Consider the following 55,328-nt stretch of genomic DNA (forward strand, 5'->3'; position numbering starts at 1 on the left):
ACAGGTTGGGATTCGGCCCTTGCCCGGCATAGCCGGTGGCGGCAATGACGACGGCGATGAACGCGAAGCTCGAGCCGAGATAGCTCGGCACGCGCCCGGCGACGATGACGAAAAAGATCAGCGTGCCGATGCCGGAGAACAGGACTGCAACATTGGGATCGAACCCCATCAGCAGCGGTGCGATGATCGTTGAACCCGACATGGCGACGCAATGCTGAAGACCGGAGACGACGGTCTGGCCCCATGACAGCCGTTCCTCCGGCATGATCACGCCCGAAGTCCTCAGCGTCCAACGCGGAAAATAGCCTTGCGCTCGCTGGTCGGAGTTGGTTGCCGTCGTCATGTTCCCCCCAGTTGCGGTGCAACGATCGATCTTCGTGCGATCCGACAAAAATGTGATTGTCGCTTCTGCGGCGACCATCACATGATGCAACTCATGCAAGATTCAAATCTTGATCCGAATCCTGCAAGATCAGTGCGTTCCGGGGCTCACACTATGACACAGATCGCGATCCAGCCAGCCATCCATCGCCGGCATCAGCCCTGGTACAAGATCCTCTATGTCCAGGTGTTGATCGCGATCGCGCTCGGGGTGCTGATCGGCTATTTCTATCCCGATCTCGGCAAGGCCTTAAAGCCGCTCGGCGACGGTTTCATCGCGCTGATCAAGATGATGATCGCGCCTGTCATCTTCTGCACCGTGGTGCACGGCATCTCCTCGATGGGTGACCTCAAGCGCGTCGGCCGGGTCGGGCTGAAGTCGCTGATCTATTTCGAGACGGTCTCGACCGTCGCGCTCGCCGTCGGCCTCCTGGTCGGCGAGATCCTCCAGCCGGGGCATGGCTTCAACATCGATCCCGCCACGATCGATCCGAAGTCGGTCGCGACCTATGTCACCAAGGCCAAGGAAGAGGGCATCGTCGCCCATCTGATGGCGATCATTCCCGACAGCTATGTGGGTGCGATCGCGCGCGGCGATCTCTTGCAGGTGCTGCTGATCTCGATCCTGTCGGGCTTCGCCATCGCGTTCCTCGGCAAGGCCGGTGAGCCGATTGCGGAAGCCATCGACAAGGCCGCAAAGATGTTCTTCGGCATCATCCGCATCATCGTCCGCGTGGCGCCGATCGGCGCCTTCGGCGCGATGGCGTTCACGGTCGGTGCCTACGGCCTCGGCTCGCTGCTCAACCTCGCGGCCTTGATCGGCACGTTCTATCTGACCAGCATGCTGTTCGTGCTGGTCGTGCTCGGCGCAATCGCACGGCTCGCCGGCTTCTCGATCCTGCGCTTCATCGCCTACATCAAGGACGAGCTTCTGATCGTGCTCGGCACCTCGTCGTCGGAGACGGTGCTGCCGCAAATGATCCAGAAGATGGAGCATCTCGGCGCCTCGCGCTCGGTGGTCGGCCTCGTCATCCCGACCGGCTACAGCTTCAACCTCGACGGCACCAACATCTACATGACGCTGGCGACGCTGTTTCTGGCGCAGGCGACCAACACCCATCTGACCATCTGGCAGGAGCTCGGCATCCTCGGCATCGCCATGATCACCTCGAAGGGCGCCTCGGGTGTGACCGGCGCCGGCTTCATCACGCTCGCCGCGACGTTGTCGATCGTGCCTGACATTCCGATCCAGTCGATCGCGATCCTGGTCGGCATCGACAAGTTCATGAGCGAATGCCGCGCGCTGACCAACCTGATCGGCAACGGCGTTGCCTGCGTCGTCATCAGCATCTCCGAGGGCGAGCTCGACCGCGAGGCGCTGCACGTGACCATGGCCCATCCGCTGGAGATGGGCGAGGCGCTGGAACCGGGCGGCAACGCGTGAGGCTCTCAGGTCGACGGCAGGTTCCAACGCGGTAGTTTCCCGGAGTGGTAAATCGGCGCGGCACGCGTCACAACGTCAGCGTTGGGATCACGGATTGATAGTCATTCATTCCACCCGACGCGCTGGGGGCAGGGCGTCGGGTTTTTGAAAATCAGAGCCAGGCAGAAACCGCAAGGCGGGATCAGACGATCCCGCCTTTGACGTGCGCAACCTCGCCGGCCAGCTCGATCCGCCGCATGATCCCGACCGCCTGCAAGAACGCCTCGTCGTGACTGACGACGAGCAGCGCACCGTCATAGGCCCGCAAGCCCGCTTCGACCGCTTCGATGGAATCGATGTCGAGATGATTGGTCGGCTCGTCCAGGATCAGCAGGGATGGCGGCGCAGGTCCGCCCAGCACACAGGCCAGGCCGGCACGAAACATCTGTCCGCCGCTCAGGCTTCCGACGATCTGCAAGGCAGCATCGGCGCGAAACATGAAGCGCGCCAGCGCGGCATGGCATTCATTCGCACCCTCCTTCGGATTGAGACGCGCAAAATTGTCCAGGATGGAGAGCGCGGGATCGAGCAGGCTGACCTTCTGGTCGAACAGCGCGAAGTCCGGCCTGACCCGCACGGTGCCCGAGAGCGGGCGCAACTCGCCGGCGATGAGTTTCAGCAGCGTGGTCTTGCCGGAGCCGTTCGGTCCGACAAGGGCCACCCGTTCCGGCCCGACGATCGCGAACGATAGATCGCACAGGACGGGCTGCGCCGGCTGATAGCCGGCACTGACCCTATCGAGCCAAAGCACCTCCCTGCCCGCCGGCAGGCCGGACGCGGGCAGTTTCACCGTCAGTGGCTGAAGAATCTCGACGCGGCGGCGCGCCGTGTCGACGGCCTCGCGCGCTTCCGCGCGCCGCCTTTCGGCGATCTGCGCAGTTTTTCCACCCGTGTCCTCGCTGCGATCCTTGCGCGCGCCGGCCAGGATCCGCGGCATGTCGCCCTTGGCGCGCTTCTTCCGGCCGCCGCTGTCCTTGCGTGCTTTCTTCTCCGTGGCCTCCTGCGCCTTGCCGTCGATCTCGGTCAGGCGCTTTTCGGCATGCGCGAGGTCGTGCCTGACGGCCGCGAGCTCGACGGCCTTCTGCGCGCGATAACTGCTCCAATTGCCGCCGTATCGCGTGGCGCCGAGCGACGTCAGCTCGACGATCGCATCCATGGTCTCGAGCAAGCCCCGGTCATGGCTGACGACGATCGCACCGCCGCGCCAAGCGGCGAGGAGATCGGTCACGGCCTTGCGGCCGTCCTGGTCGAGATTGTTGGTGGGCTCGTCCAGCAGCAGGAAGTCCGGCTGGGCGAAGATCAAGGCGGCGAGACGCACCCGCGTGATCTGGCCGCCGGAGAGACAAGACAGCTCCGTATCGGGAGCGGGATCGAACCCGAGACGTGCCAGCGCGGTCTCCAGCCGCGTTTCGAGCGTCCAGTCGATCGCGGCGATGTCGTCAGCCGAGGCATCGCCCCGCTCAGCGCGGCGCAGCAGCTCCAGTGCGGGCCGTGCACCGAACAGATCGGCCACCGTCACGCCTGCGGGCGATTGCACGTCCTGGCGCAGCAGGCCGATGGTCCCGTTGATCAGAACGCGACCGGACTGGGGAACATGGTCCCCTGACATCGACGCAAGCAGCGTGGTTTTCCCGACGCCGTTACGGCCGACGAGACCGGTCCGCTCGGCCGGAAATGTCAGATCGATGTTTGAAAGAAGAGAACGGCCGTCAGGCGTGGACAGCGACAGGTTCGACAGGATGATCGATGCAGGCATGGAATTCCCCGTGAGCAAGGCGGATGGGCTTTGCGGTCGGGGTGAAATCCATGGCTGCGAATATCCTGATTGAGGAACTTTCTAAGTAGTCCCATCGAGGGGCGAGATCAAGGCACGACGCGAAAGGACGAGGGCGCCCAATGCGCCGACGTCCCTTCGGCCTATCGCAATCAGCCCTTGAGCGCGGTGACCACCACCTCGATCAGCGCACTGCCGCCGAGGTCGGCGACGCCGACGGTGGCGCGGGTCGGCAGATTGTCGCCGAAGAACTCGGTCCAGGCCGCGTCCATCTCCTTCTTCTTGGAGAGATCCGTGACGAAGATCGAGGCGCTGACCACGCGCGACTTGTCGGTGCCGGCCTCCTTCAGATAGCCGGCGATCTTGCCGAGAATGTTGCGCGTCTGCTCGCCCATCGAGACCGAGGTGTCGTCGGCGATGGTGCCGCCGAGGAAGACGAAGCCGTTGGCCTCGACGGCGCGGTGCATGATGGGCGTGCGGATGCTGCGGGTGATGCTCATGATGTCCTCTTATTGTCAGAGCGTGGAGGGATGGAAGCGGTCGATGCCGAGCTCGCTGATCCGGGTCTGGCTGCCGCCGTTGACGATCAGCTCCGCCATGACCGCGCCGGCGCCGGGGCCGAGCTGGAAGCCGTGCAGAGAGAAGCCGAACTGGTGATAGAGGCCCTTATGGCGGCTGCTCGGCCCGAACACGGGAATATCGTCCTTCATCTTCGCCTCGATGCCGGCCCAGGCACGGACGATGGTGGCGCTGCGCATGACCGGGAACAGCTCGAACACGGTGCGCGCGCTGATGGCAAGGCTCTTCCAGTCCAGCACGGTCTCGTTGCGATCCTGGTACGGCGTTGCCAGATGGCCGCCGCCGATCAGGACGGTGCCGTTGGAGAACTGCTTGAAGGAGAGTTTTCGGCCGCGCAGGATCACGACGGGGTCGATGAAGTGCGGCACGCGCGAAGTGATCATCAGCATCGGCGCGACGGTCTCGACCGGAACGGGCTCGCCGAGCGTGGCTGCGATCTTGCCGGCCCAGGCGCCGGCGGCGTTGACGAGCACCGGCGCGGCGTAGGTGTCGGAGCCGACATCGACATGCCAGAGGCCATCGTTGTAGCGGATGTTGGAGGCAGCCACGCCCTCGCGCACGGTCGCGCCGAGCTGCCCGGCCTTGCGGCGGAATGCCGTCGTCGTCTGTGCCGGATTAGCCGCGCCGTCGCGGCGCGAGACCACGCCGCCGGGACAGGTCTCCGCGACCGCAGGCACGAGACGCCGCAGTTCAGTCGCATCGATCAACTCTTCATGGGTGAAGCCGAGCGCATTGAGCTCGGCCACGCGCGCACGGCAGACCGCGAGCTCCTCCTCGTTCTCGGCGACCAGCACCTGGCCGTAGCTCTCAAAACTGCAATCGTCGTCGAGCAGATCTGAAATCTTCTCCCAGATTCCCATCGAGCGGATCGACAGCGGGATCTCCGGAATATGCCGCGCGAGCTGGCGGACACCACCGGCGTTGACCCCTGAAGCGTGCCGGCCGGCATAGTCCTTCTCGATCAGCACCGGCTTCAGGCCGGCGAGGCACAGATGCAGCGCGGTCGAGCATCCGTGGATGCCGCCGCCGACGACGATCGCATCCACGTTTGTGGTCATCCGCGCACCACCGCCTTGACGTCGTCCTCGCTCTTCGGCACGGCGGCGAGCTCGGCCAGCGTGATCGGCTTGACCGGCGCACGCAGCCGGTAATAGCCAATCTCCTGCGGAGTCTTGCCGCGCGCCTGCGCCATCAGCTCGGTGACGGTGAGGCCGCAGAGCCGGCCCTGGCACGGGCCCATGCCGGTGCGGCGATAGGCCTTGAGCTGGTTCGGCCCGGTCGCGCCGATCGCGACGGAATCGAGAACGTCCTTGGCGGTGACCTCCTCGCAGCGGCAGACGATGGTGTCACCCGAGGGAATGCGGAACTGTCGCGCGGGGCGGAACAGCGTATCGAGGAAAACGCGGCCGCGCTCGGCCTTGGCGAGATCGGCGCGGAGCGTCGCCATCGCGGGCAGCTTCGCAGCAGTCGCGGGCGCCAGCGCCTCTACCGCCGCGCGCGCCGCGATGCGGCCGCGGACCACGGCCGCATTGGCGCCGCCAATGCCGGCGCCGTCACCGGCGATCGCAATGCCGGCGACCGACGAGTTGCCGCTGGCATCGAGCACAGGCGACCAGCACAATTGCAGATCGTCCCAGCGATGCTCGACGCCCGCGGACATCGCCAGATTGACGTTGGGCACGACGCCTTGATGCAACAGCAACAGATCGGCGGGGATGGTCTCGCGCTTGCCGCCGGCGACATAGCTTACGCTTGCGAGCTGGCCGTCACCGGACGCTGAGAGCTCGGTGACGCCGGAGACGACCTGCACCTTGGCCTTCACCTCGCGCATCATCGACAGGCCCTTGGCGAAATAGGGCGAGGTCAGGAACGCGAAGGCATGCGGGAGAGCTGCGAAATAATTGCCGCGCTCGGTGGTGTCGAGGATGCGGTCGATGCGGCCGCCGAGGCGCAAGATCTGCGCGGCGAGCAGCCAGAGCAGCGGCCCCTGCCCCGCGATCACCGTGCGCCCATCCGGCACCAGCGCCGACGACTTCAGCATCGTTTGTGCCGCGCCCGCGGTCATCACGCCCGGCAAGGTCCAGCCGGGAATCGGAAACGGCCGCTCCAGCGCGCCAGTGGCTAGGATCACGCGCTTCGCCTTGACGAACGCCGAAGCACCACCGATGGAGACCGCGATATCGAGATTGCGATCGAGGCTCCAGACCGTCGCACGGTGGATGACTTCCGCATTGCTCGCCCGCAGCGACTGCACGAGATCAGCACCAACCCAATAGTCCGCGCCGAGCTGATTGCGATCCGTCACCGGCGTCGACGAGATGGCGCGGAACACCTGGCCACCCGGGCCGATATTCTCGTCAAGCATCAGCGTCGACAGACCGGCTTCGGCCGATGTCGCGGCGGCGGCGAGGCCGGCAGGCCCGGCGCCGATCACCACGACGTCGTACTCTTCGCGCTTGGGAGCCACAGTCATTTCCCGATCTCCCGCTTGCCCTTCTGGATCTCGATCTGCATGCCCTCGGCGACGGGCACGAGGCAGCCCTGGCGGTTGCCGACGCCGTCGATGGTGACGAGGCAGTCGAAGCACACGCCCATCATGCAGTAGGGAAGACGCGGCGCGCCGCTCACTGCGGTGGATCGCCGCGCGTCGCAGCCGGAGGCCAGCAGTGCAGCAGCGACAGTGTCTCCCTGGCGCGCGGCGATGGCGACGCCGTCGACGAAAATCTGCACCGGCGGACGCTTGTCCTGTTCCGATCGTTTGAACATCCTGGCTCCTTCAATATCTCTAGTAGCCGCTGTTGTTCGCAGCAGCGGCGGCGCCAAAACGGCTGGCCGAGAACGCGCCGACCAGCTCGGGCTCGAGGGCGCCCTGCGCCACCATGCGCGCGATCTCGAAGGCGTGATTGGAGGCGAGCGTCACGCCGGAATGGCAACAGGCGACGAAGGCGCCGGGATGCGTCTCCGACTGGTCGTAGATCGGAAAGCCGTCCTGCGGCATGACGCGGATGCCGGCCCAGCTCCTGACCACGTTGAGCCGCGACAGATGCGGGAACATCCGCTGCGCGCGATCGGTCATCACGGCGCTGATCGAATGCTTCAGCGTGCGATCGTCGAGCTCGTCCTCCTTGCTGTCGCCGATCATCACCGTGCCCTCGTCGGTCTGGCGGATCGTCGTCAGCGGATGCGGCAGGAACGGCATGGTGCGCTCCGTCACCACGATCTGGCCGCGGGTCGGGCCCATCGGCGCATAGAGGCCAACCATCGGCGCCAGCGTCTGGTTGGCATTGCCGGCAGCGAGCACGATTTTGGCGGCGCGCAGCTCGCCCTTCGGCGTGGTCAGACTGAACTCGCCGCCGCTCTTGCTGATCGCTGAGACTGGTCGCTCCGGAAAATAATCGATGCCGAACGCCCTAAAGCCGGTGTGGAAGGCGCGGAAGGTGCGCAGCGAATTGACGTGGCCGTCGAGCGGACAATAGCTGCCGCCGGACACTTCGGGCCCGATCAGCGGCAGTGACTTCTTCACCTCGGAGGCGGAGAGCATCTCCATCTTGTAATCGGCAGCACCAGTCTGGTTGTGCATGCGCATGACCAGCTCGGTGCGCTGGCCGAATTCGTCCTCGCCAAGCGTGAGATGGAAGCCGCCGTTCTGCTGAAGCGAGACATCGAGCCCGGTCTGCTGCTTCAGCTCGGACGCGAGCCGCCCCCACGCCTGCGACGCCTGCACGGTCCAGACCGTATAGGCGGGCATGCCCAGCCCCTTGCTCTGCACCCACACCAGCGCAAAATTCGCGCGCGAGGCACGCTTGGTGATGTCGCCTTCGTCGAGCACGGCCACCTTCTTGCCGAGGCGGCCGAGGCCCCAGGCAATGGCGGAGCCGAGTAGTCCGCCGCCGACGACGGCGACGTCGTATTCAGTTCGCATGGGTTCTCCTATCGCCCCGTATCGCCCTTGCCGGCGAGCACGCGGTCGAGCCCGTAGAAGCGATCGAGCAGAATGAGGGCGGTCATGGTCACAGCGATCACGCAGGCCGAGACCGACGTCACCAGCGGATCGATGTTGTCCTGGATATAAAGGAACATGCGCACCGGCAACGTCTCGGTGCCCGGTGCCGCGAGGAAGACGGTCATGGTGAGATCGTCGAAGGACTGGATGAAGGCGAGCGCCCAGCCGCTGATGACGCCGGGCAGGATCAGCGGCAAGGTCACGCGGCGGAACAGCGTCCAGCCGCCGGCGCCCAGCGAGACCGCCGCCATCTCGACCGTGCGATCCATGCCGGTCGCCGCCGCCAGCGTCAGCCGCAGCGCGAACGGAAACACGATGATGACATGGGCGATGATCAGCGCCGCAAAGCTGCCGCCGAGACCTGCCGAGGTGAAGAAGCGCAGGAAGGCGATGCCGAGCACGACATGCGGGATCATCAACGGCGACAGGAACAGCGCCGCCAGCGCGTCGCGGCCGCGGAAACGATGGCGCGCGATCGCGAGCGCGGCCGGCACCGCGAACAGCAGCGCGACAAACGAGGACAGCGCGCCGAGCCCGAGACTGACCCAGAAGGCGTGGATGAACTCGGGATAATTGCCGATCGCCCTGAACCAGCGCAGCGAGAAGCCGTTGGTCGGCAGCGACAAGAAACCTTCGGGCGTGAAGGCAACCAGGCAGACCACCAGGATCGGCGCCACCATCACGATGACGAAGATGGCGTGGAAGATCAGCGCGAGCGGACCGTTCCGTCTCATCGGAACACCTCCGCATAGCGCCGCTCGATCAGCGCGTTGCTGCCGACGACGATCAGGACCAATGCCACCAATAGAAGCGTGGCGACCGCAGCACCTAACGGCCAATTCAGCGTGTTGAGGAATTCGTCATAGGCGAGCGTCGCCGCGACCTTCAGCCTGCGGCCGCCGATGATCGCAGGCGTCGCGAAGGCGCTGGCCGAGAGCGAGAACACGATGATCGCGCCCGACAGCACACCCGGCATGATCTGCGGCATGATGATGCGGCGGATGATGGTGGCCGGACCGGCACCGAGCGACATCGCGGCATTCTCGATTTGCGGATCGAGCCGTTGGAGCGCCGCCCACACCGACAGCACCATGAACGGCATCATCACATGGGCGAGCGCAACCACCATGCCGGTTTCGGTGAACATGAAGGGAATGGGCGAGCGAATTGCACCTGCCGACATCAGCAGCTTGTTGACAAGGCCGTTGTTGCCGCCGAACAGCAACGCCCAGCCGAGCGTGCGCGCCACCACGGAGATCAAGAGCGGCCCGAGAATGACCAGCAGGAAAAAACTCTTCCAGCGCCCGCTCATGCGATTGAGGATGTAAGCTTCGGGCGCGCCGAGCAAAGCGGTGAGCAGCGTGGTCAGGATCGCGATGCGAAACGTCCGCCAGAACATTTCGGCGTAATAGGGATCGGTCGCGATCTCGTGCCAGTTCTTGAGGATGAAGACCGGCTCGATGCCCTTGTACTGGCCCCAATCGTGGAACGACAGCATCACCGTCATCGCGAGCGGAATCAAGAGCACGCCGACGAACAGCATCAAGGCGGGCGCTGTCAGAGCCCAAGGCGCTCGCGCGTTTCGCTCGTCGGCAGCCACGCTCATGCACCGCCTCCACCGCGCACGCTCATGTCCTCGGGCCGCCAGACGAGGCGAACGGCCTCGCCTTCGACCGGCTGCGCCGTCCCGTCATTCTGGCGGATCACGATCGCAGGGCCGCATTCGCTGTCGCACTGGAACAGCCAGTGATTGCCCTGGAAGATGCGCGTGACGATCTTTGCGCTGAGCCCGGTATCGCCAAATCCGATCCGTTCGGGGCGAATGCTGACGGTCACGGGGCCATTAAGGCCTGCCGGCGCCGGCGCGTTCCAAGAGCCGGCAACGAGTCGCGCCGGCGTCACCGTCCGGTCGATGGTCGCGGCAAAATCGTTGGTCTTGCCCAAAAACTGCGAGACGAAGGCCGAGGCCGGCTTCTCGTAAGTTTCCTGCGGCGTACCGATCTGCTCGATCTTGCCCTGGCTCATCACCACGATGCGGTCGGACAGCGACATCGCCTCGTTCTGGTCGTGGGTGACCAGGATCGTGGTGGTGCCGATGGTGCGCTGGATCTGGCGCAGCTCGATCTGCATCCCCTCGCGCAGCTTGGCGTCGAGATTCGAGAGTGGCTCGTCGAGCAGCAGCACGCTCGGCTTGATCACCAGCGCGCGCGCCAGTGCCACGCGCTGCTGCTGCCCTCCGGACATGCGGCGGGGATGGCGGTCCTCGTAGCCGGCAAGGCCCACCATCGCGAGCGCGGCGCGAACGCGCTCGGCCCGTTCGTTGCGGGATACGTTACGCATCTCCAGGCCGAAGGCGACGTTCTCCGCCGCGGTCATGTGCGGGAACAGCGCGTAGCTCTGGAACACGATGCCGAGCCCGCGCTTGGCCGGATGAATCGCGGTCAGGTCCTTGCCCTCCAGACGGATCCCGCCGCGCGTGGGGTCGAGGAAACCCGCGATCATCTGGAGGGTCGTGGTCTTGCCGCAGCCGGACGGGCCGAGAAAGGAGATGAACTCTCCTTTCCCCACCGACAGACTGAAGTCATCGACCACAGTCTGTGCGCCGAACTGTTTGGCGACCCGATCGAGCTCGAGATAGGCCATGCGCTGTCTCCGCGAACGTTCAGATCAGCGCTCGACCTCGCGATTCCAGCGCTTGGTCCACTCTTCGCGCTTCTCATTGATGACGGTCCAGTCAGGATTATAGAGCTTTGCCGCGCGCTCGCCGATCGGCGCCATCTTGCCGAGCTCCGGCGGGATCACCAGCGACTTCAGCACCGGGCCGTAGCCGTAGTCCTTCAGCATCACGAGCTGGATCTTGGGATCGAGCAGCATCTTGACGAAGCTGGAGGCCAGCGGCGAGGCGTTCGGCTTGGTGATCGGGCACGCGGTCGTCAGCAGCGTCGCGGCGCCTTCCTTCGGATAGACGAAGTCGACAGGAAAGCCGGTGTTGGCGAAGCTCTGCACGCGGCCGGTGCCCCACACCGCGATCACGGCCTGGCCGGACTGGAACAGCTCGGTCATCTTGCCCGGCGACGGCTCATAGGCGAGCACGTTCGGATTGATCTGCTCCTTGAAGATCTTGAAGCCGGAATCGACGTTGGTCTCGCCGCCGCCGTTCATCTTCGACAGCATCACCAGCGCTTCGAGACCATAGGTGTTGTTGATCGGCGGGATCACGAGCTGCTTGGCGTATTTGGTATCCTTCAGATCGTTCCACGAGGTCGGGGGCGCCCAGCCTTTCTCCGCGAACACCTTGGTGTTGTACATCAGTCCGGTGGCGACGATGCCGATCGCGACCGCGCGATCGTCCTTGAAGCGCGCTGTGTCGTAGAGATCGGCCGGCAGGCCGTCGAGCTTGCCGCAGAATCCGAGCTGGATCGCCTGGTACATCGGGCCGTCGTCGACGATGGCGACGTCGATCTGCTGGTTGCCCTTCTGCGCCTGGAGCTTGGCCAGCGTGTCGGTGGAATTGCCGGCGACGTACTCGACCTTGACACCGTTCTCCTTCTCGAAGGCCGGGATCACCTCGTCGCGGATCGTTTTCTCGAACGAGCCGCCATAGCCGGCGACATAGAGCGTTTTCTGCTGGGCCGAGGCGACCGACGGGGCGGCAATGAGCGCTGCGATGCTGACCGCGGTCAGAAGGCGAAAAGTCTTCATGTGGACCGATCTCCAATACCGGAATGAGGTGACGTGCCGACAAATCTCCGGCCAAAGCGCCTTCCGCATTTCCTTCCGCGCAAATCCGCTTCCAATCAGGGCTCCGGCCCCTGTTCGGCGGATTTGGCGCGATCTGGAGGTTTGAACCCCTCCAATCTGCCGAAAAAGCGGGCTGGCTCCAGCTCTGATGAAAAAGATCGCAACCTATACTTCCATCGTCCAATGAATAATGGCACCGTCTGCATGTCAAAATGTTATGAATGGAAAAGGGATGGCGCGGATCAATTCGCGGCAGGTGGAGGCCTTCCGGGCGACGATGCTGACCGGCAGCGTCACCGAGGCGGCGAAGCTGATGGTGGTGACGCAGCCCGCGGTGAGCCGGCTGCTGCGCGACCTGCAGGCGCTGCTGAAAATGGAGCTGTTCGAGCGGCGTGGCACAGGCCTGGTGCCAACCGCCGCCGCGATGGCGCTTTATACCGAGGTCGAGCGCTCCTTTGTCGGCCTCGAACGCATTACGGCGGCGGCCGAAGAAATCCGCGGCCGCCGCACCGGCTCGCTGCGGATCGCAGCATTGCCGGCGCTGTCGAACGGCTACTTGCCGCGGCTCACGGGTCACTTCCTCAAGGAGCGGCCGAACCTCAACCTGGCCTTCTTCGGCGTTATTTCTCCGATCGTGGTCGATTGGGTGCTGAACAATCAGTGCGACGTCGGCTTTGCCGAGGTGCCGATCGCACATTCCGGCCTGCCGAGCCTAAAGCTGCCGGCACCCGCGCGCGTCGCGGTGTTGCCGGCCGGTCATCGCCTCGCGGAGAAAGACGTGCTGGAGCCACGCGACTTCGAGGGCGAGACCTTCATCTCGCTGTCGGCGGGAACGTCGAGCCGGCACCTCGTCGATCAGGTCTTTCACCGCCACGATGTCCGCCGGGTGCTGCGCGTCGAGACCACGCTGTCGGAGATCATGTGCGGCATGGTGTCGTCAGGGCTTGGCGTCGCGATCTGCGATCCCTTCACCGCGCAGGAATTTTCCACCCGCGGCGTCGTCGTGCGCCGCTTCCTCCCGCGCATCGACTTTGAATTCTCCGCCGTGTTTCCGGCGCAACGCAGCCCGTCGCCGGTGGCGCTCGACCTCGTCGAGACCGTGCGCAAGTCGCTCGCCGCGTTCGACGACGAAGCGGCTCTCAGCCGCTGAATGCGGCCTGCGCTTCCGGCAGATCCCAGATCTTCCCGATCGCGGCAGTGCCTGCTGCCATGATCGCCGCTTCGTCCGCGCCGAGATAGCGTCCTTCATCGACCAGCATGCGGCCGTCGACCATGACCTGATCGATATTGGCGCGGTTGGCGAGCGCGATCAGCGCGCGGCGCGGATCGAACAGCGGCTGAAGATGCGGATGGGTGAGATCGACGACCGTGAGATCGGCGGTGGCACCCGGCTCGATCCGGCCGAGATCCGGCCGCTTGATGACGTCGGCGGCGACCGCCGTGTTCGCCTCGATCAGCTCGGGCGAGTTCGCGACGTCGGGACGCTGCGAGGTAATCTTGGATATCAGCGACGCCGCATTGAGCTCGCCGAGCAGGTCCATGTTGTAGCCGTCGGTGCCGACCACGGTGCGCACGCCGTGCTCGGCAAACCGGCTGAAGGCCGCGGTGACGCCGGCACGCGCGAACACGCGCGGACAATTCAGCACGGTCATGCCACGCGCGGCCATCAGCTTGAGATCGTCGTCGGAACTGAACATGCAATGCGCGGCCATGAGGTCCGGCGCCAGCAGCCCGAGCCAGTCCAAATATTGCGCTGGCGTACGGCCGCCATAGCGCTTGCCGATGGTCTCGACCTCGGCACGGCTCTGCGCCATGTGCGTCGTGATGGGTACGCCGAGCTCGCGCGCCAGCGTGGCGCAGGCCTTCAACAGGTCCGGGCCGCAGGTGTCGGTCGCGTGCGGGCTCATGGCGAGGCTGATGCGGCCATCGCCGCGATTGTTCCAGCGCTGGTAGAGCGCGTTCCAGGTCGCCATGTCGGCAGTGCCGTCATCGCCGGAATAGCGGACCACACCATCGGCACCGGCCTTGGCGTCCGACGTCGAGAACAGATAGGGCGCGCCATAGAAGCGGATGCCCATCTCCTCCGCCGCATCGAACATTTCAGGAATCGAGTTGCGGAACGGCTCCATTACGGTGGTGGCGCCGCCCTTGAGGAGCTGAAGGATGCCGAGCCGCGCCACGGCCATGCGCTCTTCTGCTGATAGAATATCAGCGCCGCGCTTGGTCAGCGGCAGCAGCACCGTGTAGACGATGCTCTGGTTGTTCTTGCGACCGTTACCGTCCTCGGTGTGACTGCGCGCCACCGCTTCGGAGAAGCAGTGATTGTGCAGGTTGAGCAGGCCCGGCAAGACGAAGCGGCCGGGACGGTCATAAACCTCGTCCGCCTGCGGTCTGTCGCGCGTGACCGCGGCGATCTTTTTGCCTTCGACCAGAACCCAATGGTCGCGCAACACGTCCTGCGCGCCGTCCTTGCGTGACAGCACATAGCTGCCGAAGATTGCGGTGGTGCTCATGCGGGGCGTACGTTCCAGAACACGGCGGTGCCGTCGAGAATGCCGGTGATGGCTTTGCGATAGGCGGTCGGCTGCTTGTACAGGCCGATCGGAATATAGGGGATTTCCTCGAACGCGACCGCCTGGATCGTGCGGCAGATGCGCTGCTGCTCGGCGAGCTCGGACGCCGCCAGCCACTGGCTGCGCAAGACCCTCATCTTCTCGCTCGCATACCAGCCGGCGACCTTGCCTTCGCCGCGGATGTTGGTGTTGCCGGCCGGGTTGCGCCAGTCGATGCCCTGCCAATTGCCGACCGCGGCGCTCCAGCCGCCCTGCCCGATCGGCTCCTTCTTGAGCTGGCGCTGCAAGATGACGGCGAAATCGAGCCCGGCATATTCGACGTTCATGCCGGCCTTGCGCAGACTATCAACGGCGATCTCGCCGAGCGGCTTCTGCGCCAGCGAGTTGGTGGGCACGAGCACCACGATCTTCTCGCCATTATAGCCCGCGGCCTTCAGGTCGGCCTTGACCTTCGCGTAGTCCCGCGGCCCACGGAACACATCGAGGCCGACGTCGCTTGCCATCGGCGTACCAGGCGCGAAGTAGCCGATCGGCGAGACCTGGAAGGCGGGATCGACGCCCGCGACCGCCGTCATGAACGCGGATTGATCAATCGCACCCAGCAGCGCACGGCGGATGGCCGGATTGTCGAATGGCGGCTGGAGATGATTGAGGCGCAGCATGCAGGCATAGCCGCGGGGATCGAGAATACGGGTCTCGATGTCGCCGGCAGCCTTGATCACAGGAAGCAAATCATGCGGCGTGGTCTCCTGCCAGTCCTGCTCGCCGGTCTGGAGCGCGGCCACGCCGGTGCCGGCATCGGGCGTGGTGGTCCAGACCACGCGGTCGTAGTGAACGATCTTTGGACCCGCGGTCCAATCCGGCTTGCCGTCGGTGCGCGGCTGATAGCGCTCGAACTTCGCATAGGCATTGCGTGCGCCCTGCACCCGCTCGTCGGCGAGATAGCGGAACGGACCGCTGCCGATCACTTCGGTCAGTGCCTTGAACGGATCCTGGCTCGCCAGCCGTTCCGGCATCATGAAGCAGGCGTTGATCGCGGCCTTGCCGAGCGCCTGCGGCAGCAGCGGGAACGGACGCTTGAGACGGAAACGGATGGTGCGATCGTCAGCGGCCGACAATTCGTCGGTCGCCTCCAGCAGCTCGCCGCCAAAGCCGTCGCGTGCTGCCCAGCGGCGGATGCTGGCGACGCAGTCGCGCGCCAGCACGCGCTCGCCGTCATGCCAGAACAGGCCGTCGCGAAGCATGAGGTCCCACTGGAGCTGGTCGCCGGAGATGGCGTGGCCCGACAGCATCTGCGGCGAGACCTGGAGTGAGGAGCTCATGCCGTAGAGCGTGTCGTAGACCATGAAGCCGTGGTTTCGCGACACTTGAGCGGTCGAATAGATGGGATCGACAAAGGCGAGGTCGATCACGGGGATGAAGCGCAGCGTGCTCTGGGATTCGGCGCGTACGATACCCGGCAGCGAAAGCGCCGGCATTGCTGCGGCGGCCTTGAGGAGCGAGCGGCGGGAGATGGGCATTACAGGTAGCTCCTGAGTGTCGTGATACGCAGCCGCATTGGCGGTGCGCTCCCTCCCCCGCTTGCGAGAGAGGGTGTCGCCGCAGGCGAGAACCCCCAAGAGGAGAGAGCCCTCACCCGCGCCTTCGGCGCGACCTCTCCCGCACGCGGGAGAGGTCGCAGCGAGCTTGCCGCCAGACCAGTGTGTAAAAGACGGGCCTGCATCATTTCCGGTTCAGGTGTTCAACAAAACAGCGCCGACCGCGGCGGCCACGGCCTGCTGCGCCGGCTCGATCACGGGCACACCGATCGCCTCCGCGATCGCCGCGCGGTGCGACGCCATCCCGGCGCACCCCATCACCACGACGTCGGCGCGGCACTGGGTCACCAGCGCGCGGCCGGCTTCGATCAAGCGACCGCGGATGTCGGCACCCGCCGTCTCGGCTGCGCTCGCGCCGACCGACCAGCTTCCGGCATAGCGGCTGTCCACACCCATCACCCGCGCCATGCGCTGCTGGCGGCGGATGCTCGACGGCGACAGCGCGATCACGCCGAAACGTTCGCCCAGCATCAGCGCGCGAAAGATACCGCATTCGGCGATGCCGAGCACCGGCCTGCCGCCGGCAGCCTCGCGCACCGCATGCAGGCCGGGATCGCTGAAGCAGGCGAGCACGAAGGCATCCGCATCGTCATGCGACACGCGATTCACCAGCGGCATCACTACGCTATCGGCATCGCGCTGCGAGCTGATGCCCGGCGGCCCCTCGACAAGGCCGACCACCTCGATCTCAGGCCCACCGGCGATCCGCAGCGGCGCGACCGCGTCGTCGATCGCCGCCGTCACCGACGCCGAGGAGTTGGGGTTGATGACGAGGATACGGGTCATGGCGCTGCCTAGCGGTTGCCGGCCTCGTGGCGGAGGAAGTTTTCCGCAATCTTCTCGCCGGTCGTGATCCAGACGTCCGGGCACGATTTTGCGTAGGTCAGGAACTCGCGCAGCAGCCGCAATCGCATCGGACGGCCGCTGCATTGCGGATGCAGCACCGTCGTCACCATCGCGCCCCAGTCGCGGACCTCGTCCAGCTCGTCCTTCCAGATCGAGAGCACGTGCTCCTTGGGGAAGATCGAGCGCGGGCTGAAGCGCGCGGATAGGCCGTGCATCCAGTCGTCATAGCTCGCGGTCACCGGCAGTTCGATCGTTCCGGGCTTGCCATCGGCGAGACGATGGCGGTAGGGCCTGACGTCGTCGCGGAACGAGGAGCTGTAGACGATGCCATGGCGCACCAGCGCCACCCGCAGCTCCTCGGTGAACTCGCCATAGGGCGCGCGGTAGCCGGTCGGCTTGACCCCGAGCCGGCGCTTGAGTGCCTCGAAACCGCGCTCCAGCTCTTCCTCGATCCAGGGATCGCCGGGATCGGGCAGCAGATGATGATAGCCGTGATGGCCGATCTCGTGGCCGGCCTTGAGGATGGACTCCGCCATCGCCGGATGCGCATCGACCGACCAGCCCGTGACGAAGAAGGTCGCCTTGAGATCGAGCTGGTCGAGCAGCTCCAGCAGCTTCGGCGTGCCGACGCGCGCCTCATAGCCGCCATAGCTCATGGTGATGAGCCGCTGCGCGTGCACTGCGTCCTTGCTGGTCCACGCGCTCTCCGCGTCGACGTCGAACGACAGGAACATCGCCGAAGTGTACGGTTTCGGCCAGGGATAGTCCGGCGCGGGATCCGCGGTGTTGGCCGGAACGAGCGGGATGCTCTGGAGTGCCTTACTGTCCAGCATTGATGGTCGCCTTCTCGATTGCGTTGTCAGTCAGTTTCCACTTGGCGAGCAGGGTCTTGTAGGTGCCGTCGGCGATCAGCGCGTCGACGGCCTCCAGTATGGCTTGCTGCAGCGCCTTTTCCTTGGCCGGCAGCGCGATACCCGTGAACTGCGTCGCAAAGGGCTCGCCGACTGGTGCGTAGGTGCCCGGCTCCAGATCCATCAGGTAAGGCAGCGTCTCGTTGCCCTGCACGGCGGCATCGATACGGCCCTGCCGGAGCTGCGTGCGGGCATCTGCCGAGCCGTCGGTGCCGACGAACTGGATCGGATTGCTGCCGCAGTTCTTCTGGCTCCATTTGTCGATCTCTGCCGGAAACATGGTCCGGCGGCTGGCGCCGACCTTCTTGCCACACAGCGCAGCCATGTCCTTGAACTCTGACGCACGGGACTGCTGGACGAAGAATTTCGGGCCGCTGCGCAAATAGTCGACGAAGGACGCGATCTCATGCCGGCTCGCATAGTCGGTGAAGCCGGACAGGATGGCATCGACCCGGCCCGTCGAAATCGATGGCATGAACTCGGCAAAGCTGGTCTCGGTCCATTCGATCTTGACGCCAAGCTTGCGCCCGAGCGCCTCGCCCAGATCGATATCGAAGCCCGACAGCTTGCTGGTGGCGGGATCGCGGAACTCCATCGGCGGATAGTTCGGCACGACCGCCACCTTGATGCTGCCGCGCTTGGCGATCTCAGCGGGCAGTTCGATCGCCATCCCTGACGAACTCATGACACCGACAAGCACTGCCGTAACGAGAAGTCTCTTCATCGATATGCCCCCATTCAGATTACTGCCGAAAGAAATGCCTTGGTGCGCTCCTCGCGCGGCGCGCCCAGCACGTCCGAGGCGCGGCCCTGCTCGACGATCGCGCCCTGGTCCATGTAGACGACGCGGTCGGCGACCTCCCGGGCGAAGCCGAGCTCGTGCGTCACCACCATCATGGTCATGCCGCTCTTCGCCAGCTCCTTCATGACCGCGAGCACTTCGCCGACGAGCTCGGGATCGAGCGCGCTGGTCGGCTCATCAAACAGCATCAGCATCGGCTTCATGGCGAGCGCGCGGGCAATGGCCACGCGCTGCTGCTGGCCGCCGGAGAGTTGCGCGGGATACCAGTCTGCCTTCGCTGACAGTCCGACGCGGCGCAGGAGCTCGAGCGCCTCAGTGCGCACCTCGTCAGACTTGCGGCCCTGCACCTGGAGCGGGCCCTCGGTGATGTTCTCCAACGCAGTCTTGTGCGGAAACAGGTTGAAGCGCTGGAACACCATGCCGGTCTTCAGCCGCTGCCGGCCGATCTCCCGCTCGCTGAGGCGATGGAGCCGGCCGCTTTGCTCGCGCACCCCTAACAGCTCGCCGTCGAGCCAGATGCCGCCGGAGTCGATAGTCGCGAGCTGGTTGATACAGCGAAGCAGCGTGGTCTTGCCGGAGCCGGAGGCGCCGATCAGGCACATCACCTCGCCGGGCCAGACGTCGAGCGAGACGTTTTTGAGAGCCTGGAACTCTCCAAAATGCTTGCTGACCGAGCGGATCGCGACGAGGGGTTTTGTCATCGCGCGAGCCGCAATGTGCCGCGTGCAAATCGGCGTTCGAGCAGCATCTGGAGCGGGGTCAGGATCGAGACCACGAGCAGGTACCAGAGCCCAGCGACGATCAGAAGCTCGATGACGCGGGAGTTGGCGTAGTAGATGTTTTCGGCGTTGTGCAGCAATTCCGGATACTGAATGACGCTGGCAAGCGAGGTCGCCTTCACCATGCCGATGAACTCGTTGCCGAGCGGCGGGATCACGACGCGCATCGCCTGCGGCAGCACGATCCGCCGCAGCGCGCGCAGCCGCCCCATGCCGATCGCCTGCGCCGCCTCATATTGCCCGATATCGACCGACAGCATGCCGGCGCGCATCACTTCGGATGTATAGGCGCCCTGGTTGATGCCGAGCCCGAGCAGCGCGGCAAGGAACGGCGTCATGACATCGACGGCGCGCGCGCTCCACAGGCCGGGAATGCCGATGGTCGGGAACACCAGCGCGAGATTGAACCACAGGAGCAGTTGCAGGATCAGCGGCGTACCGCGAAACAGCCAAGTATAGCCGGCAGCCACCGTCTTCAGCACCGGATTGGGCGACAGCCGCATGACCGCGACGACGATGCCGAGGACAATGCCGAGCGCCATCGCCAGCACCGCCATCACCATGGTGTTGACGATGCCTTCGAGGATGACCTTTGCGGTCAGGAAGCGGCTGACATAGGACCATTCGATCTGGCCATTCGCAAACGCGCGGGCGATCGCCGCCAGCACGAGGACGATCAGCGCCGCGCTGAGCCAGCGAAACCAGTGCGGCTCGCGCGCGATCCGCATTCCCGATAGATCGGGAAAACCCTCCGCAAGTGCCGCCGCCGGCTTCATTGCGGCGCCGCGTTCAGCGTGGGCTGCGCGACCGCGTTGGCACCTAAGCCCCATTTATCGAGAACCGCCTTGTAGGCGCCGTCGGCGATCATCGCGGTGAGCTTTTCCGTCACGACCTCACGCAAGGCCGCATCCTCCTTGCGGAACATGATGCCTTGGAAACCCTTGGCGAAGGGCTCGCCGACGACGCGGTATTTGCCGGGCTCCTGCGTCTGCGCATAAGGCAGCGTCTCACTGCCCTGCACGGCGGCGTCGATGCGGCCCTGCTTGAGCTGGTTGCGGACGTCGATCGAGTTCTCGCCCGGGACGTACTGGATGGCGGGCTTGCCGGCCGGCTCGCAATTCTGCTTGCTCCACTTCTCGATCTCGACCGGGAAGCTGGTGCTGCGTGTGGTGCCGACCTTCTTGCCGCAAAGATCAATGGCGTCCTTGGCGGCGCTGTCCGCCATCACAAAGAACTGCGGGCCGGTGCCGAGATAGTCGACGAAATCGGCGGTTTCGCGCCGCGAGGCACGGTCGGAGATGCCGGAGATGATGAAATCGGCGCGTTTGGTCTGGAGCGACGGGATCAGCTCGGCGAACGGCGTCTCACTCCAGACGATTTTGACGCCGAGCCGCTTCGCCAGCTCATTCGCCAGATCGATGTCGAGCCCGACAAGCTCATTGGTCGCGGGATCGCGATATTCCATCGGCGCGTAGGTGGAGTTGACCGTGAGCTTCAGCGTGCCCGCCTGCTTGATCTCCGCCGGCAGCTCGGCCGCCTGCGCCGACGTCACGGCAGCCAGCGCTGCGAAACCGAGAAAGTGCGAGAGGCGTGTCATGTCAGCTCCTTTGCCAACCGTTTGCCGGTCCTGTTGCTAACGCCGTGCCATTTTGTCAGTCCGCATCGAGAACGGCCGGCTCGATGACGCCGGCGCGTTCGGTGATGACCCTGTATTGCTCCGGCCGCCGGTGGGCGGCGAAATTGAACATCTTGTCCTTGCCCTGGCGGCAGAGATCGAGATCGATGTCGGCGACAATCACTTCATCGGCCAGAGTTCCCGCCTGCGCGACGATGCGGCCGTTGGGATCGACGATGCAGGAGCCGCCGATCAGACCGGAGCCGTCCTCCTCGCCCGCCTTCGCCACCGAGATCGCCCAGGTCGCGTTCATGTAGGCGTTGGCCTGCGTCACCAGCGTGGAATGGAAGGTGCGAAGCGCGCCGTCTTCGGTGGTGCCGCCATTGGGATCGTAGGCCGCCGAATTGTAGCCGATGCAGACGAGCTCGACGCCTTGCAGGCCGAGCACGCGCCAGGATTCCGGCCAGCGGCGGTCGTTGCAGATCATCATGCCCATGATGGCGTGGGCCCAGGATGAGCCGGCGCGGAAGGCGGGAAAGCCGAGATCGCCATATTCGAAATAGCGCTTTTCGAGCTGCTGGTAGCGCGCGCCCTCGCGCGGCTCGACCGAGCCCGGCAGATGCACCTTGCGATAGCGGCCGAGAATCTCGCCGTCGCGATCGACCAGGATGGCGCAATTGTAGCGCCGGCCATCCGGCGTCAGTTCGGCATAGCCGACGTAGAAGCCGACGCGCAGTGCGCGCGCACGGTCGAACAGCTTTGCCACGGCGGGATTCGGCATGCCGCGCTCGAAATACTGATCGAGCGCGTCGCCTTCGAGCAGCCAGCGCGGGAAGAACGTGGTGAAGGCAAGCTCGGGAAACACGACGAGGCTGGCACCGCGGCTAGCCGCCTCCTCCAGCATGTCGAGCATCCGCTTCAGCGTATGCGCGCGCGTATCGGCTTTTTGCGTCGGCCCCATTTGAGCTGCGGCGGCGCGAAGGACACGAACCAAGATTGCCTCCAATCTGTGCGCAGTGCTGCCTCAATGGGCGAATGAACCCTTTGATGCGACGTGCAAATCCGCCGCCATTACGCGGAAGCGGGGCTGCAAAATCAATTCGTTGTGCTATGATGTTTTGGCCCTGAGTATAATTGGCAGTGATATGAACCTGCGTCAGCTCGAGATCCTGCGTGCCGTCATCCGCCATCGCACCACAGTGGCGGCGGCGGACGAACTGGCACTGTCGCAGCCCGCGGTCAGCAACGCGCTGAAGACGATGGAGGCGCAGGCGGGCTTTGCCCTGTTCGAGCGCGTCAACAACCGGCTGTTTCCGACCGCGGAAGCGATGGCGCTCTACAAGGAGAGCGAGGCCATCTTCGCGCTGCACGCCAAGCTCGAGAACCGCGTGCGCGATCTGCGCGAGAACCGCTCCGGTCATCTCGCCATCGTGGCGACACCGCCGCTCGCCTACAGCATCATTCCTTCGGCGCTGTCGGGCTTCTTGCGCCGCCGCCCGGAGACGCGCGTGTTCTTCGACGTGCGGCGCTATGAAGGCATCATCGAAGGCGTGCTGAGCCGCGTCGCCGAGCTCGGCTTCGCGCTCGGGCTGACGCATCATCCCGGCATCGCGCATGAGGTTGTGCATAGCGGCGAGATGGTCTGCGTGCTGCCGCCGCAGCATCCGCTCGCAGACAAGCCGGTGATCTCGGCCGCGGATCTGTCCGGCCTGCCCTTCATCGGGCTCGAGCGCGGCACGCGGCTCGGCGAAGCCGTCCGCGACAGCTTTGCCCGCGCCGGCGCGCCGTTCCGGCCGACCGTCGAGGTGCGCTATTGCAACACCGCCTGCGTGCTCGCAGCCGCCGGTGTCGGCGCCGCCGTGGTCGATCCCTACTCGCCGCGGCAGAACGTCGGCAGCGGCCTCGTCGTCCGGCCGTTCACGCCGACGACGCACGCGGTCGCCTATATGCTATGGTCGGAAGCCGAGCCGCTGTCGCGCCTGGCCAAGGCCTTCCTCAACGAGGTCCGGAAGGAGAGCGCGCTGCTGGAGCGTACAGCGCCGCACCAGCAACATGGGGCAGAAAGCAACTAGGCATCGCAACCTTTCGACCTTGTCCTTTTGAACTTGGGGGCACATGGCACGCATCACCATCATCGAGACCGGACAGGTCCCGCAAAAATATCGCGAGCAGCACGGCTCGTTTCCGGACATGTTCGAACGCATGGTCCGCACCGAGGACCCGACGGCCACGGTCGATGTGGTCAGCATCCCGAATGGCGACCCGCTCCCCGATCCGGGCAAGCTCGAGGCCGTGCTGATCACTGGCGCTGCCGCCGGCGTCTATGACGGGCTCGACTGGATCGCGCCGCTGGAAGATTTCGTGCGCACGGCTTACGCCAACAAGACGCCGATGGTCGGTGTCTGCTTCGGCCATCAACTGATCGCGCAGGCGCTCGGCGGCACCGTGCGCCAATCGGAGAAGGGCTGGGGCATTGGGCGGCACGTCTATCAGGTGCTGCCGGAGAATGGCGTCATTGGCGGCGAAGCGGTCGCCATCGCGGCTTCACATCAGGACCAGGTCATCGAACCGCCTGATGATGCGCTCACGATCCTCTCGTCCGAGTTCACGCCGCACGCCGGCCTGCTCTACGCCAACGGCGCCACGCTGACGGTGCAGCCGCATCCGGAGTTCGACGTGGCGTTCGCGCAAGTGTGCTGCGAGCTGCGCGACGGCAAGGCGCCGGACGATGTCGTCGCAACGGCGCGAGCGTCGCTGGCGGAGCCGATGGACAACGCGAAGCTCGGTGGGGCGATCACGCGGTTCTTGGCGCGCAGATCTATCCCCTCATCCTGAGGAGCCGCGAAGCGGCGTCTCGAAGGATCGAGGCCCCGCTGCAGCGGCAGGGCCTGCATGGTTCGAGACGCCGCTGCGCGGCTCCTCACCATGAGGGTCGAGAGCTCAAAACGGCTCCGTCCCCAGCCCCGGCACATCCGCCGGCCGCGGCCCGGGCGCTGCCCAGTGAAACCGGCGATCCTTCTCGGCGATCATGATGTCGTTGATCGACGCCTCGCGCCGTTTCATCAAGCCGTGCTCATCGAACTCCCACTGCTCGTTTCCGTAAGAGCGATTCCACTGGCCGCCCGCATCGTGCCATTCGTACTGGAAGCGCACCGCGATGCGGCTCTCGTCGAAGGCCCAGAGGTCCTTGATCAGGCGGTAGTCGTGCTCCTTCTCCCATTTGCGGGTGAGAAACGCGACGATGGCTTCGCGGCCCTGGAAGACTTCGGAGCGGTTACGCCAGCGGCTGTCCTCGGTATAGGCGAGCGAGACGCGCACCGGATCGCGCGAATTCCAGGCGTCCTCGGCCATACGCGCCTTCTGCGCGGCAGTCTCTCGGGTGAAGGGTGGAAGCGGCGGGCGCGACATGATGGCCTCATCGGTTGGCGGGAGCGCAATCTATCGCTGCGCATGGCGGAGTCGAGTGGCCATCCGCTATCGCTCGATCACGAAATCACATCGGCCTTCATCAACGTGCGGATCGATTTCGGGATCGGCTGGGCGCGGCCGCCGCTGATGAAGGCGACGCGCACCTCGGCTTTCACCAGCACGTCATCGCCGCGCCGCACCTCCTGCGCCAGCATGATCGAGGCGCCCTTCACCGCAAGCGGCCAGGTCACGACGTCGAGCACGTCGTCCATCCGCGCCGGCTTGAGGAAATCCAGATGCATCGAACGCACCACGAAGGCAAAGCCGGTGCCTTCCGTCTCGGCCTGCTCGAACAGCGCCTGCTGCTCGGCTCCCATCAGCCGCAGATGATTGGTGCGCCCGCGCTCCATGTAGCGCAGATAATTGGCGTGATAGACGATGCCGGAGAACTCTGATTTGACGATATCGCAACAGCAGGAGGCTAACCGCTTGATTTCATTGGGGCGTTGGAAGGCTACAGCGTGACGAGAGCTATATTTGCCTATGCTCTTCCATAGCGATCCGAAATATTTGATCACCGTGCCGGAGGATCTCAGTGCCCCTACCTGAACGCTATCGGCATCAGGTTGCGCTGTGATCGAGACCTTGCCATTCGTTGCGGTCTTGGCGGCGGTGTCGGCGGTGAATGAACCAACCGCCAACTTGGCGGATGCTCCCGCCCGGCCTCACCCGGCCCGGCCTTGCCTAGCGGCAGACGCCCGATCTCCAACCGCCTGCGCGGGGCCGTGGACCGCCTCATAAGCGGCCTTGCGCTTCGCGATCAGCTTCGCGCGCTGGGCCGGCGTCAGATCGCGGCGGATCAGGTTTTCGTCGATTTCGAGCGTCACCAGACCGACGGCTGATCGCTGGGAAGGCACACCGAATTTTAGGAACACTATCCGGCGGCGCGAGGTTTCTACCTCATCAGAGACTAGGAAGCGGAGTTCTCTTCCATGGTTACCCAGATCGTGATGGACCACACAGGCGACAGCAGACATTTTTTTGAGCAAGACGACCCCAAGCAGCTGGCCGAGGCTGAGCAGCGCTTCAAGAAGCTATCCGGCCAAGGATTTACCGCTGCTACTCGGACAGCGGCCGGCGATCTCAAGGTGATACGGTCATTTGATCCAACAGTGGAGGAAACGCTGTTCTATCCGCGCTTGGTCGGTGGCTAGAACCGTCGCAGCACGGAAGATGTTTTTATTCAGACGCAGCGGCGTCGCCAGTGGTGCACGTTTGCGTGCCCTCCGCGCGCTTTATCGGAGCTTCAACGAGCAAAATGGCCCGGAAGCGCGTGCGCGTCATCTTTTGCGAGAATGGCTGTCTCCAGATTAGCGCGCTCAATTTGATGCCGAAGGTCATTTCGAAGTCACTGGTTCTCACACTGGCCGACGGTATCGAATTCACCAAGGCACTATGAGCAATGTTTTGGAGCTCGATGAAGAAGGGCAGCCTAAGGTCGGGTGGTGTTTCGTTCCAAAACGTCCCTCGGCGGCTGGTGACGTTATGCTTGCCCAGAAGATCGCGCTCGAAACTGAGGAAATGTCGGTGCTCGCGATTGCCAACAGGATATCGCCGAAACAGCCTCGGTTACATCACGTGGTGCGCCGGGCCTACTAGGCTTGCTGATGGGCTTCTGGGCACCGCGGCTCCTACGCTCGAAGACGCTGGCTACATGATACATCAGCGCGCTCGCCAACTGTATCAAGCATCGAGCTGGTTGCACGAAGCAGCAACGCAATCTTATTGTTAAAGTTGTCTCGGGAGGTTGCGTCAACGCGCGTGGAAGTGCGGCTCAACCAGGTTTAGTCCGTGCACTGATCTCTTCGACCTTCATCAGGGTTCTTTCTAATTCCGATCGGAGATATTGCTCGTGCGCAAAGTCTGTTGGCTCCGTCAGAAATGCCACCTTCACAAGAAAGCGGTTCAAGAGCGACGCAATTACAAGATTGTCCGAGTGTTGCGAACGTAGGGCCGTGAGTTGGCGACGCATCTCAATGAGGTCGAGAGTTTCGCGGTCTGAATATAATGGCGTGACGGCTTCGCCACTGGGGACCCGGACTAAGGGCAATGTCCGGTCATGAGAAGCTAGCGCTCCGCAGTTTTGCTGCAATCAACGTCTGGAATTAAGCTTGATGTCGCGGTGGCGGGTTAATTCTGGAACAAGCGCTAGCGGCCTCGGCAGCACGGCCATCAAGTTCGGCGCCCTTGTCCATGCGGTCTAGATCGGCGCCGAGCGCCTTGGCGAGTGTCTAGCGAGGGAGGTTTATGGTGGCCTGATAAACGCTGCCTTGGCACGTCCGTTGCTCTGATCGAAGGCAAGGGCGGACTTTGGCGAAGGCCTGTTTCAGGATGAGGCAAACGATGCAGGAAGTGTCCCACGCCGGTATCACCGGAGAACTACGGCTTAGCGCGCTCATCGCCGACCTTTTGTGGCGCGTTGAGCTTATGAATTCCGATATCCTCGAAGAAGAGGCGAAGGCCGGTGTGTTCGACACGCGGCAGCCGACATACCCCTTGCTCGCAAAAAACCTGCGAGCGCGACGCGACAACCTCCTTTCGACGATCGCCGCTTTGGAGAGGCGCGCGAGTTCGACAAAAATTGCGGCGTAAAGCCCGGCGGCGATCCGCCTATTCCTGCTCAGGACCGCCGATGTCAAATATCCCGAGGCGATAATCTTCGCCGATTGATTGCTCCGTCGTGGGGATCGCGATCAGAGTGAATGTGGCCTCGGGGTAGCGTTCCCACACTTCGATGTCGTCTGACGTAACGGTCAGATAGCCGAAAAAGCACCTGTAGCGGCCCGGCTCGGTCACCCGGCCGATCTTATCCCACGTGATCTTGTTAACGCGCATCTCTGTCGATCAAAAGAGGAAGCCCGCTCACCAACGGGGAGCGGGCTCCTCATGCCATGCGTATCGCGCTTCGAAGCGCTATGACGAGACTAGTCGCGATCAGTTTCAGACGTGTTACCGTTGGCTCCGCACGTTCCCCGGCATCGTACGGGCCGGCGACGCAAAATCTTGAGGCCAGCCCCGCCGGTAAATGTCGGAAATCATTTCTCAACCGTTCGAGATTATCATCGGAGCATGGATCGCGAGGACACTGCTTGGTCCAGCCGGCCATCCGGCAAAGCTACCCGGCTAGCCGCGTGGATGACGCGCGGTAATCGTTTGCCTGGGCCCAGCCGATTGCCGGCGCCGGCGCGGGTAGAAACGCCTCCGCGCATCCCCGATAAGGCCCGGCGGCCGGCGCCGCATCGCCCTTGATAGGCCTTGTGATGACGAACAGCCGCATTTCTAGACCTTGGCTGCCCGAGGAGGAGGCTCGATTGCTCTCGCTCTTTGGCAGGGGCACCACAGCTGACGAAGTAGGCGAGCAGTTAGGTCGCACGCGCCAAAGCGACAGCTTCAGAGTGCTGCGCGAAATGTTCGGTCCGTCGCGCCAACATCGCGGTCGCTTTGAATGTCACAAGGTCTTTCCGTTGCGGCGCGCGCTACCTTGCAGCCGGGAAGCGTGCGGAAGCGGCAATCGCGGCGAACCCGGAGAAGTCGGACCGAGCTATTGCGGCTGAGATCGGGGTCTGTAGCAACACCGTCCGGCGCACACGGAAGACAACTGCGCCACATGGCGCAGTTGAAAAGCGCACCGGCCGCGACGGCATGCAACTGAAGGCGCCGGCGGCCACGATCCTGGTCTCATACGAAAGGAACGCGGGGCCGCAGCGATAGTTTTGCCTAGGCGCGGTTGGCTCAGAAAGCGACGCGGCCCCGCCCGTCGCCCCGTCACCTAAGCCCATAGAGGTCCTCGGTCTGAGATGCCGGAACCCATGCATCGAGCGAACGCTAATACCGTCTTGATCGCATTGCTGGTCGCCGCGTGCCTCTATCTCATTCTCACTCACTGAGCGGCCTGTCCCCAGCCGCCGCCGTTGATGCATTGATCGGTCAGCGGCGCGACCCTTGCGCCTTAGGCCGCCCCGCGAAGCGGTAACGTAAGTTGTAGGTCGAACCGCTTGGTCGCGTTCGCCTCGATGAAAGCGTGCAGTGCAGACGAAATCTCGGCATCCGTGTCAGTTGCACGTTGAGCGACTGCATCGGCCACGTCCGACGTCGCGTCCCGAGACCATCCTTCGATCGCGTTGAACGCCACGATCCGAACGGGATAGGTGTACTGCCCGGAGAGAAGGTGACGTAGGACCGTTTCAAGGTCAGTATCTTGTTCATCTGTCTCGCGCCATGCGCACCCGGCCCGCGCACCAAGATCTTCGAGCACAAGATAGACGTCACGGTCCAGCCGGTCGAGCGGCACAATCGACGGTGATTGACGCATACGCAACTCCACGGGAACCGGGACAAAAACTACGATCAGGGCTGAGTTGTTCCACGCTGCGTAAAGAACGGAACGCCTGTCGATCGTTGCAAGTTACGAAAGGATAGGAGATGCCGTGTCCCAATCGGAAGCCGACCGGTTCAAGAGCAAAGCCGAAGAATGCCCTCGTCTAGCAGCCCAAGCTGAGAGCGACGCAGACAAGGAAGGTTGGTTGCGTCTCGCCGCGGAGTGGGACAAGCTGGCAGAGAGCGCGGCCGGTCAGAGCGGTATCTACGATCGTTACGAGTGAGGCGAGTTGGCCGTCCCGCCCGGACTGGCCGGCGCTCCGCGGCGACCCCGCAAGGCATCACACGCAGCCGCTGTCCTCAGTCGCCTCCTAACTGCACATCGCTTGCCGATTTCGGATTATTCGTCAGCGAACTTCACGCCCACGCGGTTGCCAGATATCCAAACAAGTTGGCAATCCCTGTAGATCCGATCCCCCTCGATCATAAGGTCGAAAGTCGCCCTGATCAGCGCGGGGTCGCGGATTTCAATCGCGCATCCGTGCGAGGAGACATTGATCATTCGGCATCTGATGCTCGCGCCATCGCCCGTCACGTAGGCTATTTCGTCAACCGCCGTACGCTCGATTTTGCGACGCTCTTCCATGTCTCAAACATTCATTCTCGTCTAGGGGGCGGAGATGCTGTCGGCGGTGTGGAGAGTAGAGCGAGGAACGACTGACGATAGATTAATCCGAGACGACAGTTCGGTTGCGTGGTTAAGTAGGCGTGCAGCGTATGCTCCCATCGACCCGGTTGACGATCTTTCATCCAGTAGCACTGATTTGCTGAGTTTGGACAACTGAGGGGCCGAATACGACGCCCAAACGCTTGTTGTCGCGCCAGACCACAAAACAATTGAAATTGAGCCTGTGAGTTAGCAGGCTGAGCATCAATTCATGCGGCGCGCCTTCCGACGTTGGCAGTTCAATTAGAGCGCCCTCGCTGGACAGGTTGCGAACGATGCAGTCGACAGTGGTGCCGGCGAATGTCAGCCTGCCCGCCTTGAACACCCTCTGACGTCTTGCAATCCGTCGTTCCATGGCTCGCCTTGAATAGCATCTCCACATCAAGACGAGCTTAAGCTAGCCGTCTAGCAAATCCCGCCGGAAGTAACGGTTTCTTAACGGTCTGACGACGTTGACTATCGCCAGAGCCGACCGCGCGGCGGAGCCGAATGTGCCGGTACTCGGCACGGCGCGAAGTGCTTGCTGCGTCCGTGGCGCCGCGCTCGCGCGCTCGATATGCACTGAGGCGCAGACGTTCGACCACCGCGTGAAAGTTCCGCCGCTCTTTCGGCTGGACCGCCCTCGTTGCTTATGGAAGCGCTAAACACGGCCGTATACCGCCTGCCGGGCGCGCCCTAGTATCACGGCCTCATCAGGTCCTTGTCGGCACGTTTGCGGACGCGCTCGACGGCATCCTTATGCAGGCCTAGGGCTGAGCCTCTAGCTTGATTTCGGAGCGGAATGGCCGGCGGCGTCACGGCCGCCGGCCACCACTGGCGCTGCCTTTGGGCTGGGGGTTGATCAGGCGGCGCTTGACGGCAAGCCTGCCGACTACCGATTGACAATTCGCTAACCAATTCAGGCGCGCTCTTGACCATTCGCGGGCAACAAGGCGGCGACCTATGATGCGGCTCGTTGTCGGTTGAGCGCGAACAAGCGCGCGAGCGCCTCTTCCTCGGGAATATCAGCCGCCCAGCCGTACGCGGCGGCGATTGCCGCATCCAGATCAGCATGACTGCATCGGCCATTGATTGCGCTCCCGACTGGTACAGGACGGGAGCAATCAAACGCCTGTACGGGGTCTGCGGCAATAGCCGCCTTAGTTGCAGATAATCGTCCCGCAATAGCCGCCAGCGTTGATGTATTGGCCGGGTCGTCGCGCCTCGCGAGCTGCATCCCATACCGAATTCACTATTGTCATCAATGCCTCGCTCAGTGCCCAGCGGCGATCGGGATGATCCCACTGTGTCGCCCATTGTCGCACGCGGAGGAAAAGCTAAGAGACTACATAATAAGCTCTAAACACACCCCGAAGCGACGAATTCGCCGCATAGACGATATGGCTATCGCGGATGTTCTCTCGATTTATTTGGACGCGCAGTTGGACAAGCTTGGCGGCCGTTTCAATGTCGATAGCGAGCGCGAAGATACCATCCCCGATATCCGCAAGTTCAAGAAGCGGATCGAACGGTTGAACGAGTGGTGGGGGCAAAAATGTTGGGCGAGGTAGATAGGGAGGCATGTCGCTCGTACGCCAAGAAGCGCGGCAAGAGGGGAGGCGCGCGCCGAGACCTTGAAGACCGGCGATACCTAACGTGATACCGCGGCCGACCGACTCGGAGCTGCTCGAGGCGGCTTTGCTTCGCGCGTCGGCGAGCGTACATGATCGTGTTCCCGGGTACGGTGTCGTGTGAAAGCGCGAACTCTGGTTTGACGATATCGCAACAGGATACTACTGCTTGATTCCGTTGGGGCGTTGGAGGGCGACAGCGTGAACAAGCGTAGATTTTTCTACGCCCCTTCCATGGCGAGCCGCAGCGCCTTCGGGATACGTTGCGCCTTTCCGCCTGAGATAAAGGCGACGCGCACGCGGGCCGTGACTAAAAGATCGCCTCCACGCCTGCATTCCTGCAGCAGGATAATCGACGCGCCCCTCACGTCTTCTGGAACCGTGATAACCTCAAGCAGGTCATCCAAGATTGCCGGCTTTAGAAAGTCGATACTCATTGAACGGACAACGAAGGCAAAGCCCGGCACATCTCTCCGCGCTTCTTTCAGGAGCTCCTGCTGATTCATCCCGAGCAAACGCAAGTAATTTGTTCTGCCGCGTTCCATGAAGCGCAAAAAACGGGCGTGATAAACAATCTGGCCGGAGTCAGTGTCTTCGAAATAAACGCGGACGCGCATTTGATGCCGACCGTCGCGAATCTCGCCATCAAGAGAGCCTGTCACAGGAAGATTCCTCCTATCGCACTTCGGGAGCATGCACCTCGCTCGCGGCAGAAATCGAATGAGGTTCTGAGAGTCAACAAAAACAGCTTGAATCTCACGTTGCGTTAGGTTGTAGGCTTGAAAAATGTTGACAAAAGCCACACCCCCGCAGGCGCGTCGATTGCTCATTGGCAACTCACATTTGAGTGCCACGCCATGTGAGCATTGAGAGATACATGTCTTCGAACGCATGAAGCCCGGGCATCCTCGTGACGCTTTCAGTCAGCGTGCTTTTCGAGAGCCGCGCCACTTCGCTTGATGGCAGGCCGAAACAGATCGGAGTCAAGGCAGATCGAAGATCTCACAAAGCTAAGAGGGCTCGTAGTGGTGCGCCGTGGTGGTAAATCAGTCCGTGGAAGCGCTTGGGGCGGCCGGCCGCCCGTAACGCGGGGGCACCTATGTGGGTGAGGCGTGCGCCGCACTGGGTGGTCGCGTGGCACGTTGCGGCCCTCTTAGGTCCGCGCACGCGCGCAGCTGATCTTAGCAAGTGGCGACAGCGCCGCCTTCTTTGAAGCGAAGGAGTTGAACTTCTGTGATGTCTTACCGTTTTCTCCTCGCCTCGTGGGGCACGTTGGGAAACCTCAGTCCGCTGCTCACCGCGGCCCGGCGGTTGCGCGGGCATGGTCACCATGTTCGGATCATTGCGGACCCCGCCATGCGTGCAGAAGTCGACGCCGCCGATTTCGAGTTCGTGTCATGGCGAAGCGCCCCCATCGGGGAGGCTGCGGATCCAACAGATGTCTCGAACCTGCGAGATCGGATGCGCAGGGTCGTCTTTGAGCCTTGCTCTGCTTACGCGACAGATATTTGGGACGAAATTGGCCGCTTACCAGCGGATGCCGTCCTTAGCCTCGATTTTCTGTTCGGAGCGGCACTTGGGGCGGAAGCGTCCGGCGTACCTTTCGCGTTTCTTTCGCCTCACGTCAGCCTTCGGATCCTGCCGGGAATGCCGCCGGCTACGTCCGGATTGGGCCAGCCGAAAACGCCAGAGGAGCACGCCGAGGTGGCAGCAGCCTGTGCCGCTCTCGATGCCGCGATGAATGCGTCTCTTCCTATCCTCAATCGGGCCCGCGTTGATTGCGGACTTCCCGTTCTTCCTGACGTTATGGATCTGTTCGACCGGGCTGACCGAGTTCTGCTCGCGACCAGTCGGGCCTTTGACTTCGAAGCCACCTCTCTTCCGGACAACTTTCGCTATATTGGACCGTTGCTCGATGTGCCGAATTGGTCCAAGTCGTGGCAGGCTCCATGGCCCGGGCAGCCTGATCGTTCTCGCGCGCTGATCGCCTGTAGCACGGGTGCGCAGAACCAGCGCGATCTGTTCCAGCGCGTCATCGACGCCGTCGGAAAGGTTGACATCGACGCTGTGTTTACAACAGGTCCGAGTCTGGACGTGGCCGACTTTCGAGCTCCGCAGAACGTGCATTTGATGCGCGGTGCTCCCCATGACTCCATCATGAGGGACGTTTCCATGGTCATATCACAAGGCGGCCACGGCACCGTCACCCGTTCACTGATCAACGCTTTGCCGCAACTCATTCTGCCAATGGCGCGAGACCAGTTGGCCAACGCTGCGCGGGTCGAGGCGAAGGGGGTGGGACTTCGATTGGGGCCGACGGCTTCTGAACCGGATATTGCGGCAGCCATAAACCGGCTGATCACGGAACCGCAATTCAAAGTCGCGGCCCGGAAGCTTGGCGAGGCTATTAAAGCCGATATCGATACATCTGGCCTTGTCAACGAGATGGAGCTTCTCGCCGCTGTCGGACGTCAGCGACGTAGCCACTCATGAATTTGGGTCCCGTCTGCGTGGGCAACATCCTTTGCAATGCAGCGGCTATTGGATCCATGTTTGCTTATTTCACCGGCTCATCCCTGTTCTTCATCGATGCTCTGTGTCTCAAGCCGTATGAATATGGTGTGATCTTCGGACCAAGTTCGCTGTCGGTCATGGCCGGCGCTCGGGGCAGCAGGAAACTCAGCGGTTGGGGGCTATCGCCCGCGCAAGTGATTAAGGTGGAGCTCGCACTCTCGACTATCCTGGCCACATCTCTGCTCCTGATGGGAGGCAAATCGGCTGTTGTCGTGGTGTTGGTGATGGTCGGTGTCGCATTGTGGCTTGATCTCGCCGTATGCCACGAAGGAGGCACTGCGGCGGATACCGGAAATCGTGGGGTCCATCAGTGCCGCAAGAACTTTCGTGCAAATGATCGGGGCCGCTTCGTCCAGCGCAATCGACGGGCATTCCGTATTTTCGATGGCGGTAGTGATGTTTGCTTTCTGCTTGTTGTCGGTTGCCGCTTGCGTGGGCATCGTTCTTCCGGTCGAAGGCTGAGCCGAAGTCCACGGAAGGCAAGTCCAGTTCAGGAGGAAAGTGACCGTGATCTCGTATCACAAGTTGAGGCCCATTCTGTTGAGCCGCGACGGTGTGCGTTTGGCACATGTTGAGGCCGGACCTGTAGCCGCGCAAGTCCCTCCGCTGATCCTTGTCAATGGCTGGACAGGTGACCACGGCATCTTCACGCCCCAGATCGCCCACTTCTCTCAAAGCCGTCGCGTCGTGGCCGTCAATCTTCGCGGTCACGGCTCCAGCGATGCACCCCAGCAAGACTATACCATGGCAGGATTTGCGGACGACATCGCCTGGCAATGCGCTCAACTGGAACTGCACAAGCCGGTTGTGATTGGCCACAGCATGGGAGGCCGGATCGCGCTCGAACTGTGCGGCCGCTATCCGGATCTGGCCTCAGGCATGGTAATGATCGATACGATTATCATGCCGCCCCCGATCTTGCGCGAATCTCCCGGAGTTCGAGCGCTTCTGGAGGGTATCGGCGGGCCCGACTATCTGGTGGTCTTAAAGGCGAACGCATGGGAACTTGGCTGCGATTTCGAAGATCCTGCCCGACGAAAGATGATCTACGAAACCTATGTACTTCCGCCTTGCGAGAGAACGCCACAGCATGTGGCTCATTCAATGATGCGGAACGCTATCCTGAACTATGATCCGGTCCCGGCTGCAGAGGCCTGCTGGATTCCCATGGCTTATATTTCGGCCGATGTTCCCCTGGTGAACATGGCGCGCGATCTCGATCGGCTCCAGGAGATCTGTCCACAGCTGGTCATAGCGAAGACGATGCTCGCCGGACATTACAACACGATCGAGGTTGCAGATCAGGTCAATGCCATGCTCGATCGCTTCCTAACCGTCGGCCTCCACCGGTGCAGAGACTGACGCGGAAGCCTTGAGCAGATCCGGCCATGTGAAGCGGTCTTGCCTGGCAACGGAATGACGATCCGTTCCGGTAGATGCGGTGCCCGAGACGCAAAGTTGGCGTCATACAAGTTCAAGCCGCGCCATCGAAGTTGATGTGAAGTCAAAGCCCGGAGGTAGAGCCTGGATGTCGATGTCGCAACAGAAGTCCAACGGGTTGCTTTCATTGGGTGTGAATCGGAGCGCAAGATTGACCCCGTCGATACGAAGTTGATCAAGCACTTAGGATGGCCGATCGGCGCTCGGACCCCACGCCGATTTACAGGCCGGCGGCAAAAGCTGGATTGGCGCGCGCAGGAAATGGCGACCGAACAGGCCGCCGAGCGCATGCGTCGGCGGCGCCGGTTTCGTTATTGCCGAACATCGGCTGTGTCGGCATCGTCGGCCGGCGGCGATCCGGCAGCGCTATGGCAAGGTTAACAAGACAGGTGCTCTGTAGGTTAGCCCGGCCGCTTTTTTCAGGCGCTTAGTAGGCGGTGAATATTTTTCACGAAAATATTCTTGAGGGATTGTTTTTCATGAGATAAGATTGAAATTCAATTAGGCGGGGTTTTCGTGAAGGAAATTCGTGCCTGGAGAACGTTTTTCATAGGATTTTCGAGTGAGCATACAGTTTTCAGGCCCGGTGAACGTTTTTCACGACCGAAGGCTCCCCGAAACGGCCGCACCGGCGGGCTACGCTGCCCTCATCGATGCTTATAAGCTGACTGTTCCGGTTCCCCGTACCCTTTCAGCGATTGGCACCAAGCACCGCATCATCGAGCAAGGCGGCTGGCGCATCTTTACCCCGCGCCATGCTCCCGAGGACTCCCTTGAAGGGCACCTGACTTTTGCCCTCAAGAACGAGGGACTGGACCTTGCCGTTCTGAAGCGGCTCTTCCTAGCCGTTAAGGAAGGAGAAATCGCCGAACTCGTCCGCCAGAAGCCCACCGGCCTCTATACCCGCCGCATCTGGTTTTTGTACGAGTGGCTGCTTGGCCATGAGCTCAAGCTGCCTGCCGCAGACAAGGTTTCATATGTGGATGCCGTCGACACCGAACTTCAGTTCGGAGGAACCGGGGAGAATTCGGTTCGGCATCGCGTCCGCAACAACCTTCCCGGCACGCCGGAATTTTGTCCGCTTGTCTTTAAGACTCCTGCGCTGAACGAGTTTATCGCACAGGACTGGAAGGAGCGCGCACGCGCGGTCGTCAGCGAAGTTCCGAAGGACTTGCTCGCGCGCACGGCCGCGTTTCTGCTGCTGAAGGATTCAAAGTCCAGCTACGTGATCGAAGGCGAAAGGCCACCCCAGGATCGTATCCAGCGATGGGGCCGCGCCATCGGCGAGGCAGGCCGAGCGCCGCTCGACGAGCAGGAGTTCCTTCGCCTGCAGGGCATCGTGATCGGCGACGAGCGTTTCGTGAAGCTCGGCTTCCGCAAGGAGGGCGGCTTCGTCGGCGAGCATGACCGCGAAACGCAGCGGCCTATTCCGGACCATATCAGCGCGCGCCACGAGGATATTGCTTCCCTTATGGCGGGGCTAATCGCCTTCGACCATAGCGCAGAGAACGATCTCGACCCTGTTATCGCTGCAGCGGTGCTTGCGTTCGGGTTTGTCTACATCCACCCGTTCGAAGACGGGAATGGACGTATCCATCGTTATCTTATGCATCATGTTCTGGCGCGGCGCGGCTTTAATCCAGCCGGACTGCATTTCCCTGTGTCGTCGGCCATCCTCGACAGGATCACCGAGTACAAGAGCGTATTGGAGAGTTATTCCAGCAGGCTGCTTCCGTGCGTCCAGTGGGAAGCCACGCAGCAAGGCAACGTAAAGGTTCTGAACAATACCGCCGACTTCTATCGGTTCTTCGACGCAACGCCGCACGCAGAGTTTTTGTACGAATGCGTGCGCCAAACGATTGAGCAAGACCTGCCCAACGAAACCGACTTCCTGCGCAATTTCGACGCGTTCCGCGCGGGCATCGAGAACATGATCGATATGCCGGAGCGGACGCTCAACAACCTGTTCGGCTTTCTCAGGCAGAATCAGGGCAGGCTTTCGAAGAGAGCGCGAGAAAACGAGTTCGCTCGGCTGACCCCAGAAGAAGTCGAACAGATCGAGCAGTTGTACAAAGATTCTTTTCCGAAGACGGAGTAGCATGGCTATCCAGAACAAGGTCGGGGCGTTTCTCGCGGACCCTATGCTTAATCGCATCTTGACGGCTCCAGAAAAGAAGCTGCGTGTCCGACAAGCAATGGACGAGGGGAAGGTGCTCGTTGCGAACCTCGCAAAGGGCCGAATTGGTGACGATAGTTCCTCGCTACTGGGAGGTCTATTAGTTACGACGATTGGCCTTAGCGCACGAACTTTGCCTGCGTCCGAGCTTCAATTTTGATAGATCTGCACCTGCTTCGCCACTTCTTGCCCCTCTCGAAGGCTTTCCAGCGGCAACTCGTCGTGATCACAATATAGGTTCACTTCAAACCCTTCACGAAGGCGTTCACGTCGTCGGCTTCCTGCTCGATCCAGCGGATCATCTGTTGCGCGAATGTTTCGGGGTCTTCCATGAAGTCATGGAACCGTCTGAGTGATACCACCATCGGAGATTCGTTCACTTCGATGTACGTCCACGGCTTCCTCACCTCAGTTTTCGACGCACGAATTGCCTGGTTACCTCGCTTGTCGTCTGCCCCGACACTAATGAACACTGAACTGTCTTTGGGGATATCCACGAAGCTTGCTATCAACGATTCAATCAATGACGGCGCGACCTACAATTGGACGGGTCAAATAAAATACAATCAGTTCATGGACGAGCACAACAGACTCAAAAACGAGAACTTCGCAAACCTAAAAACACGCTTCGCTATCCGTAAGGTCTTGTTCGCAGATGGTACGACCAAGACTTACCCCTAAACTCCAACTTCAGTTCAGCGCCCCATCTTGGGCAAACATATATAAAGAATTACCATCTGTCCCTGAGCCGGCGATATCTAACGTGACACCGCGGTCGACCGACTCGGAGCTGCTCGAGGCGGCTTTGCTTCGCGCGTCGGCGAGCGTGCATGATCGTGTCCCCGGGTGCGGTGTCGTATGAAAGAGCGGGAAACACTGGTTTGACGATTTCGCAACAGAATCCTAGTGGATTGCTTTCATTGGGTCGATGGACGATCAAGGCGTGAACGAGGAGCAGATTTTATCTATGCGCTTCCATAGCAAGCCGCAGCGTCTTGGGAATGCGCTGCGCTCTTCCGCCTGCGACAAACGCCACACGCACACGCGCCATAACTAGGAGATCGCTTCCGCGCCTGCACTCCTGTAGCAAGTCAATTGACGCGCCCCTCACCTCTTGTGGGAGCGTGACGACGTCAAGGACGTCGTCCAAGACCGCCGGCTTTAGAAAATCGATTGTCATCGAACGGACGACGAAGGCAAAGCCGGGCGCATCGTTCCGAGCTTCTTCGAGCAGTGCTTGCTGATTGGTTCCGAGCAGGCGCAAGTAATTCGTTCTGCCGCGCTCCATGAACCGCAAAAAATTTGCGTGATAAACAATTTGGCCGGAATCTGTATCTTCAAAATAGACCCGGACCTGCATGTGATGGCGTCCGCCGCGAATTTGGCCGTCAAGAGTGGCTGTCACGGTGCGGTTCCTCTGCTGCGCTTCAGGAAGCATTGTCTTGCACAGAGGCGCTTTTCTGAGCAAGCGGCAAAAATCTCGAGCTTGGCTCCTGCAATCGGAAGCTCAGCGCCGCCACATGAATGCCGGCGTGCACTGCGCGCAGTATCGATGGCGTCGCTAGTCGGGCACGCTGAGGCCAACCTGCTCGTCGACTACTTTTGGCTGCGGCCGGGGCCGCTCGATCTCCACCTTCAGCGAATCGGCGAACGCCATTGTTTCAGCGACGAGCGCATCGAGTTCGCTCTTCCAGTCATGCATTGACGTCCCCCCGCACGGCTCGGCCACGCTAACCGCGGATTGCTTGCAAGACCCTAGTTCGTTCGAAGCGATATGGGGTTGCCGGAATGGCGGCCACCCTGTAAACGATCGCGGCACGCCGTCCGGCCGCCTTTCAGCGATTGCCCGCGGCGGGGGCCTGTAGCTCAATGGTTAGAGCCGGCCGCTCATAACGGTCTGGTTCCTGGTTCGAATCCAGGCGGGCCCACCAGCCTCCAGCCGACGACGACGACATCAAGATGACTACGTTAACTCGTCGGTTGAAACCGCAGCATGAAAGTCGCGTTCGATCGGAGGACGGTCATTGAGTATGGATGACAAGGAAGTTGCGGAAGATTATCGCCGGCAACGCCAGGCGGCGTCGGCAAGGATCGCGCTAGAGATCGGCTAGACGCGTCAGTGCTTGGTCGACCGACCGGTCGTCGGCCTCGCTCTGGGCACACTGCACATCGCAGTCCAACTGGTAGACCAGGTCCGCCAGATCGTGGTCCAGCGACGGGACCAGATCGAACGCTTCGCCTTCGATCACAATAAGCGGGACGCCTTTTTCTCCGTAGACCTTGAAAGCGTCCGTCGTCTGCTTTGGCAGCTACCGTTTGTAGTGCGAAAGCGGGACGCGGTAAGCGCCGTCGTATTTTCGGCTGGACAGACGTTTGGTCAAAAGACCTTGATAGTCCTCGTCCCGCTGGGATCGAATCTTCACTTGGCGAGATCGTTCGTAGATCGCCCGCCTGGCAGCGCGAAGCGCATCCAACTCCGCCGCCGCCGCGTTGCTGGCGAATGCGATTTCCCGGCTTGCGGTGCGCGCCAAAAATCCCCGCTTCTCGGACAGACGTCCCTTATAGCCCCTCTTGATCGTACAAGCCTGCCAGACGTCGACGATCGTTCGGGACGACAAGCCTCGAAGAATTTGAGACGGCACCTTCTTCAGGCTCAACGGATAGTGGTTCAGGATCGAATGCATGCCGGCGGCATGGATAGCGGTCGGCCATGTCCAGTGGACACGCAAAACGTTTCGGTTGAACATCGCGCAAGCGTCCTTGTGATCCGTGACGACTTGCACGATCCACTTCTGCGCTCTCGGCGGCATCACTTGCCTCACCAAGGTCGCGAGCCTTCCATCCGCCAGTGCCGGCATCGGGCGTCCCCTTCGTTAGGGCCGCTCTGCCTTGCTTTACCTTCCAGATCTTTAAGCCGGCCCGCCGACGGCTATCCCGACGGTATACCATTCGACTCTTCCTGAACGAAACCTTTGGAGTTCGATGCAGCCGACTTTCCAAAGGTAGCGGATTTTTTCCGATGACCGAGTCTGCGACCGCCTCGTCAAAACGCACCAGAGCGAACTGAGGCGCATTTTGCTGCCTCGGATCTAGTGGCGGTATCAGAACCAGATCGCGTGCTTGACGACCCGAAGCCGTTCGCCGCCGATACCCACGTCTCCCATGCGATTCCTCATCCACTTCAGGTATCGCTGGCTTCCGTACTTCTCGGACAATGCGCCGATCAGGGCTACGAAGAAGTCATCACGTTCAGTAATCCTCACGAAAGCGAGCGCATCGATCCCGCGGTCGAGGTACATGCTGACGACGGTATGTCGGATCCGGACGCACTTGTCCCAGTCCTCCCACCAGTAAGATCGGTCGAGCCGGCGATCGAGGATTCTCCAGGCATCGTCCGGCAACGTCCGCTTCTCAGCCGCGTCGTAGACGATGTCGAACGTCGCCTGGACCAGGTCGACGCTCTGCAACGTGCGCCGACCGAGGGCGCGGATCAGCAGAAACGACGCCAGATATGCATTCTCCAGAGGCGCGGATCGACGCCTGATGGCGACGAGCCACGGATCGTCTCCGTAGGCGTTCGGGACCGAGTCCGGCGATACCGCGCGAGCGATCGCTTCGAGCGTCTGCGCGTCGTCGAGCCACTCCTCGACGAGAACGCGCGCGACCGCATCCGAATCCGACGCGACCGCCGAAAGCCACTCCGATCGATTTCCGCCATCGGCGGCTAGATCGCCCGAGCGCGCAAGCAGTCTCCGCAAGACCCGATCGCTTCCAAAGACCGTCTGAGCCGCCCGTGCCAGCGATCCGCCAGACACGATCATGGCTTCGATCGTGTCGTCGGCCCGGTCGGAAGAACTTCCGACGAGCCGGAGCACGTCCGATCCAGAGGCGCCTTGGAGCGACCAGAACGCTGGCTCGGTCGCAAGGTCGGGTCTCGCTTCCAGCAATTCGAACAGATGAGTCGGCGTCGAAGACACGCCCTCGATCAGCGACGCCGGCGGCAAGGCCGCGATCGCGCGCTCGGCGATCGCACTCTTCGACGGGTCGGATCGGATGTCGAACAGCGTCTTCGGATCACGGCGCCAAATCGCGCTGCCGACGCGTTCGGCGGCGGCGGGGGCTTCGGTCGCGTCGATGAGGGCGAAGTTGCGCACGACGAACTCTTGGCCTTCGGCTCCGATCCGGTCGGCCGCAGCCGCAGCAGCCCTGACGATCGACGAACGCGCCGCGTGCCCCTGATCGGTCGCCATCGTCCGCTCCAACAGCGCAATCGCGCGTTCGACCGCGGTCGGGTCGGAGTCGAACTGCAGCGAAAGCGCGTGCAGCGCCGCCAGAGGCTCGAACGATTCGCGGCCACCAACGTCGCTGCCCGCCGCGCGCAGGAAGTTGCGCAGGCTCCCGTGGGCCCCTTGCGCAAGGTCGGACACCGCGTCTTCCAGCCAATCGTTCGCGACGAAGTCGCGACGGTCGGCGTCGACGGCTCCCTTGAACTGCGTCGGTCTCACCCGTCCGGAAGCCGGCAGGAACTGCAGATCGAACGTCGCGTTCGCGGAGGACCTGTCGGCGAACGACAGCGTGCAAAACCGGAACGCACGTCTGAGGCGCGGCCATTGCTGTGCCCAGATCGCCAGAACCAAGGCATCCCGCGTCGGGCCGTCGGAGGCCGCGGAAACGATCGGCCTGGCGGGTTCGCCATAGATGCCCGACAGGATCCGCTTCGCGAGATCACCGGGCACGCCGAAACCATCCGACCTATCGGACGACGAGTGATCGATCGGGCTTCGATAGGAATTCTCGTCGCCCCTCGGTCGTCGGAAGAGATCCAACAGGCCGCCTGCGCTCGATAGCGAGGGGATGTCGCTGAAATCGATGAGGATCGTGTGCGTCCATACGCAGCCGGGCCGCGGCAACTCAGGCGCGGGCCACGTGCGGGCCAGCGCGTAGTGTCCGCTCTCGACCAGCGGAAAGCCGGTGAGATAACCCTCCGCACCGATGGTCGCCGCCGGTCCCGACGCGTCGCTCATCATCAGCAACGTCTTCGCATCCCGGGACGGCAGGTCGATGGACGACGCCAGCAGGCGATGGCCTTCCGAATAACCGTGGAGCGTCTGCTGCAGCGGTACGCGGCCGCCTACTCCGTGAGCCATGCGATCGGCTCCGTAAGATCCTTCGATAGCTCGGGCTTCATCAGCCTGATACGATCCGACGCGTCCTCGAGAGCCCGGATCTCGGCGACCTTCTCGTTGCGCTCCTCGTCGTCCTTGATCTCCTCGGATTCGAACGACCCGCCCTGCGCGCTGAGGCCGTAGACACGCACGTCCCAGCGATCGGGACCGTTACGCAGATATTGATCGAGCAGCGGCAACTCGCTCGCCAGATACTGTTCGGGCGTGACGTTCTCGGGCTCGACCGTGTCCCATGCCGAAAGGATCAGGGCGAGACGGGTCGCCGGAGCGTTCAAGGCGCCGCAGCGAAACATCTGCAGCATCTCCACCAGTTTCACGGCCGTCGGAGCATCCTTGGGGTGCCATTCCTTGGGCTTCGCCGGCGTGCCGGCCGCTGCCGCACCACCCTTCAGTCCCGCGGCCTGCTGCGTCGTCTCGGCCACGCCGATCGGGCGTTTGATCTTGTCGGCATTGACGAACATCATGATGCCATCGCAATCGCGCAGAAGCTCTGCCAACCGCTGATCGCACTCCCTGGTCTCCCAGATCTCCTGGAACGACTCTCCGGAGAGATCGGGGAACGTCATCCGGACCTTGCGTGCCGCACCGTCCCTGAGGTTCATCGAGACGATCTTACCCGACGCGACTTCGGTGTGTATCTGCTCCTTGGCCTCGAGCCAGCGGCGCATGATCGCATTCAGATGCGAGTGGTCAAGCCCGGTCAGTGTCTCGAAACTCAAGCGTGCGTTAGGATCACGCCTGTCGAACACGACGTACCACAACGCAGCCAGGAACGTCGTCTTTCCGGACGCCGGCAGGCCGCAGATGACGACCGATCCTCGAGGGGTTTCGATCATTCGGGCGCCCCCTGCAATCGATTCATGAACCTCGTCGACGACGACACGTGAGAAGCAGCCTTCGGAACTACCAGCGCAACCGGCGCTTCCCAATAGGCCAACAGATCGGCGACGCCGTGCCCAAGCGGCAACGAAACGTCCGAAGGACATGCCGCGACCTCGAATGACCGGATCTCTCCGAAGAGGCTCGCGTGCAGCGCATGGAATTTCTCGACGATCTTCTCGAAATCGCGGCGCGAACGCCCCTTGTCGGCGGACCGCGCGATATCGTCGAACTTGGTGAGAACGATGGCGACACGCGGTCGTCCCATGACTCCGCCGCCGTCGACCAGCGCCTGCGCGATCGCGAGGATGTCGGCCCCGACCCTGCTCCGCGTCACGGGATCCACCAGTTGCCGGCCGTCGACCAGGAATGTGATCGTATCGGCCCGATGAATCTCGACGAATTCCCGCACCACGCCCGTATCGTCGGGGGCGGCGCCGTAATCTTCGCCGTTCCGGTCCGCGACGACGAGATCAAGCGTGGCTCCGCCGGGCCGACACAACGCCGCATGGTAGAACTTGACCGTGGTCAGCAGCGTGCGCTCCGTCTCCGGCCGAGCGTTGCGGGAAACGCTGCGCGAGGGATGGCTCGCCCGCTCGAACGCGTACATCGTGCGCGATCCGGCGAACTCGAACGGACCAATCGGGCCGCGAAGGAATAGCTCGAAGATGGAGGCGATCAGCGTCGTCTTGCCGGCTTCCTTGGGCGCGACGACCGCGATGACGCGAGAATCGCCCCTACGCAGCAGCTGCGACGCCTCCTCCTGGTCCAGAAGATCTCCGGACGGAAGAACGATTCCGTGTCGTTCAGCCGGCGTATCCCCAGCCGTCGCCGTGGCTGCGAGCGGCTTACCGTAGTACGGGCAGGCGTTCTTCTCTAATCCCTCGACGCAACGGCCGTCGGTCTTCACCTTGCACGCGGGATTCGCGCATTGGATTGCTGCGGTCTCTGCCAACGCCTAGCCCCCGAACTTCAGGCCGAGCCGCTCGCGATAGAAGAGATTGCCGAGCTCGACGCCCGGCAGGCTCGCGTCGGCTTCGATACCGGTCACGGCCGACCAATTTGCGACCCAGGACGTATCGTCGCCAGCCTCGAGTTTGCGGAGAACGGCGAAATGGAGTGGGCGGACGACAGGCGCCGGCGCGACCCCGTCGACGAGGCTACGAAGCAGCTCGATATCGACCGCGTTGATCGCTGCGGCAATACCGGACTTCCTGCGTTCCTTCAGACCGGCCCGCGAAAGGATCGGCTTCGCCGACTCCGGCCCCGGAATGAATCGGACCGAATTGGCGACCTCGGTCGCGAAGACGATCGGTTGCGCGTCCGGCGGCACGTCGGCGAAGGGAATATCGAGCGACTTGCTGCGCGCGCCGTAAAGCCACCAGAGCAACTGCAGTTCCTCATCCTGGATCACGACGTTCCAGTGAAGCGCGTTGATGGTATCGTTGGCCTTCGCCGCGATGTCGCGCGCAACCGCTTGCGCCTGGCCGGCGATGGCGTTCACTGCCGCGACCATGTGGTCCGGCGTCACGCCGTCCCTTTTGATCTTCTCGACAAGGTCCGCTTCCAGACTGAAGTCCCCGACCTTGTTCAACCGCCCAATGTCCGGCCGCTTCCGGCGAGCGTCCGAAATCCTCGCGATGGTCGCCTCGGATGCCCCCGCGAAGTCGTGGGGGAAGTCGGTCCGCCGCGCGCCGGCGAAGAGCGCGGTCAAGGTCGACAGCGCCGCCCAGGCCGCGATGTCTGTCGTGCTGTCGAGAACGGTCGCCAAAGCGGCTCCGCTCAGAACCTCGAGTTCGCGATCGTTTCCGGACATCTCGAACAGGTCGTCGGCGGCCTTGAAGTGACCGCGCAAGGATGCCAAGGCCTGGTCATTCGGTCGCGACTTGGTCTTCAGCAGTACGGCAAGCATGGTCTCGACGGCGGTGCGATCGGCGGCCTTCGCCAGCGACCAAACGCCCTTCCATCTCGCTTCCAGCTTCGTGCGATTCTCGGCGAGGTCGACCGCGCGATACCAGCGCGGGAACTCGTCCCTCATCGGTGGAACGGTCGCCTCGGCCATCAGCGCTTCTCCCTCTTCTGGATCTCCCGATCCAATTCATCGAGCTGGCGGCGCTCGCCAGCCCTCAACAAGGCCCTACCGAACCGTTCGGCGAGCGGCAGATTCGCCTCGGCGGGCTCGATCAGCTTCAGTTTACGCGAGATGTCGCGCCTGTCGCTCATATCGAGATTCCAGAAGCGAAGTACGATGCTCCGGGCGCGATCTTCGGACATGACGGCCTCCATGCCATCCGACGGCCGGTTCGCGACGGGGGGTGCCGCCGCCACCGCCGCAGCAGGCGGAACAGGATGGATATTCCGGAGCCGAACATCCCACAAATGGACGTCCTTTCCGTAATCGAGAATCGGCCGGAATCCTTCCGGGCTCATCTGCCACTCCAGCAAGTACGCCTCGACCGCCAGCTTCGGCTCTCCGGCGGTCTCCGCCTTCACGGCGAGCCTGATCAAGTTGTAGCCCGGACTCCAGCCCTTCTCCTGCCGATCCGGATTCACCGCGCCGGCCGAGAACGTCACGTAGTTCGGGTCGCGGTCGATCCGCTGGCGGTGCTTGTGGCCGAACAGGTGCACGGACGCCCGGTTCTTGACGTCGTCGGTGAAACGGTCTGCGTCGGTCAGCCAGTCCGGGGGATGATGGCACATCACGAGATTCACGACATTGTCGACCGGATCGAGCGCCGTCTGGCGCGGCTCGACGTAGAGGTCTCGCTCAACGTCGTTCCGCCCCTCGGGCATATGCGACCCCGACAGGATGGTCGAGTTCAGGCCGTGGATGCGTAGCGTCACCCCCTCCGCAAGCGGCAGGTCAGCCTTCCAGAAGACGCGCTCGGGCGCGAAGATTGCGGCCGAGAAGCGGCCCGCGAAATCGTTGTAGGCTCTGATCGGCCTCAGGAGCGCCGGTCCAGTTTCCGCGTGCTGCAGCTGCCGCAGCAGCTCTCGCTCCTTGTTGGCGGCAATCATGATCGCGCGCTGCGCGTTCTGCACTGAGACATCCTTCTTAATGATGTCCTGGTCCACATCGTGGTTGCCGGGGATGACGTAGATCCGCGAATGATCGCAGCCGCAAGCGTCCGCCAGTTCGAACAGCCACTTCAGAGCCGCCTGGTACTCCTCGGGCTTGCCAGCGAAGGCGATGTCGCCGCCGACCAGGATCGCTTCAACGGGGCCCAGCGTCTTTACCCGCTCCCGGGCATCCTGGATCAGCCTCGTCCGAAACGGTCGGTCTGGATCGCTTTCGGAATTGCAGACGGGGTGGCGGAAGTGAATGTCCGACAAATGAAGTAAAAGCATTCCGAAGACGCTCCCTGTCACCGATTACCGAGCAAGTTCTACAACTTATTCGGGAATCGACAACATTTTCGGCAAATGGACTTTCTGAAATTCGCTTGGCTCTACAGCATCATAGATGGGCGATAGCGCTGTTCCCGTCAACAACAGTCTCGGGAAAAACATCCGCCCATACTCGACTCTCATGTTCTTGATATGTTCTAATCAGGAAATGACCGATCGCCCTGCGAGCTGGCGCATGCCGAGCCAGGCCCAAATGGAGAAGATGGCCCATGCCGTCGCCAGGAGCGCGCCGCCGGCGCGTTCCCTGGCTCCGGACGGCGACCTGCCGCCCGAATACTGGCAGGCGCTCCTGGACGACGCGGGGGCCGACGGCGGCCATCCGCCTCCCAAGACGTCCGGACGTCTGCAGCGGCTAAGCCAAATTCCTCAGCACTTACTGAGGTTGTCATGCCGGCGCTGCAGCAGGACCGTCGAGATGCAGAAGATGGATGCAGTCCGGCTGTACGGTCCGGAGGCGGTCTGGCGGGACGTCGGCCAGCGTCTGCTGGACGACACGTGCACGAACCGGACTGGGCGCCATGAGGAAGACGGCTGCTGGCCGTCGTTCGATTGACGGCGACCGGATGGCGCCGAAGCACCATCCCACCCCGCTTTCTGAGGCGACCGCAAGGCGCTGCAGAAGGAACTCGGCCGGGCCCGGGCGACGACGACCATCCTGGCGGCGCAGTCGGCGGAGGCCCGGGCCAAGGGCGAAGCTCTGATCCGGACGGCGGACCGGCTCCTGTGCGAATCCTGGAATGAGCGCATGTGGGCCGACGGAGAGCCCATCGACCCATCTCCCACGATCGACCAGGCCGTCAACGGCGGTTATTCGAGTTTGATCCTGAGATTCCCATTGAGGAAATACTTGCCGCAACTGATCGACCGGTCATGCGTAACCGAGGCCGGGCGCTGTTTAGCCGGCTTGCGGACATGACCGAAGAACAACGGGCCGACGAAATCCGCAACTTGAATGCGGCCCTTCGCCGTCATGGCCGTCCCGCCGGTCTCATATCCCTGGACAATCTGGATACGGGAATCTCGCTGGCGTCTCTTGCCTATGGTTTTATTTACCCGCTGGTTGCTGGATTGCGCACCTTGGGCGGACAGTTGATCGAGCTGGGCCGAAAACATCCGGTGATCGACAAGCTCTTTGAAGCGATTCAGGCTGATTTATTCCCCGCTGGCGTCAGCAAACGCGAACTCGACTTCCTTTCTAGCATCAGCCGCGTCGCTTTTATCAAAACGGTGAAGGTCTCGTAGCCCCGTCGTCCGGACAGGAGGTCATCGTGCGATGGCGCAGGCGCGATGCCTCGCGGTCACGCCAGCAATAACTGGCGTCAGACAGTGCGAGAAGGCGCGGGAGAGAATGCAACTGAAGACAACGTCGGGAGAACGGATCGTAAAAAATCGTAGAACGTTCGTGCACAAAAACCGCACGCGACCAACTCGGAGAGGTGGCGATTGCTTGCATCAAGACGACGAGCAGGTTTTGGACTCCCGCGACCGCAGCAGTAACGATTGGATAAGGACAACAAACGCCAACGAAAAAGAACGAAAACGCAGCAAAATTAACGAACCGTCGATATCCCGTCGCGCCGGGCCCACCAGCGACGCCGCCGCCGGTAATAATTATAAGAAGAACAAGAGGTAAAAGTTGATGATAAGTGGTTTAGAAGTCACCTACCGTTATTTCGCGCTACGCAGTAAGCGCCTCGCTTAAGCGCGAGCCGCATATGGATCGACTGCCAATACAGGTTCTGGAGAGAGGGCCAGACCATTGGCGGCGTTGCCCACGGCTAAGGCGCCCTCCTACAGTTATCGGAAGGTCACGCAGATCACTGCCGAGCTAAGCGCGCTTAGCTCGACCGGGCAATTGCTTTTAGCGGGCATTCGAGCATGGTGCCGCAACATTGCAAACTGGACATCGAGCGCCAGAAGCGGTCGACCGCTGCGCGTCGTTCGAACTCGAGTTCTATCGGGCATCCGAGGCACTGGCACTCCCGTCGGAGGAGCGGTTTGCCGGTCCGGTGCTTGCGGCCGCAAAGGCAGGGACTCCGACCGTTCCGCAAGCGTCCGGTCGCCTTGTTGATCCTGGAAAGTCCCGCCGCGATCGGGCCGATACCGAACTCAACGGCGTCGCGATAGGCGGCACTGGCGCCGGTTTCGGCCGCCGCTTGCTCGGCGAGGAACTCGATATCGCCCGCATCGCCATGGGAGAGCTGGGCGCCGGAAGGCCAAAGTCCGGCCTCCGCAGCGGTCTCTTGGCAAAGCAGGAACGCGTGAAGCTTCGTCCACCAGGTCGCCGCGGTCGCCGAGTTGATCCCCTGGCCGGCCCGAAGACCTAGGCAGAACGAACCGTCAGCGTTGATGTGGCGCTCAGGACAAAACGTTGGCAGAGTTTTGCCTCTGACCCGTTCGTACACCGTCACCTCAGCAGCGAGATGCAGGACTTCCAGCTCGAACAACCGGGTGAAAGCCCCGCTGCTTCGCACGAGGACGGCGTCCACTTCGGCTGCGCGAGTGCCGATCCGGCGGAATTCGGCCCAAGGCGGAACAGTGTCGGCGATCGCGTCGAGGGCCACCGGCGCCAACCGATCGATCAGCGCTTCGAACGCGCAGCGTGCGACCGAGCGGCCGGCTCGCTGCGCATGATCTGGACGGCCGGAGACTGAGAAGCGCCGAGAAGATCCGAAGCGGTGTCGAACGACATTAATCGTCCCGTCGCGATGATCCGTCGGACCGCGGCGTCGGCAACCTGCTGGGCGATGACGCCCAGCCGGATTCCGCTGCCCTCGATGCTCTGTTGCGTCCGCTCGGCATTGATCGTGGCCCGGCTGGCTGCGCACCGGACGCTGTCGTCGCCGCGATATCCCAGCCGGGTCATCGGCGTCGGACCATATTCCACGCCGATAGCCAGGCCGATCGCCGCATCGGAATCCACCGCGTCGAGGCAAAGGTCGAACGACGATCGCATGCCGTTGGCGCAAATCACGGCCTGTCGCACGGAGCCGGGACCGTCGTCGGTCCGCTCGCCTTGCGCCACGCAGCCCTGGATGCAGTCACCCACGAATCTCACGCGCTTACCGCCGAAGTCGTCGTTCAGGACCGAGTTGAGCTCCTCGCGGATGACATGGACCGTCCTCACTGCCTTTGTGATTTCGACCGCGCCGCCCTCGATGGCCCGATCAACGAAGTCGGTGAAGCCGTCGATGTCGGCGAAGATCGACGCCATGCCCATGCGCACGGAGTTCGCCGGCGAGAGATCCGCGAATTTGACGCTGGCGAGCGGCAGCTCCGGTCGCTTGAAGCGAAAGATCGGCTCGACGGCGTCCTGAGCGACCTCATCGACCCTGCGCTCGAGGCTGTCGAACGCGAAGCTCCCCACCGCGTCGCGGATGTAGGTCTCGTCGAGCACCATCCGGCCGGCGGACTTGCGGACGGCGCCTGGCCGCGCCCGCTGCTGCGCGGTCTCGGTCAGGAAGATGCCCGCTTCGTCTTCGGCGGCGGCGAGCTTTGCCGCATGATTGGCAGGACGTCCGAGGAATAGTGTATCCTTCTCGTGCGAGCGGCCGGTCGTCATGGCCAGGCACCTGCCATGATCGATTCCAAAGCGGATGCGGGACGGAAAGCCATGCGCTTGGCCGAGCCGTTCGGCGGCTTCCGAGAGCTTGCCCGCGAGAGCGACAGCTCGGGTGATCTGCGCCGCAGCGTCTCCGGCCGGCGACGTGATAACGGCGTGGAGCCGGGCGCCGTGATAGTCGACCCGGTCGCCGTCATCGTTATCCACGACGGCGTCCCAGACACGATAGTGCATATTGAGGAATCGCAAGAGCCTGCGATGCGAGCCCTCCGTTTCGGAGCCGCCCTCAGCGACAAGACCGTCGAAGTCCAGCAACTGGCCGTAGAGGTGAACGCCCTCGACGAGGAAGGCCTGGCGGATCGGAAGACGACCGATCAGGCCGCTCTTGCGGACCGTGGTCTGGTCTCGCGCGGAATCGAGCGCGATGTTGCTGTCGACGGCCGGCACGGTCTTCAGATGCTCCCGGATCCTCGTCTTAGCCCGGTCCGCATTCCACGACATGAGATAGCCTCCTCAGCACGAATAGACGTCGAGCTCGACGCCATGCTTCACGTTCGCTTTCACAGGACCCCGGAACGTTTCAGGGGCGATGCCCGCTTCGACGGCAAGTTCCCGAAGAACCGGGCTAACGCGGACCTGACCCAGATCAGGTGACTTCGCCTGTTCGTATCTGGCCGCCGTGTTGACGGTCGCGCCGAGCACGGTCACGGCGATCCTCTGCTCGGCCCCAAAGTCGCCGAACGCGACATCTCCGGCGTGCAAGCCGATGCGGATTCCGATATCGAGGCCATTGTCCGTGACGTAGCGCCCGACCTCTTCGGCGATCGTCGTCGCGCATCGGATGACGGCGGCGGGCTCGACGCGCTCGCGTTCAGCGGTGTCGATGAACCAATAGGCCATCACGCCGTCGCCCATGAGCTTGTCGATCTGCCCGCCAGCCTTTCGGATCAGATCGATCTGGAGGGAACAGAGTCGATGAAGGTGAGATGCGACTTCACCGGAGTCCTTGCCGGTTGACCAGACGCTGAAGTTGGCGATGTCGCTGAAGAACACGATCGCCTTTCGGGGCTGGATCCGCGGAGTCTGTCCAGCCGCAGCGACCTTAACGAGGCCAAGCGCGTCATCGTCGGAGAACCGACGCAGAAGATGTTCCTGTTCGGCGACCGAGATGCGCAGCTCCGAACGTCCCTGAGTCGCCTGCGCCAACTTCATGTTGACGACGTCGGCAAGCGTCAGAACCCAGATGGTTTTCTCGGGATCGGTCAATCGCTCCTGAAAGGCGGCATCGATGAAGAACAGCCGGACCGGGCCGATGGCCTTGACGTCGGCAGTCCGGGCGCCGTTCTTTCCGGCAAGGACATGCAACAGACCCTGCTCGCCGAACATCTCGCCTTCGCCACGGAAGGTGACGCTCTGATCGTGGGCCCGGACTTCGACCTGACCACTGAGAACCAGCCAGCAGCCACTCACCCGATCCCCGCGGCGGCAGATCATGTGGTCGGGGTTATAGTCGTCCACCCGGCAGATTGGCTCGCGCAAGATCGCTGCCCGAATTAGGTCCGGCCTCGGACAATGCTGCTTGAGAAACCGCTCGAGCACTCGATCGACATTAGCGGCAAAGACCATGCTTGATTTACCATTCCCGGCGGGCAGACGAGCCCGTCGGCTGATTCGCTTCCGCACCATCTGAAATACTGCTACTCCGAACATAGGAACCTGTTGCCGCGAGTCAAGGACGGGATATGCTGCTATACCGAACAAGTAAGGGCGAATTGCGTGGCTGACACCATCCGCGATCGCATTAAGGCGCTGAGAAAAAAGGCGAAATTGACCTTGGACCAGCTCGCCGACCGAGCCGGCTTGAGCAAATCCTATTTATGGGAGCTCGAGAACCGGGAGTTGCCCCGCCCGTCCGGGGAGAAATTGGCCGGGTTAGCAAGGGCCCTTGACGTGACCGTCGACTACTTGCTGGGCAGCGAAAATCTCGAATCGGCGGAGGACAAGGCCTTCTTCCGCGAGTACCAGGCGATGTCGCCGGAAGCGCGCGCCCGGCTCCGCAAGCTGGCCAAGGCCCTGGACGAATAGGCCGCTCATGGACTTCGAGGGTTGGGGACCTCGGCGTTGGGCGAGCCATTTCAACCAGATGCTGAATCTGGCGAACCCGCCTGATCGATACCGTTTCGACATCAGTGCGCTCGCCATGGAGACGTCGTGCTCCCTTTTCCCGGAAGATCCCATCACCAAGGTCGGTAAAGAAGAGCTCGATGGATTCGCAGGCGCATTAGTGCCGTCCGCGTCGAGGACCAGGTGGGGGATCGTGTACGGCGCCGGCCAGTCAAGGGGCCGTCGCAGGTTCACCATCGCTCACGAATTCGGCCACTACCTCCTGCACCGGAAGAAGTACCCTGACGGGATCCACTCCAGCGAAGCCGGCATCGACGGACGGACCAGGCTGCAAATCGAAAGAGAAGCCAACGAGTTTGCCTCCTGGCTTCTGATGCCTCTCGACGATTTCAGGCGGCAGGTGCCTCCGACCGGCAAGCCGGACTTTGACGTGTTGGGGGATTGCGCCGAGCGGTATGATGTGTCGCTGGTCGCTGCCATCCTTCAGTGGCTCCGCTATACGGAACGAAGAGCTCTGCTCGTCGTCTCCGTAGACGGTTTCGTCAAGTGGTCGTGGTCGAGCGAGCGGGCGTTGACGACCGGGGCCTTCATCCGCACCAGCCGTGGCCCGGTGGAGCTACCGCCGGCATCGGCGGCCGGTCGGGAACTGTTCACGCCGGAGGCCCGGTCCGGTGTCGATCACCCGACCGGCGTCTGGTTTGACGAGCCGGCGCGCGAACTCTCATTCAAAAGCGAGCGCTACGACGCGGCGTATACACTTCTCCACTTGGGAGACGATCCCGGCTGGAACCGCGTTGCGCGTCGGCACTCACTCTGAACAGAAGCTCGACATGCACGGCGGTCGAAGCGGTGGATCCAGGACAATGTCATGTTCGAGCTCGGGCTGTTGATGGGAAAGCTGACCAGACATCGGTCGATCCTGGTCCATCCCAAGGTAAGGTAGATCCCGTCTTCAGGCATTCACCGTCATCCATTTCAGGAGACGATTCCAATCTTTGTCGATGGGCTAAAGCCGGCGTGCGATCAGCTCCGCCGGATCGTCAAGATGCGGAGCGCAAGGACGTTCACTTTTTGAATAGACTTCGCAGGCGGGAAAGCAATCCCGGTGTTTTCCGTTCGAGCAAGACCACGACACGCTCCGGAGGTAGACCGGCCCGGAACAACGTCGCCGACATCTTCAATGATCTGCGAAAAAACAACCGCACAATGATGAGGACGGCAAAGTTCGCGCCTACTTCTGGATCTTCGACGATCTGGTACATCGCCTGGATATCGTTTCGGCTGGGCACGGGCTCGAACGTCGGATGCGAATGCCACTCTCCGATATAGTTGAAGCGACGATAGTTGCCGCCCGTTCTAGCAAAGAAATCCGATAAGAAAGCTTTGCTCTGCTTCGGATCCCGGATGAAATGCATCGTCGTACCGCCCGACCTCTGCACCGAAAGTTCGACTATCCGGAAAGTCTCGCCGCCCACGTGCTCGGCGACGATCACGCCGCCGATCTCGTTGCGTCGCCCCCGCAGCTCGCGGCGCAGAAGGTCAGTTATCTTGCGCGGTAGGATCAGTTCCACCGATCTTGTCCTTCAGCAACTCAAGCAACGTGGCGATCTCCGTGACCTTTTCCTGGTCCGACAGCTCGACGACTTCAGGCTCCGGCGGCGGCGGACCGACATCGATCGGATAGGTGTCGAACGGCTGAGAAAACACCGAATCCGCGCCAAGGCCGATCGCATAGACCGAGTTGGGAAATAGAGACGGGCCACGATCCACCAACAGATCGATGGCGAACCGGGCAGCGTGGGCCGCGATCACGGAAACGTCCGCGTCGTCGGCGGTCATGGGTACGTCAATGCCGGTGCCAATCGCTTCGTATGGCCGATGCGATCTTCTCGGCAACGATCCCCTTTCGCCGAACCAGTTCTCGATGGCGCGCCGCATGAATGACGGTGGTGGCTCGATCCCCGGTCGATACCTGGCGATCAGGCCGCCGAACCCGCCGCCGAATACTTCCGCCCAGATTACGGGCTTCTTCGCGGACGCGGCCACTGCCGAGAGCAGATTCAGCACATTGGGATCCGCCGTCCCATCCAGCATGAGGTCGCATTCAGATATTCGTTTCAACATGGCATCGGCACTCTCGTTGGCCTCCTGCCCGCCAAGAGGCACGCGCCATTGCAAGACGTCAATCGACGGGTTCACGAACTGCAGACGTCGAGCGAGCGCTGGCACCTTGTGCACTCCGGCGTCCCGCCAATCGAGGTCGTTCCGGACCAGGTTATCGGGAAGCAGAATATCGTCATCGACGAGCACGAAACCGCCGACACCGGATCTCGCGAGCATGGTCGCCGCCTTGCTGCCGAGCGACCCGCACCCGATGATCGCGACCTTCTTTGCCGCGAGCACCGAATGAGCGGCGTCGAGACGCGTCGCTTCGGGCGGAGGCGATATGACGGCGACATCCACGACCGAGCGCTTTTTTCTGTCGAGGAAAAAGACCGACAGCTCGGAGCCGTGCACGATGAAACCATACCTTGCTTCGAGCGTGTTTCCGACGGCAGCAAACCCGCTGTCGAACTCGTCCAGGCTTTCCGTCGTAGGCGGCGTATCGGTCTCATCCCATCGGCATATCGGCACGCGGCGTTCGGTGTATTCGGGCCCCAACTGCGACGGGACGGTGGGATCCGTCCATTGCGTGCCGTCGGCCAGCGTCACCTTGTCGACCACATGGACGACGGATTCCTTGTGATAGAGGGACACAAGGTTGGCTTCGAG

60 protein-coding genes, 1 tRNA gene and 2 pseudogenes (2 of these 63 cut by a window edge) are annotated in these 55,328 nt (G+C 62.5%); 19 read left to right on the top strand and 44 right to left on the bottom strand.

The features are described 5' to 3' along the window. On the bottom strand, positions 1 to 343 hold the beginning of the coding sequence (locus tag I3J27_RS31940) for a solute carrier family 23 protein (protein ID WP_270162841.1). The gene continues 977 nt to the left of window position 1, outside the view; the window shows 343 of its 1,320 coding nt (coding positions 1-343); its start codon is at positions 341 to 343; its stop codon lies beyond the left edge, outside the window. A gap of 153 nt (positions 344 to 496) precedes the next feature. On the opposite strand from I3J27_RS31940, the gene I3J27_RS31945 reads away from it, so the two are divergent. Next, positions 497 to 1,825 carry a dicarboxylate/amino acid:cation symporter gene (locus tag I3J27_RS31945; protein WP_270162842.1) on the top strand — a complete coding sequence of 443 codons (1,329 nt, stop codon included), beginning with the start codon at positions 497 to 499 and terminating at the stop codon, positions 1,823 to 1,825. A gap of 181 nt (positions 1,826 to 2,006) precedes the next feature. On the opposite strand, the gene I3J27_RS31950 is transcribed toward I3J27_RS31945, so the two are convergent. The 10 genes from I3J27_RS31950 to I3J27_RS31995 form a co-directional block, all read right to left on the bottom strand. Further along, positions 2,007 to 3,620: an ABC-F family ATP-binding cassette domain-containing protein gene (locus I3J27_RS31950; RefSeq protein ID WP_270162843.1), complete on the bottom strand. Its 1,614-nt coding sequence runs from the start codon at positions 3,618 to 3,620 to the stop codon at positions 2,007 to 2,009. A 170-nt stretch (positions 3,621 to 3,790) separates the two neighbouring features. Beyond that, positions 3,791 to 4,138 carry a RidA family protein gene (locus I3J27_RS31955; protein WP_018317734.1) on the bottom strand — a complete coding sequence of 116 codons (348 nt, stop codon included), beginning with the start codon at positions 4,136 to 4,138 and terminating at the stop codon, positions 3,791 to 3,793. 15 nt (positions 4,139 to 4,153) lie between these two features. Further along, entirely contained in the window at positions 4,154 to 5,275 is a 1,122-nt protein-coding gene (locus tag I3J27_RS31960) for an NAD(P)/FAD-dependent oxidoreductase (protein WP_270162844.1), read from the bottom strand. Further along, positions 5,272 to 6,690 (bottom strand): FAD/NAD(P)-dependent oxidoreductase, encoded by a 1,419-nt coding sequence (locus I3J27_RS31965; RefSeq protein ID WP_270162845.1) that lies wholly within the window; start codon positions 6,688 to 6,690, stop codon positions 5,272 to 5,274. Before I3J27_RS31965 ends, I3J27_RS31960 begins: the two co-directional genes overlap by 4 nt. Next, positions 6,687 to 6,983: a (2Fe-2S)-binding protein gene (locus I3J27_RS31970; protein WP_270162846.1), complete on the bottom strand. Its 297-nt coding sequence runs from the start codon at positions 6,981 to 6,983 to the stop codon at positions 6,687 to 6,689. The genes I3J27_RS31965 and I3J27_RS31970 overlap by 4 nt, the downstream gene beginning before the upstream one ends. Positions 6,984 to 7,002: 19 nt before the next feature. Further along, positions 7,003 to 8,139, bottom strand: a complete 1,137-nt coding sequence (locus I3J27_RS31975; protein ID WP_270162847.1) for an NAD(P)/FAD-dependent oxidoreductase — start codon at positions 8,137 to 8,139, stop codon at positions 7,003 to 7,005. Between the two features lie 8 nt (positions 8,140 to 8,147). Continuing rightward, positions 8,148 to 8,954, bottom strand: a complete 807-nt coding sequence (locus tag I3J27_RS31980) for an ABC transporter permease (protein ID WP_270162848.1) — start codon at positions 8,952 to 8,954, stop codon at positions 8,148 to 8,150. After that, complete coding sequence (locus I3J27_RS31985) at positions 8,951 to 9,826, bottom strand: ABC transporter permease (RefSeq protein WP_270162849.1); 876 nt, start codon at positions 9,824 to 9,826, stop codon at positions 8,951 to 8,953. Before I3J27_RS31985 ends, I3J27_RS31980 begins: the two co-directional genes overlap by 4 nt. Next, a complete protein-coding gene (locus tag I3J27_RS31990) occupies positions 9,823 to 10,863 on the bottom strand; it encodes an ABC transporter ATP-binding protein (protein ID WP_270162850.1) in 1,041 nt (346 codons plus the stop codon). Before I3J27_RS31990 ends, I3J27_RS31985 begins: the two co-directional genes overlap by 4 nt. Positions 10,864 to 10,887: 24 nt before the next feature. After that, entirely contained in the window at positions 10,888 to 11,922 is a 1,035-nt protein-coding gene (locus tag I3J27_RS31995; RefSeq protein WP_270162852.1) for an ABC transporter substrate-binding protein, read from the bottom strand. Positions 11,923 to 12,193: 271 nt separating this feature from the next. Between I3J27_RS31995 and I3J27_RS32000 the strand changes: the two genes are divergently transcribed. Then, entirely contained in the window at positions 12,194 to 13,111 is a 918-nt protein-coding gene (locus I3J27_RS32000; RefSeq protein ID WP_270162853.1) for a LysR substrate-binding domain-containing protein, read from the top strand. On the opposite strand, the gene I3J27_RS32005 is transcribed toward I3J27_RS32000, so the two are convergent. The 9 genes from I3J27_RS32005 to I3J27_RS32045 all read right to left on the bottom strand — a co-directional run bounded on the left by I3J27_RS32005 (position 13,101) and on the right by I3J27_RS32045 (position 22,046). Continuing rightward, positions 13,101 to 14,474, bottom strand: a complete 1,374-nt coding sequence (locus I3J27_RS32005) for an amidohydrolase family protein (RefSeq protein ID WP_270162854.1) — start codon at positions 14,472 to 14,474, stop codon at positions 13,101 to 13,103. The two genes, I3J27_RS32000 and I3J27_RS32005, sit on opposite strands and share 11 nt — an antisense overlap. Beyond that, complete coding sequence (locus I3J27_RS32010) at positions 14,471 to 16,054, bottom strand: ABC transporter substrate-binding protein (RefSeq protein WP_270162856.1); 1,584 nt, start codon at positions 16,052 to 16,054, stop codon at positions 14,471 to 14,473. The genes I3J27_RS32005 and I3J27_RS32010 overlap by 4 nt, the downstream gene beginning before the upstream one ends. Before the next feature lie 213 nt (positions 16,055 to 16,267). Then, a complete protein-coding gene (locus I3J27_RS32015; protein WP_270162857.1) occupies positions 16,268 to 16,918 on the bottom strand; it encodes an aspartate/glutamate racemase family protein in 651 nt (216 codons plus the stop codon). A gap of 8 nt (positions 16,919 to 16,926) precedes the next feature. Then, complete coding sequence (locus I3J27_RS32020) at positions 16,927 to 17,811, bottom strand: polysaccharide deacetylase family protein (RefSeq protein ID WP_270162858.1); 885 nt, start codon at positions 17,809 to 17,811, stop codon at positions 16,927 to 16,929. Then, the gene (locus tag I3J27_RS32025; protein WP_270162859.1) at positions 17,798 to 18,613 is read right to left on the bottom strand and encodes an ABC transporter substrate-binding protein; all 816 of its coding nucleotides are present in this window, start codon (positions 18,611 to 18,613) and stop codon (positions 17,798 to 17,800) included. The genes I3J27_RS32020 and I3J27_RS32025 overlap by 14 nt, the downstream gene beginning before the upstream one ends. Positions 18,614 to 18,627: 14 nt before the next feature. Further along, positions 18,628 to 19,392, bottom strand: coding sequence for an amino acid ABC transporter ATP-binding protein (locus I3J27_RS32030; RefSeq protein ID WP_270162861.1), 765 nt, complete (start codon positions 19,390 to 19,392; stop codon positions 18,628 to 18,630). Continuing rightward, positions 19,389 to 20,246, bottom strand: a complete 858-nt coding sequence (locus I3J27_RS32035) for an amino acid ABC transporter permease (protein ID WP_270162863.1) — start codon at positions 20,244 to 20,246, stop codon at positions 19,389 to 19,391. The genes I3J27_RS32030 and I3J27_RS32035 overlap by 4 nt, the downstream gene beginning before the upstream one ends. Beyond that, a complete protein-coding gene (locus I3J27_RS32040) occupies positions 20,243 to 21,067 on the bottom strand; it encodes an ABC transporter substrate-binding protein (protein WP_270162864.1) in 825 nt (274 codons plus the stop codon). The genes I3J27_RS32035 and I3J27_RS32040 overlap by 4 nt, the downstream gene beginning before the upstream one ends. A gap of 55 nt (positions 21,068 to 21,122) precedes the next feature. Further along, complete coding sequence (locus I3J27_RS32045) at positions 21,123 to 22,046, bottom strand: N-carbamoyl-D-amino-acid hydrolase (RefSeq protein ID WP_270172926.1); 924 nt, start codon at positions 22,044 to 22,046, stop codon at positions 21,123 to 21,125. Between the two features lie 184 nt (positions 22,047 to 22,230). Here I3J27_RS32045 and I3J27_RS32050 point away from each other — a divergent pair, with 184 nt between their 5' ends. Then, positions 22,231 to 23,157, top strand: coding sequence for a LysR family transcriptional regulator (locus tag I3J27_RS32050; RefSeq protein ID WP_270162866.1), 927 nt, complete (start codon positions 22,231 to 22,233; stop codon positions 23,155 to 23,157). Between the two features lie 43 nt (positions 23,158 to 23,200). Then, the gene (locus tag I3J27_RS32055; protein ID WP_270162868.1) at positions 23,201 to 23,920 is read left to right on the top strand and encodes a type 1 glutamine amidotransferase; all 720 of its coding nucleotides are present in this window, start codon (positions 23,201 to 23,203) and stop codon (positions 23,918 to 23,920) included. Between the two features lie 105 nt (positions 23,921 to 24,025). Here the strand turns inward: I3J27_RS32055 and I3J27_RS32060 are convergent, their stop codons facing one another. The 3 genes from I3J27_RS32060 to I3J27_RS32070 form a co-directional block, all read right to left on the bottom strand. Then, entirely contained in the window at positions 24,026 to 24,493 is a 468-nt protein-coding gene (locus I3J27_RS32060; protein ID WP_270162869.1) for a nuclear transport factor 2 family protein, read from the bottom strand. Positions 24,494 to 24,570: 77 nt separating this feature from the next. Further along, positions 24,571 to 24,987: a YbgC/FadM family acyl-CoA thioesterase gene (locus I3J27_RS32065; RefSeq protein WP_270172927.1), complete on the bottom strand. Its 417-nt coding sequence runs from the start codon at positions 24,985 to 24,987 to the stop codon at positions 24,571 to 24,573. A gap of 231 nt (positions 24,988 to 25,218) precedes the next feature. Continuing rightward, complete coding sequence (locus tag I3J27_RS32070; protein ID WP_270162870.1) at positions 25,219 to 25,380, bottom strand: hypothetical protein; 162 nt, start codon at positions 25,378 to 25,380, stop codon at positions 25,219 to 25,221. Positions 25,381 to 25,485: 105 nt separating this feature from the next. Between I3J27_RS32070 and I3J27_RS32075 the strand changes: the two genes are divergently transcribed. The 3 genes and pseudogenes from I3J27_RS32075 to I3J27_RS32085 all read left to right on the top strand — a co-directional run bounded on the left by I3J27_RS32075 (position 25,486) and on the right by I3J27_RS32085 (position 27,145). Next, a complete protein-coding gene (locus tag I3J27_RS32075; RefSeq protein ID WP_270162872.1) occupies positions 25,486 to 25,707 on the top strand; it encodes a hypothetical protein in 222 nt (73 codons plus the stop codon). 19 nt (positions 25,708 to 25,726) lie between these two features. Further along, positions 25,727 to 26,152, top strand: a pseudogene (locus tag I3J27_RS32080) (hypothetical protein). Between the two features lie 744 nt (positions 26,153 to 26,896). After that, entirely contained in the window at positions 26,897 to 27,145 is a 249-nt protein-coding gene (locus tag I3J27_RS32085) for a hypothetical protein (RefSeq protein WP_270162873.1), read from the top strand. An 18-nt stretch (positions 27,146 to 27,163) separates the two neighbouring features. Here I3J27_RS32085 and I3J27_RS32090 read toward each other — a convergent pair whose 3' ends face one another. Both I3J27_RS32090 and I3J27_RS32095 read right to left on the bottom strand, forming a co-directional pair. After that, a complete protein-coding gene (locus I3J27_RS32090) occupies positions 27,164 to 27,388 on the bottom strand; it encodes a hypothetical protein (protein WP_270162874.1) in 225 nt (74 codons plus the stop codon). 1,114 nt (positions 27,389 to 28,502) lie between these two features. Next, positions 28,503 to 28,865, bottom strand: coding sequence for a hypothetical protein (locus I3J27_RS32095; RefSeq protein ID WP_270162876.1), 363 nt, complete (start codon positions 28,863 to 28,865; stop codon positions 28,503 to 28,505). Positions 28,866 to 28,980: 115 nt separating this feature from the next. Between I3J27_RS32095 and I3J27_RS32100 the strand changes: the two genes are divergently transcribed. Continuing rightward, entirely contained in the window at positions 28,981 to 29,154 is a 174-nt protein-coding gene (locus tag I3J27_RS32100; RefSeq protein ID WP_270162878.1) for a hypothetical protein, read from the top strand. Between the two features lie 116 nt (positions 29,155 to 29,270). Here the strand turns inward: I3J27_RS32100 and I3J27_RS32105 are convergent, their stop codons facing one another. Continuing rightward, on the bottom strand, positions 29,271 to 29,516 hold the full coding sequence (locus I3J27_RS32105; RefSeq protein ID WP_270162879.1) for a PilZ domain-containing protein: 246 nt from the start codon (positions 29,514 to 29,516) through the stop codon (positions 29,271 to 29,273). A 160-nt stretch (positions 29,517 to 29,676) separates the two neighbouring features. Then, the gene (locus tag I3J27_RS32110) at positions 29,677 to 29,952 is read right to left on the bottom strand and encodes a PilZ domain-containing protein (protein ID WP_270162880.1); all 276 of its coding nucleotides are present in this window, start codon (positions 29,950 to 29,952) and stop codon (positions 29,677 to 29,679) included. Between the two features lie 1,024 nt (positions 29,953 to 30,976). Between I3J27_RS32110 and I3J27_RS32115 the strand changes: the two genes are divergently transcribed. Then, positions 30,977 to 31,147 (top strand): hypothetical protein, encoded by a 171-nt coding sequence (locus I3J27_RS32115; protein WP_270162882.1) that lies wholly within the window; start codon positions 30,977 to 30,979, stop codon positions 31,145 to 31,147. 281 nt (positions 31,148 to 31,428) lie between these two features. Here the strand turns inward: I3J27_RS32115 and I3J27_RS32120 are convergent, their stop codons facing one another. After that, a complete protein-coding gene (locus I3J27_RS32120) occupies positions 31,429 to 31,869 on the bottom strand; it encodes a YbgC/FadM family acyl-CoA thioesterase (RefSeq protein WP_270172928.1) in 441 nt (146 codons plus the stop codon). 574 nt (positions 31,870 to 32,443) lie between these two features. Between I3J27_RS32120 and I3J27_RS32125 the strand changes: the two genes are divergently transcribed. Continuing rightward, a complete protein-coding gene (locus I3J27_RS32125; RefSeq protein WP_270162884.1) occupies positions 32,444 to 33,700 on the top strand; it encodes a glycosyltransferase in 1,257 nt (418 codons plus the stop codon). A 200-nt stretch (positions 33,701 to 33,900) separates the two neighbouring features. On the opposite strand, the gene I3J27_RS32130 is transcribed toward I3J27_RS32125, so the two are convergent. Further along, positions 33,901 to 34,221 (bottom strand): hypothetical protein, encoded by a 321-nt coding sequence (locus I3J27_RS32130; protein WP_270162885.1) that lies wholly within the window; start codon positions 34,219 to 34,221, stop codon positions 33,901 to 33,903. A gap of 61 nt (positions 34,222 to 34,282) precedes the next feature. On the opposite strand from I3J27_RS32130, the gene I3J27_RS32135 reads away from it, so the two are divergent. Beyond that, positions 34,283 to 35,143, top strand: coding sequence for an alpha/beta fold hydrolase (locus I3J27_RS32135; protein ID WP_270162887.1), 861 nt, complete (start codon positions 34,283 to 34,285; stop codon positions 35,141 to 35,143). Between the two features lie 640 nt (positions 35,144 to 35,783). After that, positions 35,784 to 37,319 carry a Fic family protein gene (locus I3J27_RS32140; protein WP_270162889.1) on the top strand — a complete coding sequence of 512 codons (1,536 nt, stop codon included), beginning with the start codon at positions 35,784 to 35,786 and terminating at the stop codon, positions 37,317 to 37,319. Between the two features lie 317 nt (positions 37,320 to 37,636). Here the strand turns inward: I3J27_RS32140 and I3J27_RS32145 are convergent, their stop codons facing one another. The 3 genes from I3J27_RS32145 to I3J27_RS32155 form a co-directional block, all read right to left on the bottom strand. Next, a complete protein-coding gene (locus I3J27_RS32145) occupies positions 37,637 to 37,894 on the bottom strand; it encodes a hypothetical protein (protein ID WP_270162891.1) in 258 nt (85 codons plus the stop codon). A gap of 464 nt (positions 37,895 to 38,358) precedes the next feature. After that, positions 38,359 to 38,802, bottom strand: coding sequence for a tol-pal system-associated acyl-CoA thioesterase (gene ybgC / locus I3J27_RS32150; protein WP_270162892.1), 444 nt, complete (start codon positions 38,800 to 38,802; stop codon positions 38,359 to 38,361). A 156-nt stretch (positions 38,803 to 38,958) separates the two neighbouring features. Then, entirely contained in the window at positions 38,959 to 39,099 is a 141-nt protein-coding gene (locus I3J27_RS32155; protein ID WP_270162893.1) for a hypothetical protein, read from the bottom strand. A gap of 153 nt (positions 39,100 to 39,252) precedes the next feature. Between I3J27_RS32155 and I3J27_RS32160 the strand changes: the two genes are divergently transcribed. Further along, positions 39,253 to 39,328 (top strand) — tRNA-Ile (locus I3J27_RS32160). Between the two features lie 165 nt (positions 39,329 to 39,493). Here I3J27_RS32160 and I3J27_RS32165 read toward each other — a convergent pair. From I3J27_RS32165 to I3J27_RS32195, 7 genes are all read right to left on the bottom strand, one after another. Beyond that, entirely contained in the window at positions 39,494 to 39,646 is a 153-nt protein-coding gene (locus I3J27_RS32165; protein ID WP_270162894.1) for a hypothetical protein, read from the bottom strand. 60 nt (positions 39,647 to 39,706) lie between these two features. Next, positions 39,707 to 40,255 carry a hypothetical protein gene (locus tag I3J27_RS32170; protein ID WP_270162895.1) on the bottom strand — a complete coding sequence of 183 codons (549 nt, stop codon included), beginning with the start codon at positions 40,253 to 40,255 and terminating at the stop codon, positions 39,707 to 39,709. A 243-nt stretch (positions 40,256 to 40,498) separates the two neighbouring features. Further along, the gene (locus I3J27_RS32175; RefSeq protein WP_270162896.1) at positions 40,499 to 42,544 is read right to left on the bottom strand and encodes a GAP1-N1 domain-containing protein; all 2,046 of its coding nucleotides are present in this window, start codon (positions 42,542 to 42,544) and stop codon (positions 40,499 to 40,501) included. Continuing rightward, positions 42,529 to 43,419 carry a TRAFAC clade GTPase domain-containing protein gene (locus tag I3J27_RS32180; RefSeq protein WP_270162897.1) on the bottom strand — a complete coding sequence of 297 codons (891 nt, stop codon included), beginning with the start codon at positions 43,417 to 43,419 and terminating at the stop codon, positions 42,529 to 42,531. Before I3J27_RS32180 ends, I3J27_RS32175 begins: the two co-directional genes overlap by 16 nt. Beyond that, entirely contained in the window at positions 43,416 to 44,372 is a 957-nt protein-coding gene (locus tag I3J27_RS32185; RefSeq protein WP_270162898.1) for a TRAFAC clade GTPase domain-containing protein, read from the bottom strand. Before I3J27_RS32185 ends, I3J27_RS32180 begins: the two co-directional genes overlap by 4 nt. A gap of 48 nt (positions 44,373 to 44,420) precedes the next feature. Next, positions 44,421 to 45,524 (bottom strand): GTPase-associated system all-helical protein GASH, encoded by a 1,104-nt coding sequence (locus I3J27_RS32190; RefSeq protein WP_270162899.1) that lies wholly within the window; start codon positions 45,522 to 45,524, stop codon positions 44,421 to 44,423. Next, positions 45,524 to 46,795, bottom strand: a complete 1,272-nt coding sequence (locus I3J27_RS32195) for a metallophosphoesterase (RefSeq protein WP_270162900.1) — start codon at positions 46,793 to 46,795, stop codon at positions 45,524 to 45,526. Before I3J27_RS32195 ends, I3J27_RS32190 begins: the two co-directional genes overlap by 1 nt. 250 nt (positions 46,796 to 47,045) lie before the next feature. On the opposite strand from I3J27_RS32195, the gene I3J27_RS32200 reads away from it, so the two are divergent. From I3J27_RS32200 to I3J27_RS32210, 3 genes and pseudogenes are all read left to right on the top strand, one after another. Further along, the gene (locus I3J27_RS32200; protein WP_270162901.1) at positions 47,046 to 47,423 is read left to right on the top strand and encodes a hypothetical protein; all 378 of its coding nucleotides are present in this window, start codon (positions 47,046 to 47,048) and stop codon (positions 47,421 to 47,423) included. Positions 47,424 to 47,433: 10 nt separating this feature from the next. Then, positions 47,434 to 47,681: pseudogene (locus I3J27_RS32205) on the top strand (hypothetical protein); the annotation flags it as partial. Positions 47,682 to 47,782: 101 nt separating this feature from the next. Next, entirely contained in the window at positions 47,783 to 48,112 is a 330-nt protein-coding gene (locus I3J27_RS32210) for a hypothetical protein (RefSeq protein ID WP_270162902.1), read from the top strand. 596 nt (positions 48,113 to 48,708) lie between these two features. Here I3J27_RS32210 and I3J27_RS32215 read toward each other — a convergent pair. The 3 genes from I3J27_RS32215 to I3J27_RS32225 are packed head-to-tail and all read right to left on the bottom strand — an operon-like array spanning position 48,709 to position 52,058. Continuing rightward, positions 48,709 to 49,434: an E2 domain-containing protein gene (locus tag I3J27_RS32215; RefSeq protein WP_270162903.1), complete on the bottom strand. Its 726-nt coding sequence runs from the start codon at positions 49,432 to 49,434 to the stop codon at positions 48,709 to 48,711. A gap of 17 nt (positions 49,435 to 49,451) precedes the next feature. Further along, complete coding sequence (locus tag I3J27_RS32220; RefSeq protein ID WP_270162904.1) at positions 49,452 to 50,933, bottom strand: adenylate/guanylate cyclase domain-containing protein; 1,482 nt, start codon at positions 50,931 to 50,933, stop codon at positions 49,452 to 49,454. Positions 50,934 to 50,945: 12 nt separating this feature from the next. Next, positions 50,946 to 52,058, bottom strand: a complete 1,113-nt coding sequence (locus I3J27_RS32225; protein WP_270162905.1) for a cyclic nucleotide-binding domain-containing protein — start codon at positions 52,056 to 52,058, stop codon at positions 50,946 to 50,948. Between the two features lie 150 nt (positions 52,059 to 52,208). On the opposite strand from I3J27_RS32225, the gene I3J27_RS32230 reads away from it, so the two are divergent. From I3J27_RS32230 to I3J27_RS39255, 3 genes are read left to right on the top strand one after another with little or no spacing between them, the layout of a single operon-like run. After that, positions 52,209 to 52,517, top strand: coding sequence for a helix-turn-helix domain-containing protein (locus I3J27_RS32230; protein ID WP_259235314.1), 309 nt, complete (start codon positions 52,209 to 52,211; stop codon positions 52,515 to 52,517). A 7-nt stretch (positions 52,518 to 52,524) separates the two neighbouring features. Continuing rightward, on the top strand, positions 52,525 to 53,373 hold the full coding sequence (locus tag I3J27_RS32235) for an ImmA/IrrE family metallo-endopeptidase (RefSeq protein WP_270162906.1): 849 nt from the start codon (positions 52,525 to 52,527) through the stop codon (positions 53,371 to 53,373). 51 nt (positions 53,374 to 53,424) lie between these two features. Further along, complete coding sequence (locus tag I3J27_RS39255) at positions 53,425 to 53,499, top strand: hypothetical protein (RefSeq protein WP_370691992.1); 75 nt, start codon at positions 53,425 to 53,427, stop codon at positions 53,497 to 53,499. A gap of 121 nt (positions 53,500 to 53,620) precedes the next feature. On the opposite strand, the gene I3J27_RS32240 is transcribed toward I3J27_RS39255, so the two are convergent. Together I3J27_RS32240 and I3J27_RS32245 are read right to left on the bottom strand one after the other, a co-directional pair. Further along, entirely contained in the window at positions 53,621 to 54,127 is a 507-nt protein-coding gene (locus tag I3J27_RS32240; protein ID WP_270162907.1) for a Mov34/MPN/PAD-1 family protein, read from the bottom strand. Further along, a protein-coding gene (locus I3J27_RS32245; protein ID WP_270162908.1) for a ThiF family adenylyltransferase crosses the window boundary here: on the bottom strand, positions 54,096 to 55,328 show its 3' portion. The gene runs 501 nt beyond the window's last position; 1,233 of the gene's 1,734 nt are visible here — the last part of the coding sequence; the start codon falls outside the window, past its right edge — the gene reads right to left on this strand; the stop codon is at positions 54,096 to 54,098. Before I3J27_RS32245 ends, I3J27_RS32240 begins: the two co-directional genes overlap by 32 nt.

Source organism: Bradyrhizobium xenonodulans (genome assembly GCF_027594865.1).
Classification (GTDB): Bacteria; Pseudomonadota; Alphaproteobacteria; order Rhizobiales; family Xanthobacteraceae; genus Bradyrhizobium; species Bradyrhizobium xenonodulans.

Coding starts and splice junctions, on each gene's coding strand:
- I3J27_RS31945 (WP_270162842.1), top strand. CDS start 497: ATGACACAGATCGCGATCCAGCCAGCCATCCATCGCCGGCATCAGCCC.
- I3J27_RS31950 (WP_270162843.1), bottom strand. CDS start 3,620: ATGCCTGCATCGATCATCCTGTCGAACCTGTCGCTGTCCACGCCTGAC.
- I3J27_RS31955 (WP_018317734.1), bottom strand. CDS start 4,138: ATGAGCATCACCCGCAGCATCCGCACGCCCATCATGCACCGCGCCGTC.
- I3J27_RS31960 (WP_270162844.1), bottom strand. CDS start 5,275: ATGACCACAAACGTGGATGCGATCGTCGTCGGCGGCGGCATCCACGGA.
- I3J27_RS31965 (WP_270162845.1), bottom strand. CDS start 6,690: ATGACTGTGGCTCCCAAGCGCGAAGAGTACGACGTCGTGGTGATCGGC.
- I3J27_RS31970 (WP_270162846.1), bottom strand. CDS start 6,983: ATGTTCAAACGATCGGAACAGGACAAGCGTCCGCCGGTGCAGATTTTC.
- I3J27_RS31975 (WP_270162847.1), bottom strand. CDS start 8,139: ATGCGAACTGAATACGACGTCGCCGTCGTCGGCGGCGGACTACTCGGC.
- I3J27_RS31980 (WP_270162848.1), bottom strand. CDS start 8,954: ATGAGACGGAACGGTCCGCTCGCGCTGATCTTCCACGCCATCTTCGTC.
- I3J27_RS31985 (WP_270162849.1), bottom strand. CDS start 9,826: ATGAGCGTGGCTGCCGACGAGCGAAACGCGCGAGCGCCTTGGGCTCTG.
- I3J27_RS31990 (WP_270162850.1), bottom strand. CDS start 10,863: ATGGCCTATCTCGAGCTCGATCGGGTCGCCAAACAGTTCGGCGCACAG.
- I3J27_RS31995 (WP_270162852.1), bottom strand. CDS start 11,922: ATGAAGACTTTTCGCCTTCTGACCGCGGTCAGCATCGCAGCGCTCATT.
- I3J27_RS32000 (WP_270162853.1), top strand. CDS start 12,194: ATGGCGCGGATCAATTCGCGGCAGGTGGAGGCCTTCCGGGCGACGATG.
- I3J27_RS32005 (WP_270162854.1), bottom strand. CDS start 14,474: ATGAGCACCACCGCAATCTTCGGCAGCTATGTGCTGTCACGCAAGGAC.
- I3J27_RS32010 (WP_270162856.1), bottom strand. CDS start 16,054: ATGCCCATCTCCCGCCGCTCGCTCCTCAAGGCCGCCGCAGCAATGCCG.
- I3J27_RS32015 (WP_270162857.1), bottom strand. CDS start 16,918: ATGACCCGTATCCTCGTCATCAACCCCAACTCCTCGGCGTCGGTGACG.
- I3J27_RS32020 (WP_270162858.1), bottom strand. CDS start 17,811: ATGCTGGACAGTAAGGCACTCCAGAGCATCCCGCTCGTTCCGGCCAAC.
- I3J27_RS32025 (WP_270162859.1), bottom strand. CDS start 18,613: ATGAAGAGACTTCTCGTTACGGCAGTGCTTGTCGGTGTCATGAGTTCG.
- I3J27_RS32030 (WP_270162861.1), bottom strand. CDS start 19,392: ATGACAAAACCCCTCGTCGCGATCCGCTCGGTCAGCAAGCATTTTGGA.
- I3J27_RS32035 (WP_270162863.1), bottom strand. CDS start 20,246: ATGAAGCCGGCGGCGGCACTTGCGGAGGGTTTTCCCGATCTATCGGGA.
- I3J27_RS32040 (WP_270162864.1), bottom strand. CDS start 21,067: ATGACACGCCTCTCGCACTTTCTCGGTTTCGCAGCGCTGGCTGCCGTG.
- I3J27_RS32045 (WP_270172926.1), bottom strand. CDS start 22,046: ATGGGGCCGACGCAAAAAGCCGATACGCGCGCGCATACGCTGAAGCGG.
- I3J27_RS32050 (WP_270162866.1), top strand. CDS start 22,231: ATGAACCTGCGTCAGCTCGAGATCCTGCGTGCCGTCATCCGCCATCGC.
- I3J27_RS32055 (WP_270162868.1), top strand. CDS start 23,201: ATGGCACGCATCACCATCATCGAGACCGGACAGGTCCCGCAAAAATAT.
- I3J27_RS32060 (WP_270162869.1), bottom strand. CDS start 24,493: ATGTCGCGCCCGCCGCTTCCACCCTTCACCCGAGAGACTGCCGCGCAG.
- I3J27_RS32075 (WP_270162872.1), top strand. CDS start 25,486: ATGGTTACCCAGATCGTGATGGACCACACAGGCGACAGCAGACATTTT.
- I3J27_RS32085 (WP_270162873.1), top strand. CDS start 26,897: ATGCAGGAAGTGTCCCACGCCGGTATCACCGGAGAACTACGGCTTAGC.
- I3J27_RS32090 (WP_270162874.1), bottom strand. CDS start 27,388: ATGCGCGTTAACAAGATCACGTGGGATAAGATCGGCCGGGTGACCGAG.
- I3J27_RS32095 (WP_270162876.1), bottom strand. CDS start 28,865: ATGCGTCAATCACCGTCGATTGTGCCGCTCGACCGGCTGGACCGTGAC.
- I3J27_RS32105 (WP_270162879.1), bottom strand. CDS start 29,516: ATGGAAGAGCGTCGCAAAATCGAGCGTACGGCGGTTGACGAAATAGCC.
- I3J27_RS32110 (WP_270162880.1), bottom strand. CDS start 29,952: ATGGAACGACGGATTGCAAGACGTCAGAGGGTGTTCAAGGCGGGCAGG.
- I3J27_RS32115 (WP_270162882.1), top strand. CDS start 30,977: ATGGCTATCGCGGATGTTCTCTCGATTTATTTGGACGCGCAGTTGGAC.
- I3J27_RS32125 (WP_270162884.1), top strand. CDS start 32,444: ATGTCTTACCGTTTTCTCCTCGCCTCGTGGGGCACGTTGGGAAACCTC.
- I3J27_RS32130 (WP_270162885.1), bottom strand. CDS start 34,221: ATGCCCACGCAAGCGGCAACCGACAACAAGCAGAAAGCAAACATCACT.
- I3J27_RS32155 (WP_270162893.1), bottom strand. CDS start 39,099: ATGCATGACTGGAAGAGCGAACTCGATGCGCTCGTCGCTGAAACAATG.
- I3J27_RS32170 (WP_270162895.1), bottom strand. CDS start 40,255: ATGCCGGCACTGGCGGATGGAAGGCTCGCGACCTTGGTGAGGCAAGTG.
- I3J27_RS32175 (WP_270162896.1), bottom strand. CDS start 42,544: ATGGCTCACGGAGTAGGCGGCCGCGTACCGCTGCAGCAGACGCTCCAC.
- I3J27_RS32180 (WP_270162897.1), bottom strand. CDS start 43,419: ATGATCGAAACCCCTCGAGGATCGGTCGTCATCTGCGGCCTGCCGGCG.
- I3J27_RS32190 (WP_270162899.1), bottom strand. CDS start 45,524: ATGGCCGAGGCGACCGTTCCACCGATGAGGGACGAGTTCCCGCGCTGG.
- I3J27_RS32200 (WP_270162901.1), top strand. CDS start 47,046: ATGCCGAGCCAGGCCCAAATGGAGAAGATGGCCCATGCCGTCGCCAGG.
- I3J27_RS32210 (WP_270162902.1), top strand. CDS start 47,783: ATGACCGAAGAACAACGGGCCGACGAAATCCGCAACTTGAATGCGGCC.
- I3J27_RS32220 (WP_270162904.1), bottom strand. CDS start 50,933: ATGTCGTGGAATGCGGACCGGGCTAAGACGAGGATCCGGGAGCATCTG.
- I3J27_RS32225 (WP_270162905.1), bottom strand. CDS start 52,058: ATGGTCTTTGCCGCTAATGTCGATCGAGTGCTCGAGCGGTTTCTCAAG.
- I3J27_RS32235 (WP_270162906.1), top strand. CDS start 52,525: ATGGACTTCGAGGGTTGGGGACCTCGGCGTTGGGCGAGCCATTTCAAC.